Raw genomic sequence first — 56,129 nt, 5'->3', positions numbered from 1 at the left:
CACCGTGCCGCCCAGCGGCCCGGTCACCAGGTTGTACAGGATGTGCGCGCCCAGGCCGCTGCCGCCGGAGCCGCGCTTGGTGGTGAAGAAGGGGTCGAACAGCTGGCTCAGGGTGCCCGGGTCCATGCCGATGCCGTTGTCGCTGTAGTCGAAGTGCACGTGCTCGCCCTCCACCCGGCCCGTGATCTTGATCGATCCCGGCTGGCCCTCGCCAAAGCCGTGCACCAGCGAGTTGACCACCATATTGGTGACGATCTGCGACACCGCGCCCGGGAAGCTTTCCATCTGGATATCCGGCGGGCAGTCCACCTGCACCTCGACCGGCTTGCCCTTGAGCTTGGGCTGCAGCGACAGCAGCACCTCGTCCAGGTATTTGCGCAGGTTGAAGCTGCGCACACTGTCGGACGACTGGTCCACCGCCACCTGCTTGAAGCTGCGCACCAGCGCCGCCGCGCGCTGGGTGTTGGTGGTCATGATGCGCAGCGACTGGTCGACGATGTCGAAGAACTGGTTCAGCCCCTCCTCGTCCAGCGCGCCGTTGGCCAGGTCTTCCTTGGTCAGCTTCAGTTCCTGCACCAGGTGGCTGGTGGCCGTCACGCAGATGCCCAGCGGGGTGTTGATCTCGTGCGCCACGCCGGCCACCAGGCGGCCCAGCGAGGCCAGCTTTTCCTGCCGCACCAGCTCGCCCTGCGCCGCCTGCAGCTGCGTCAGCGCCGTGTTCAGCGCCGCGTTCTGCTCCTCCAGCGCGGTCTTGGCGCGGCGGATGGCGCGGTCGGCCTGCAGGCGCGAGATCACCACCGCCACGTGGCTGGCCATGAAGGCCAGCACGTCCAGGTCGGACTGCGAGTAGATCATGTCGTCGTCGTAGCTCTGCACCACCAGCACGCCGTAGGCATAGTCGTTCAGCAGGATGGGCGCGCCCATCCAGCTGACGATCTCTTCGTTGCCCAGCGGCCGCTCCACTTCGCCGGAGGCCACCAGCGCCAGGTAGCCGTCGCGGTCCAGCAACACCGGCTGGCGCTGCTTGAGGATGTACGAGGTCATGCCAACGCCGTAGGAGAAGCTGGTGCACGGCGCCGTCGGGTCCTTCTCGTCGACGAAGTACGGCACCGTGATCTCGTTGTTGCTGGGATGGTAGAGCGCGATCAGGAAATTGCGCACCGTCAGCACCTCGCTGATGGCCTGGTGCAGCCGCTGGTACATGGTGGCGCGGTCCCAGGCGCCGCCCGACAGGCTGGCGATCTCGTACAGCGCGCGCTGCAGGTTTTCAGCGCGGCGCCGCTCGGCCACCTCGTACTCCAGCGCGGCGGTGCGCTCGTGCACGGCGCGCTCCAGCCGGTCCATGCTCTGCAGGCCCTGCAGCGCACCCGACACGTGGTTGGCGATCAGCTGGAACAGCGCCTGGTCTTCCTCGTTGAAGGTGTGCTGCTTGTCGTAGCTCTGGATCACCATGGCGCCCAGCACCTGGTGGTTGTGGTCCACCAGCGGGCAGCCCATCCAGTGCTCGGCGGTGGTGCCCAGCCCCCAGCCGCTGCCGTCCACGCCGCGCGCGTTGTGCTCCTCGGCGGTCATGATCAGGCGCTGGCGGTTCAGGATCACCCAGGCGGTCGGCGACTGCTCGGGCGAGGCCAGCTCCACCGCTTCGCTGCGGTCCGGCGCGTCGTCCACCTCGTCGACGAAATAGACGAAGCGCACCGAATTGGGGCGGCCCTCGTCGCTCAGCGCCACATAGAAATTGGCCGCATACATGATGCGGCCCAGCGCCTCGTGCACGGCCTGCACGAATTCGGCGATGTCGGTGCAAGTGCTGGACTTCTGCCCGATTTCGAGCAAGATGCTTTGTACGGCTTCCAGGCGGCTGAGACGGCTTTCCATCGATTTTCCTATGTGCAAGTTAGCACAGGAATGGTAACAGTTCAGCCGGGCCGGCGGTAGCCGCTTTCTATCCACGCTGTGGCGCTTGCCACACTGAGCTTGAAGGTCGGCAGCGCGCGCACCTGGGCCAGTTCGTCGCCGTAGGGATCGAAGGCGGTCAGGGTGGCGAACGGCTCGTCCTCGTCCGGCGTGATGTCGAAGTTGACGGTGATGTAGGCCGCGCCCTCGGTGTTCACGCGCACGCTCTTGTGCAGCTGGGCGTGCAGCTGCTGCTCGTGGCGGCGCAGCACCTCGTTGGCGGTCTTGACCAGGGTGTTGAAGGCGTTGATGTCGAGCGGCTTGGGGTTCTTCTTGTCGCGCCCCATGGTCCACGGCCCCACCAGGGCCGGCTCCGGCTCGCCGTCCTTGATCATGGCCACGGCCCAGCCTTCGTCTTCGTCGTTCTTGATCACGCGCGCGGTCCAGCCGTTGGCTTGCCACAGGCGGTCTTCCTGCACCAGGGCGTCCTGCTCGTCGTCGGAAAGGAGAATATCGTCAGCCAGAAGATCGTCAGTCATATGCGCTCGCTTTACTGGATATATATACAGTTAAAAACCGTATCATATCGCAATTTATGCGTTGCGCGGAACTGTTGTCGAGTTGCGCACCACCAGTTCCGGTTTCAGGCGGATTTCCACCTGCCCCTCCGCGCCCTCTCGCAGGCGGCGCAGCACCAGCTGGGCCGCCTGCACGCCCATGGCGTGGTGGCCGATGCGTATCGTCGTCAGCGGCGGATTGACCATGTCGACGAAGGGCATGTCGTTGTGGCCCACCACCGATACGTCCTCCGGGCAGCGCAGGCCGCGCTCGCGCAGCGCGTCGTAGCAGCCCAGCGCCAGCAGGTCGTTGCCGGCCAGGATGGCGGTCGCTTGCGGATAGCGCTCCAGCGCCGCCAGGCAGCCGGCGCGGCCGGCCTCGCGCGTGTAGGCGCTGCAGTCGAGCAGCCACATGTCGCCGCGCGCCACGCCGTGCGCCGCCAGCGCCAGCTCGTAGCCCTCCCGGCGCAGGTGGCCGGTGGACAGCGTCTGCGGCCCCACCAGGTGCACGATGCGGCTGTGGCCCAGCGCCAGCAGGTGCTCCACCGCCAGCCGCATGCCGGCGTATTCGTCGTTCACCACGCTCGACACGCGGCCCCGGTCCTCGCTGCGGTTGACGGTCACCAGCGCCACGCCGGCTTCCAGGCAGTGCCCGATGACGGGATCGTCGCGGGTGGCGGTGGCCAGTATCAGCGCGTCCACCTGGCGCGCCAGCAGCTGGTCCACCACGAAGCGCTGCTGCTCCGGGTCTTCGCCGGCATTGGTCACCAGCGCCACGTAGCCGTGCTTGCGCAGCTCGTCCTCGATGCCCAGCACGATGGGCGGGAACACCGGGTTGGTGATATCGGGCAGCATCACGCCGACGATGTTGGAGCGCCGCGTGCGCAGCGCCGCCGCCATCTTGTTGGGCCGGTAGCCGTGTTTGGCCGCTTCCTTCAGCACCCGCTGCGCCACCTCCTCGCCCACCATGTGCCGCGTTTCCGGGTCCATGACGCGGCCCACCGTGGAGGTGTGCACGCCCAGAATCTCTGCCAGGCCCTTCAGCGTCATCTTTTTCTGCTGCATAGCGTCTTCCGTTAAGCGATGTCGTATTTTCGCACGCCGGTGCGGCCCAGCGTAAACAGAGAAATCTATGCGAACGTTCGCAAATATTTTCACTACACGCTTGAATTAGATTTTTGTTCTGCTACTATCAATTTTATGCGAACGTTCGCATTACCAAGATCAAGCACGGAGGAGACCGCAAGTGGACATGAACACCGCCAACATCATCGACGGCGAGGCATCCGTCACCGCCGTGGCGCACGCCGCCATGGCCCGCACGCCCGATCCGCGCCTGCGCCAGCTGGTGGCCGCCTTTGTCGACCACATGCACGCGCTGATACGCGAAGTGAACCTGACCGAGGCCGAATTCGACACCGTGCTCAAATTCGTCACCGACATCGGCCAGCAGACCAACGCCGCGCACAACGAGGTGGTGCTGGCGGCCGACGTGCTGGGCATCTCCACCCTGGTTGCGCTGCGCAACAACCCGCAGAACCAGGGCCAGAGCGCGGCCGCCCTGCTCGGGCCGTTCTGGCGCGCCGCCGCGCCGCTGTGCGCCAATGGCGATTCCATCGCGCGCGGCGACACGCCCGGCACGACTATGCAGGTGTTCGGCCAGGTGCGCGGCCTGGACGGCCAGCCCATCGCCGGAGCCAAGGTGGACGTGTGGCAGGCCTCGCCCGCAGGCCTGTATGAAAACCAGGATGCGCACCAGCCCGAGATGAACCTGCGCGGCTACTTCATCACCGATGTGCACGGCCGCTACAGCTTCCGCACCGTGCGCCCGGCCGGCTACCCGGTGCCCACGCACGGCGCGGTGGGCGTGCTGCTGCGCCTGCAGGAACGGCACTGCATGCGGCCGGCGCACGTGCACTTCATGGTGTCGCACCCGCGCTGCAAAACGCTGATCACCCAGGTCTTCGCCGACGACTGCGACCACCTCGGCAGCGACGTCTCCTTCGGCGTGACCAAGCCGCTGGTGGGCCAGTTCGTGCGCCACGCGCCGCCCGGAGAGGACCCGTACTACACACTCAATTACGACTTCGTGCTGGAACCGGGCGAGAGCTGCTTCCCAGACGCACCCATCAAGTAAGCACCTATCAAGTAAGCGCCCATCAAATAAGGAACCATTCATGCCATCCCCACTTCCACTCGCCGGCCAGGTGGCCGTCATCGCCGGCGGCGCGGGCGCCATCGGCTATGCCAGCGCGCAGCGGCTGGCCAGCCAGGGCGCGCGCATCGTGCTGCTCGGCCGTGCCGGCGGCGACGCGCACGCCAAGGCCGCCGCGCTGCCGCCACCGTCCGCCGGCGGCGATGCCGCGCACTGCGCCATCGAAGCCGACCTGGCCGACAGCGCGGCGCTGGCCCGCGCCGCAGCCGAAGTGCGCGAGCGCTACGGCCGCGCCGACATCCTGGTGAACTCGGCCGGCTTCACCCAGCCGGTGCCGCACGCCGACCTGGACGCGTTGAACGACGGGCTGATCGACGCCATCTTCACCGCCAACTGGCGCGCGCCGTTCGCCGCCATCCGCGCCTTCGCCCCGCTGCTGCGCGCGTCCGGCCATGGCCTGGTGGTCAACATCTCGTCCATCGCCGCCAGCACCGGCATCGGCAGCAACGTGGCCTACTGCGCCGCCAAGGCCGGCCTGGACACCATGGCCAACTCGCTCGGCCGCGCGCTGGCGCCGCACATCCGCGTCATCAACGTCTCGCCCGGCGTGGTGGACAGCCACTTCGTGCCCGGCCGCGACGCCGCCTTCAACGACAAGCAAGCCGCCACCACCCCGCTCAAGCGCATTGGCCAGCCGGACGACATCGCCGCCGCCGTGGAAGCCTGCGCCACCACGCTGCTGTTCGCCACCGGCAGCGTGATCCGCATCGACGGCGGCCGCCACCTCGGCGCGGCGTAAGGGGAGCACATGCACAAGACCATCATCACCTGCGCCGTCACCGGCAACATCGTCAAGCCGGAGCAGCACCCGGACCTGCCGGTCACGCCGCGCCAGATCGCGCAAGCCTGCCTGGACGCCGCCGATGCCGGCGCCGCCGTGGTCCACATCCACGTGCGCGACCCGCACACCGGCCAGCCGTCGATGGAGCTGGACCACTACGCCGAAGTGATGCAGCGCATCCGCGAGCAGAACCGCGAACTGGTGATCAACCTGACCACCGGCCCCGGCGGCCGCTTCATCCCCAGCGCGGACGACCCGCGAGTGGCCGCCCCCGGCAGCACGCTGATGGCGCCCGAAAAGCGCGTGGCCCACATCGCCGCGCTGCGCCCGGACATCGCCACGCTGGACCTGAACACCATGAACTCCGGCGCGGACGTGGTGATCAACACGCCCGCCAACGTGCGCCGCATGGCCAAGGTGATACGCGAAGCGGGCGTGCTGCCGGAGATCGAGATCTTCGATTCCGGCGACCTGCACCTGGCGCGCGACCTGATCGCCGACGGCACCTTGGCCGGGCCGGGCCTGTTCAGCTTTGTGCTGGGCGTGCACTACGGCTTCAACGCCAGCCCGGAAACCATGGCCTACGCGCGCGGCCTGCTGCCGCCGGGCGCCGCCTGGACCGGCTTCGGCATCGGCCGCCACGAGTTCCCCATGGTGGCGCAGGCCTGGCTGCTGGGCGGCCACGTGCGGGTCGGCTTCGAGGACAACCTGTACATCGCCAAGGGCAAGCTGGCGCGCGACAACGCCGAACTGGTGGCGCGCGCCCGGCTGATCGTCGAATCGCTGGGCGGCGCCGTCGCCAGCGCCGCCGAAGCGCGCGCCATGCTTGGACTGCATAACTGATCACAACGAGGAGAAACCATGAACACCGTACGCGTCACCGAAAAAGCCGCCAGCATCGACCTGCTGGCCCCCACCCTGTCCACCACCGAGCGCCCGGCGGCGCTGCCCGGCCAGTGCGTCATCGAAGTGCACAGCGCCGGCATCAACCCGAGCGACGTGAAAGCCGCGCTGGGCGCCATGCCGCACGCGGTGTGGCCGCGCACCCCGGGCCGCGACTACGCCGGCGTGGTGATCGACGGTCCGGCGGAATGGATCGGCAAGGAAGTGTGGGGCAGCGGCGGCGAACTGGGCATCCGCCGCGACGGCACCCACGCGCGCTACCTGGTGCTGGACACGGCCGCCGTGCGCGCCAAGCCGGCCGCCGTATCGATGCTGGAAGCGGGCGCGGTCGGCGTGCCCTTCATCACCGCCTACGAAGGCTTGCGCCGCGCCGGCCTGCCGCAGGCCGGCGAGGTGGTCCTGGTCATGGGCGGCAACGGCAAGGTCGGCCAGGCCACGATACAGCTGGCCACCCGCGCCGGCGCGCGCGTGTTCGCCGTCGAACGCAGCAAGGAGGCCTACATCGGCCACGCCAGCGGCGCGGTGGACATGATCGCCGCCGACACCCAGGACATCGCCGCCTACGTGCGCGACAAGACCGGCGGCCACGGCGCGGACATCGTCTACAACACCGTCGGCAGCCCCTACTTCGGGCAGGCGAACGCCGCGCTGGCCACCGGCGGGCGGCAGATCTTCATCTCCACCATCGAGCGCGCGGTGCCGTTCGATATTTTCGCCTTCTACCGCGGCCAGCACACCTATGTCGGCATCGACACCCTGGCGCTCGATTCGCTGGCCTGCGCCCGCATCCTGGACGCGCTGGCGCCCGGCTTCGCCGACGGCACGCTGCAGCCCTTCCCGGTGCTGGCCGACACCATCTACGCGCTGAAGGACGCCGCGCAGGGCTACCGCGCGGTGCTGGGCGGCGCGCGCGAGCGCGTGGTTCTTCAACCATGAACGTCACCCGCTACGGCGACGCCCCCGCCTACTTCCCGCCCAACCACGAAGGCATGCACTGCCTGCGGCTGCAGGGGCACGAGGCGGGGCCGTCGGATACCGTGTGGCTGGGCCTGTCGCACCTGCTGCCCGGCGGCGGCACCACGCTGGACGCGTCCGGCGTGGAGAAGCTGTACGTGGTGCTGGAGGGCGAAGTCACCATCGTCACCGAAGACGGCGCGCAACCAGGCGCACAAGTATGCGAACAAGTGCTGCGCCAATACGATTCCGCGCGCCTGGCGCCCGGAGAAAAGAGGGCCTTGAAGAACCAAACAAACCATCCGGCCAGCATCCTGCTCGCCATGCCATACCAGTCAAAATAAGCTGCAAAAAAAAACGCTAGACCTTGATCGAAGCACACGACGAAGTATTGGAGGAGACACATGATTACCACCAGCCCCACCGGTTCGGGCGCGGGCGCGCTGCCGCCCGCCGTCCGCACCCGCAAGCCCTTCTACGCCATCCTGTACGTGCAGGTGCTGTTCGCCATCGCGCTCGGCATCCTGCTCGGCCATTTCGACGCCCGGCTGGCCATCGACATGAAGCCGCTGGGCGACGGCTTCATCAAGCTGATCAAGATGCTGATCGGCCCCATCGTGTTCTGCACCGTGGTCAGCGGCATCGCCGGCATGCAGGACATCAAAAAGGTCGGCCGCATCGGCTGCAAGGCGCTGCTCTACTTCGAACTGGTGTCCACCTTCGCGCTGTTCATCGGCATGGCGGTCGGCAACTGGGTGCGGCCCGGCGACGGCTTCAACGTCAACCCCGCCACGCTGGACGCCAAGGCCGTCACCGACTTTGTCGGCAAGGCCAAGAGCATGACCCCCACCGATTTCTTCCTCAACATCATCCCCAACACCGTCGCGGACGCCTTCGGCAAGGGCGACGTGCTGCAGGTGCTGCTGATTTCCCTGCTGTTCGGCTTCGCGCTGTCGGCCATGGGCAGCCGCGCCAGGGCGGCGACGGAGCTGATCGACATGGGTTCGCAGGCGGTGTTCGGCGTGATCAACTTCATCATGCGCTTCGCCCCCATCGGCGCGTTCGGCGCCATGGCCTTCACGGTCGGCAAATACGGCGTGGTGTCGCTCGGTCCGCTGCTCAAGCTGATCGGCACCTTCTACCTGACCTCCGCGCTGTTCGTGCTGATCGTGCTGGGGTTGATCGCGCGGGTGGCCGGCTTCAGCATCATCAAGTTCATGGTCTACATCAAGGAAGAGATTTTCCTGGTGCTCGGCACCAGCTCGTCCGACACGGCGCTGCCCACGCTGATGGCCAAAATGGAGAGGCTGGGCTGCTCCAAACCGCTGGTAGGCCTGATCGTCCCCACCGGATACACTTTCAACACCGACGGCACCAGCATCTACATGACGATGGCGGCGCTGTTCGTGGCCCAGGCCACCAACACGGAGCTGAGCCTGCTGCAGCAGCTGGCCATCTTCGGCGTGGCCATGCTGACGTCGAAAGGCGCCAGCGGCGTGCAGGGCGCCTCCTTCATCGCGCTGGTCGGCACGCTGGCGGTGGTGCCCACCATCCCGGTGGCGGGCATGGCGCTGATCCTGGGCATAGACCGCTTCATGAGCGAAGCGCGGGCGCTGGTCAACATGATAGGCAACGGCGTCGCCACGGTGGTCATGGCGCGCTGGGAAGGTGAACTGGACCGCGACAAACTTTCCGCCATCCGCTAAGGACAACAATATGAGCAAGAAACTGAGCAAGAAGCGCACCGCAGCACTCTGCGCCTGCGCCGTGGCGCTGGCGCCGGGCCACGCCGCCGCGCAGAGCAGCGTCACCGTTTACGGCCGCCTGAACGTGGCCATGGAACATATGGAAACCTCGGCCACCGCCGCCGGCAAGGCGCTCAGCGTCACGCGCCTGGTCAACAACCGCTCCGTGTTCGGCTTCAAGGGCACCGAAGACCTGGGCGGCGGCAGCAAGGCCATCTTCCAGATCGAAGGCACGCTGTCGCCCGACACCGGCGAAGGCAGTCCCGCCCAGCGCGACACCCGCGTCGGCCTGGAAGGCGGCTACGGCCAGCTGTTCCTGGGGCACTGGACCACGCCCTACAACAACAGCACCTCAGGGCTGGACCCGTTCTACCCCACCACGGCCGGCTACATGAGCATCATCGGCAACGGCGCCGGCTCCACGGTGGACAACGTGGGCAACCTGTCCTCCTTCGACCGCCGCCAGCAGAACAGCATCAGCTGGTATTCGCCCAGCTGGAACGGCCTCACGCTGCGTACCGCGCACGGCATCGGCGAGGAACGCCCGGCCGGCGGCGCCAAGCCATCGCTGACCTCGCTGGCCGCCGTCTACGAGCAGGGGCCGTGGTATGCCGCGCTGGCGCACGAGCGCCACCACGATTACCAGGGCAAGGGCCGCGACGACGACGGCACCAAGCTGGCCGCCGCCTACCGCTTCGCCCACCGCCTGGGCGAGACGCGCCTGGCCGTCATTGCCGAAAAGCTCAAGTACCAGACCGCCACCGGCAAGCTGGAGCAGACCGCCTATTATGTTTCCGCTACGCATCAGGTCGGGCCGCACGGCCTGCGCCTGGGGCTGGCGCGCAGCGGCGATGGCAAGGGCGCTTCCACGCAGAAAATCGGCTACATCAAGCGCGGTCCGGACACCGGCGCCAGCCACGTCACGCTGGGCTACGACTACACGCTGTCCAAACGCAGCAGCGTGTACGCCTATTACACCCGGCTGGACAACGACGCCAACGCGCTGCATGACTTCGCCATCAACGCGCTGACGGTGAGCGCCGGGGCCACGCTGAAGGGGGCCGCCTTCGGCATGCGGCACGCGTTCTGACGGCCCTTGCAAGCTGCCCTTGTAAACGGCAAAGCCCGCATGATGCGGGCTCTTAATTTGGTGGGTTGTTTCCCTTAGGTAGTCAGCAGCGACATAGCAGGCCGGGGCGGCGGCGCGATCGGCGGTCCCAGCGGGGTGCGGCGCGGATCGATCGCCGGCTCCGGCATATGGTAGGTGTAGGGATTGATGATGATCGGCGGAATGGTAGGCGGCGCCGACGGCGGCCCCTTGGGTCCGCCCGAACACTCAGTCGCGCTACGCTGGCGCATTGCACTGCCGAATCCCGAGGATATCGATTGACCCTCGCTCAGTTCTAGCCAAGCCATATTGCCCTCCATGTGCAAGATAGGTATTCAGTATAGGCAACGATATCTTTATTTCAAGGACGGATCTGCCGTTTTTTTCGGCAAGCAAGGGAAAATCGCAGCTTATCGCCGCCGTCCGCCACTGATCCCGTGAATTCTGCGCTCCATCGCAATCCGGTGGCCCGGCGCCCCCGTGCGCCGTAAAGTTACACCATACCAACGACGTATCACACACGCAGCACTAACCAAGCCACGGGGAACCTGAAATGAAAAAACTGCTCGCCATCACCCTTATCGCCCTGCTCTTCATTGCAGCCTGGAACACACTGGACACCGGCGACATGGTGGTCCACCTGGGCGACGAGGAATTCGAAGGCCCGCTGGGGGTGTTGCTGGGAATCACTTTCGGCGGCCTGGGGCTGCTGATCGGCGCCGTGGTCATGGTGTGCGTGGCGGTGTTCCTCGGCTTCCTGTTCGCCGGCCTGGGCGTGCTGATGGTGGCCGGCCTGCTGATGCTGGCGGTGGTGCTGGTGGCCGTGATGTCGCCGCTGATGCTGCCGGTGCTGATACCCGCCGCCATCATCTGGTTCATCGTGTCGCGCAACCGCAAAGCGCGTGTCCGCGAGAGCAGCCTGAAGGACATGGACCCGCACGCGGCCATCTGAAGCCGGGCGCAGCGCCCGGGTCATCGCGGTCAAGCGGCCGGGGGCAAGTCCTCCGGCCGCTTTTTTTCTTCCTCCGGCCCGCACTGGCCGACCCGCTCCACCCGGTTGCGCCCGCCCCGCTTGGCGCAGTACAGGGCCTTGTCGGCCCGCACCAGGGCCGCGTCGCCGCTGGCGTCGGCCGGATCCAGCGCGGCAATGCCGATGCTCACCGTGACCGACAGCATGCGCCCCTCCGCCTCCAGCGGCGTGCCGGCGATGCGCTGGCGCAGCCGCTCGGCGAAGGCGGTGGCCGCCGCCATGTCGGCGCCCGGCAGCAGCACCGCGAACTCCTCGCCGCCCACCCGCCCCAGCGTGTCGATCTTGCGCTGGCTGTCGCGCATCAGCGCCGCCAGGTGGCGCAGCACGGCGTCGCCGGCAGCGTGGCCATATTCGTCGTTGACGCGCTTGAAATGGTCCAGGTCCAGCATCAGCACCGCGCCCTGCCCGCCGATGTCGCGCTGCAGGCGCGCCTGCTCGTCGTCCAGGCGCGCCATGAACTCGCGCCGGTTCGGCAGACCGGTCAGGAAATCGGTGGTGGCCAGCACCAGCAACTCGTCGTTCATGCGCTTGCGCTCGGTAATATCCAGCGTGGAGACGATGACGAAGTCCAGGCTGTGCGTGTGGCCCGGCATCACCAGCAGGGTCAGCTCGTTCTGGCGCTGCACCCCGTCCAGCCGCTTGAAACTGCTCTCGCAGGCGAACAGGTGCGCGCCCTGGGCCAGCGCGCCCAGCGCCTGGGCGAAGGCCGGCATGGCGGCGGCGTCGAAGTTCTGCGCCAAGGTCAGCGCGACGGCGTCCTTGCTGCCGGGCGGCGCGCCCACCTGGGCCAGCGCGGCCGCGTTGACGTCGATGATGCGCACCAGGCCGGCCAGCCGCGCCACCTGGCTGGGGTTGGCGCGCAGCCAGGCCGGCACGTCGTCCACGCCGGACTGCTCCAGCTCGGCCAGCGCGGCGCGCACCGCCGACCAGTCCTGCTCCCACAGCGCCACCGGCGCGTGGTCGTACAGGCTGCGGAAGCGGGCCTCGCCGGCGCGCAGCGCCACCGCCGCCTTGGCCTGCTCGATGGCGATGCCGGCCAGGCGCGAAGCCTGTTCCATCAGCGCCAGCTGGGCCACGCCGGGCGCCTGCGCGGCACGGTGGAAAATGACGAAGGTGCCCAGCACGGCGCCGTTGGCGGCGCGGATCGGCTCGGTCCAGCAGGCTTGCACGCCGGCCTGCCGCGCCAGGTCGCGGTATTGCGACCACGGCGCGTCCTGGGCAATGTCGGCCACGATCACGCGCCGTCCCAGCTGCACCGCCTGGCCGCAATAACCGCTCGGCTGGTCGACCGGCTGGCCGTCGATGGCCGCGCTCAGGAAGGGCGGCAGGCTGGGCGCGGCGCGCACGTGCAGGCGGCGCCCCTCCTCGTCCAGCAGCAGGATGGCGCAGCGCAGTTCCGGGTGGCCGTCCTCGACGCCGTGCACCACGCTGTCGAGGATGGTTTGCAGCGGCGCGCCGGTGGCCAGCAGCTCCAGTACCTGGCGCCGAGTCTGCTCGCGGCGCTCGCTCTGGGTGCGCTCGGTGATGTCGCGGAAGGACCACAGCCGCGCCGGCGTGCTGCCCAGCTTGAGCCCGCGCGTAAACTGCTCGATCACGCGGCCGTCGCGCAGGTGCAGCAGCTCGTGCTGCACCTCGTTCTCGCCCTGGCGGCGCGCCACCGCCGCCAGGAACACGGCCGGCTGCGCCAGCTGTTCGGCCACCTGCTGCAGCAGGATGGCGCCGTCCTGCTGCCAGTCCAGGTGCTCCGGCACGTTCCACAGTTCGCGGAAGCGGCGGTTGGAATTGAGCACGCCGCCGTCGAAATTGTCGACCAGGATGCCGTCCACGGTGGAGTCGAGGATGCTGCGCAGCACCGCCTGGCTGCGCTGGGCGCTGTCGGCCATGGCCAGCAGGCTGGCCTGCCCCTCCTTCAGCTCGTCGGCCAGCTGGCGCGTGCGGCTCAGCGCGCGGCGCGCTTTCAGGCTGCTGCGCGCCAGCATCCAGGCCAGCGCCGCCAGCACCCCGCTGAGCACCACGCCGGCGCCGCCGATCAGCTGCACCTTGCCGTCGCGCTCGGCGCCCACGCCGCTGCCCGGCACGCCACTGATGCGCACTGTCCAGCGGTGCCCGGCCAGGCTGATCTTCTGCATGGTGTGGCGCATGCCCGGCTGCGGCGGCCCGGGGCGGCTGTCGTACATGCGGCTGGCCGCGCCCAGCTGCTCGCCGTCGTAGATCTCCACGTCCAGCTTGGCGGCGCGCTCGCCGCCCAGGCCGGCCATCACGTCGCCCATGCGGAACGGCGCGTACACCCAGCCCGTCAGCGCGGCGCGGCGCTGCTCGATGGTGTGCTGCGGCTGCGCGTTGTGGTACACCGGCAGCACCAACAGGAAGCCGGCCTGCTCCTCGCCCTCGCGCTGGTCCTCCTGCACCAGGCGGACCTTGCCGCTCATGGCGGGCAGCCCGGAATCGCGCGCGCGCTCGAGCGCGGCGCGCCGCACCGGTTCGGACAGCGGGTCGAAACCGAAGGCCTTCAGATTGCTGCCGCTGAACGGCTCGATATAGATGACGGGCGCGTACTGCGGCCGGTCGCCGGCCGGACGCACCGTGTAGCCGGGGAAGCCGTCGCGCCGGATGGACTGCGTGTGCACCTCGCGCTGCCCGCCGCCCACCAGGCGCATATAGCCGACGCCCTGGATGCCGGGGAAATGCTGGTTCAGGTGCTGGCTGTTCAGGTAGCGGTGGAACTCGTCGCGGTCGACGTAGTCGGAACTGAGGTACAGGCCCTGCACGCCGTACAGCACCTGCTCGTAGGTTTGCATGCGCTGCGCGATGCTGTTGACCAGTTCGCGCACGCGGAAGTCGAAATCGGCCTGGATTTCCTGCGCCGCGTCGGCGCTGGCGTTGCGCCACAGCCACCAGGTCGAGCCCAGGCACACGCCCAGCACCAGTCCTGCCGCAACGGCCGGGCTCAGCAGGTCCTGCAGCGTCCGGCGGGGCTGGGGCCGGGAATCGGTCGAGTCCATGGTTTTCGCGCGGGAAAACAGCGGTGGGACAAAATACCAGTGGTTTGATAGTACGTTAACGGGACCGCCCCGCGCAACGCCCTTGTTGTGGATTAACGGCAATTAAACATGCCGCTTGAGGAAGCCCCCAGGCATGGCGTGCATGTCGAAAAACTTTACACTGCCGGCGGAAAACGGCAGGCGGCGCGCCCCAAGTCATTGATTAAAATCAATAAAAGTTTCCTGGCACAACACTTGCTCTATGAAAAGCATTATTTCCCATAATCACTAAAAGCCCCTATGTCCATGCTCAAGTCCGTCGTCGCCGCCGCCATCCTCGCCGCCACCGCCCACGCCGGCGCCACCGTCATCGATTTCAACGGCAAGAGCAACGGCTACTACAGCTACGCGAACGGCGCCATACTGGCCAGCACGCTCCAGTTCAGCTCATCGCAAACCTCCTATTTCATGGGCACCGGCTACACCGGCGGCGACGGCTCCAGCCTCGCGTACAACGGCACCGATTACCTGATGAGCTATAGCGGCATGACCTTTACCCGCACCGGCGCCGCCGCGTTTTCCGTGCAAAGCGTGGACATGAAAGACTGGGCTGGCGGCCTCACGTCCGCTACGCTGACAGGCAACTTCGCCAGCGGCGGCAGCATAGTCCGCACCTTCACCCTGGGTGCGACCGCCAACTCGGCCAAGCAAACCGGCAACGACTTCATCAAGTACGCGCTGACCGGTTTCACCGGCCTGAGCTCGTTCAGCATTTCCAGCACCTACGGTCCGTGGCTGGCGATCGACAATCTCACCATCAACGCCGCCACGGTGCCGGAACCGGGCACGCTGGCCGTGTTCGGCCTGGGCCTGGCCGGCCTGGCGGCCCTGCGCCGCCGCAAGCGCAAGTAAATGCCGGCGGGCGCTGCGGCCATGCCGCAGTGCTACAGCGTGGCGGCGCCGGCCGCGTACTGGCGGTAGCCGCGCGCGCGCAGCGCGCAGGCCGGGCAGGTGCCGCAGCCGTAGCCCCAGTCGTGCAGCGCGCCGCGCTGGCCCAGGTAGCAGGTGTGCGTGGCTTCGCGGATCAGGTCCACCAGCTGCGCCCCGCCCAGCTGCTCGGCCAGGGTCCAGGTCTGCGCCTTGTCCAGCCACATCAGCGGCGTTTCCAGTTTGACGCGGGTGTCCATGCCCAGGTTCAGCGCCACCTGCAGCGCCTTCATGGTGTCGTCGCGGCAGTCCGGGTAGCCGGAGAAATCGGTCTCGCACATGCCGCCCACCAGCACATTCAGGCCGCGCCGGTACGCCAGCGTGGCGGCCACCGTCATGAACATCAGGTTACGGCCCGGCACGAAGGTGTTCGGCAAGCCGTTTTCCTGCATCACGATCTCGATATCCTCCGTCATCGCAGTCTGCGACAGCGCCGAGATCAGCGACAGGTCCACCATGTGGTCCTCGCCCAGGCGCGCCGCCCACTCCGGCTTGTGCGCGCGCAGCGCCTGCAGCACCTGCGGCCGCACCGTGAGTTCGATGGCGTGGCGCTGGCCGTAGTCGAAGCCGATGGTTTCCACCCGGCTGTAGCGCTCCAGCGCCCACGCCAGGCAGGTTGTGGAGTCCTGGCCGCCGCTGAACAGCACCAGCGCCGCATCTGTCTTGATCATTTCGTTGCCTTCAATAAATCTTAGTAGTACGCCATCTTTCGGGACTATCCGGTAACATGCTGAATAGTTTTCCCTATCAAAAGAACCGGCGGGACCTCGAATTTTGGCACAACTCATCACAAAAGCAATGGGCAAGCGTGCCTGGGCCGCCCTACTACTGGTTTGTGCCCTGCCTTGCGCCGCGCTGGCGCAGGGCATGCAGTACAACGTGCGCGTGAATGTGGCGGACGGCGCGTCCGGCCAGCTGGAAGCGCTGCTGACCGATAACCTGGACCTGCTGCGCTTCCGCGGCAATCCGCGCATCGACCGCGAACAGCTGCAGCGCATGGCGCGCAGCGCGCCCGAACAGGCGAAAACCCTGCTGGCCACGGCCGGCTACTACTCGCCGGTGGTCAGCACCCGCATCGACGGCCTGCGCGAAGGCGAAGGCGGCACGCCGACCGTGGTGATGGACGTGCAGCCGGGCGAGCCGGTGCGCGTGGGCAGCGTGGAGATCGTGCTGCAGGGCTTTGCCACCAGCAGCGACGAGCCGTTCGACAAGGCCGCGCTGCAAGCGGCGTGGCCGCTGCCCAAGGGCGACATCTTCCGCCAGGACGCCTGGGAGCAGGCCAAACGCGCGCTGCTGCGCCAGGTGGTGCAGACGCGCTACCCGCGCGCCCAGCTCAGCGACAGCCTGGCCACGGTCGATCCGGACCTGCGCACCGCCGCGCTGCGGGTGGTGCTCGACAGCGGCCCGGAGCTGCGCTTCGGCGAACTGCGCATCGAAGGCCTGAAGCGCTATCCGGCCTCCATCGTGGCCAACCTGAACCAGATCAAGCCGGGCGACTATTACAGCGAGGCCGCGCTGCAAGCCTACCAGTCGCGCCTGCAGGACACCGGCTACTTCGCCAGCGTGGAAGTGAGCGCGGACCTGAGCGCCATCCTGGGCGAGCAGCTGGAAGTGGCCGAGCAGAAGCAGGAGGAACAGAAGCAGGCGGAGCAGGCCGGGCAGCCGGCCGCCGCTGCGCCGCAGGCGGCGCCGGCCACGATGGCGCCAATGGCCCCCCTCCCGCTGCTGGTGCGCGTGGTCGAGAACAAGCGCCGCAACGTCAGCGCCGGCCTGGGTTTCAGCACCAACACCGGCAACCGCATCCAGCTCAACTACGACGACCTGGCCATCTTCGGCCTGAAAATGAAAAGCGCGCTCACGCTGGAAACCAAGAAGCAGACCGCGCGCGGCGACTTCTACTTCCCCGTCACGCCGGACGGCTACAGCGACAGCTTCGGCGGCGCCTACGAACGCAGCGACATCGAGGGCGAGGAAACCACCGTGTTCACCGTGTCGGCCAAGCGCGCCTGGGGCACGCCGCTGCTCGAGCGCAGCCTGGGCGTGGAACTGCTGACCGAACAAAAGACCGTGACCGGCCAGCCCAACGTGCGCAGCACCAGCCTGCCGCTGACCTACTCCGTCACGCGCAGGAAACTGGACAATCTGCTGTTCCCCACCAAGGGCCATGTGCTGAACTGGCAGGTCGGCGGCGCCCTGCTGCCGCTGCTGACCGACGAGCCCTTCATCCGCGCCAGCACCAAGGCCATGTGGTACATCCCCTTCGGGACGAAGAGCACCGTGATACTGCGCGGCGAACTGGGCGCGCTGGCGTCCAAGCAGAAGGGCGGCGTGCCCGCCATCTACCAGTTCCGCGCCGGCGGCGACCAGTCCGTGCGCGGCTACGCCTACCAGGAACTGGGCGTGCGCCAGGGCGACGCCACCGTGGGCGGGCGCTACCTCGCCACCGGCAGCGCCGAGTACCAGTACTGGTTCAAGCCGTCCTGGGGCGCCGCCGTGTTCTACGACGCCGGCAACGCTTCCGATTCCTTCTCCGGCCTGCATCCGAAATCCGGCTACGGCGTGGGCGCGCGCTGGAAAAGCCCGGTCGGCCCGATCAACGTCGATGCCGCCTACGGCCACGCCATCAAAAAGGCGCGGCTGCACTTCTCACTGGGATTCACGTTCTGATGGCTGAAACTACCGCTCCCAACCAGGACGGCGCAAGCACGCCGCCCGGCGGCGCCAAGCCGCCCCGCCGCTGGCTGCGCCGCGCGCTGATCGCGCTGGCTGCGCTGTTCGTGCTGCTGGCAGGCCTGGTCTGGCTGCTGGGCCGCGAGTCCACGCTGCAGCAGATCGTGCAGCGCGTGGCCAGCGCCAGCGGCGGCCAGATCGTGGCCACCGGCGTCAGCGGCTCGCTGTACGGCCGCATGCACATCGACCGCATCGTCCACCGCACGCCGGAAAGCGTGCTGACGGCGAACGACATCACCATCGACTGGTCGCCGCTGCAGTACTTCAGCGAAGGCATCGCCATCAGCGAACTGCACATCGCCAGCGCCGTGTCGCAGACGCTGAAGCCCGAGCCGGCCAAGCTGCCGGACACGCTGGCGCCGCCGTTCCGCCTCAGCGTGGCCGACGCCCGCCTCGACCAGCTGACCTTGCTGGCCGCCACCGACACCGCCGCCGGCGCGGGCACCGTCATCAGCGCCATCCGCCTCAAGCTCGACGGCGACAGCCGGACCTGGCGCGTGCGCCAAGCCGGCGCCATGACGCCCATCGGCCGCGTGGCCCTGGACGGCGCCATCGGCGCCCAGCGCCCCTTCAAGCTCGACGCCAAGGCCAGCCTGACGCAAACCACCGGCATCCCCGCCGGCGCCAAGCCGGCCCAGCTCGCGATAACCGCCGGCGGCAACCTGGCGCTGATCGAACTGGCAGCGCAAGGCGCTTCCAGCAATGCCGTGGGCGACGCGAAACTGACTTTGGCGCCGTTCGATCCCATCATCCTGCGCGCGGCCGACATCAACGGGCGCGGCATCAATCCGGCGCTGTTCAACCCCGCCTGGCCGCAGGCCGACCTGAGCGTGAACCTGCAAGCCAGGATCGCGCCCAACCAGGCCGTCAGCGGCAAGCTGTCGGTGCAGAACCAGGGGCCATCCGGCCCGCTCGACCAGCACCGCATTCCGCTGCGCGCCGTCAGCGGCCAATTGGGCGGCACGCTCACCGCCACCACCATCGAGCAGGTGCTGATCGACCTTGGCGCGGCCGGCAAGTTCGCCGGCGGCGGCCGCGTGCAGCGCGTGGCGGTGGACGGCGGCGTGGACGCGGCCACCTTCCAGCTGCACACCGACCGCCTCGACCTGCGCGCCATCCACGGCGCCGTCAACGCCACCAAGATCGCGGGCGACATCGCATTGGGCAGCACCGGCAAGACCCAGACGCTGACGGTCAACCTGGCCCAGACCGGGCTGCGCCTGGAAGCGCAAGCCACGCTGGCCGACGCCCTGCTGCGCCTCAAGCAGGCCCGCCTGACCGCCGGCAAAGGCAGCATCAACGTCAGCGGCGAAGCCAGCCTGAAAGACCAGCAACCCTTCAAGGCCAACGCCAGCCTGGCGCGCTTCGACCCGTCCGCGCTGGGCGCGCTGCCGGCGGCGGACCTGAACGGCGAAATCAACGCCAGCGGCAAGCTGCTGCCCGCGTGGCAAGTGGCGGCCGACTTCAAGCTGGCCGCCAGCCGCCTGCTGGGCCAGCCGCTGTCCGGCGCCGGCAAGCTGCAGGCGGACGCCGCGCGCCTGAGCGGCGTGGACGCCAAGCTGGCGCTGGGCCAGAACACGCTGGACCTGCGCGGCGGCTTCGGCGCGCCGGGCGAGCGCCTGCTGTGGCGCGTGGATGCGCGCCAGCTGTCCGCCGTCGGCAGCGGCCTGCAGGGCGCATTGGCCGCCAACGGCGTGGCCAGCGGCACTTACGCCGCGCCGCGCAGCACCTTCGAAGCGGACGCCAAAGGCCTGGGCATGGTCCAGGGCCTGGGCGCCGCCAAGCGCCCGGCGCCCGACAGCGTATTGCGCGCGGCGGGTGAAGTGTGGCTGGCCGGCACGCCAGGAAAGCCGGGCAAGCACGGCGAACTGAAAGTGTCCGGCAGCGCGCAGCGCTTCAACCCGGCCTCATTCGGCCCTTATACGGCGGGCAGCATCAACGCGGACTTCAGCGGCAGCGGCAGGCTGGCCGCCGACTGGCGCGCCGCGCTCGACCTGAAGCTGCAGCCGTCCACCCTCTCCGGTGCAGCGCTGTCCGGCTACGCCAAGGTGAGCGCCGACCACACCCGCGTCGACAGCGCCGACGTCGACCTGCGCCTGGGCGCCAACAGCCTGCAAGCCAAGGGCGGCTTCGGCAGCGCGCGCGACCGGCTGGACTGGAAGGTCGACGCGCCGCAACTGAACACCCTGGGCGCAGGCTTTGGCGGCGTGCTGCGCGGCACGGGCTCGCTCACCGGCACCATGGCGCAGCCCGCGCTCGCGTTCAGCATGGACGGCGCCAACCTGCGCCTGTTCACCACGCACCAGCTCAAGAGCATCAAGGCCAGCGCCAGCATCGGCACCGGCTTCGGCGGCGCCGACCCGCTCACCAGCGAAGTGGAACTGGCCGGCTACGTTTCGCCCGGCCTGAGCATCGACAAGGCGCGCTTCCAGTCCACCGGCACCCGCGCCGCGCACGTGCTGCAGCTCAGCGCCAGCAATCCGCAGTTCGACGCCCTGGTCAAAGTGCGCGGCGGCAGCAGCGGAGGCGGCGCCATGGGGGGCCGCAACAGCGCGGGCGGCAGCATCGCCGGCGACAGCGTCTGGACCGGCACCATCGACACGCTGCAGAACAAGGGCCGCTACGCCTTCACCCTGCAAGCCCCCGCCGCGCTGCGCATCGCCGGCGCGGCCGGCGGCGGCGCGGCCGGCCTGGCCAGACCGGAGCAGCTGTCGCTGTCCAGCGCCGTCATCAAGCTCCCGGACGGCAGCATCCGCATCGACACGCTGGACAAGAACGGCCCGCGCTGGCGCAGCAAAGGCTCGGCCGCCGGCGTGCCGGTCAGCTACCTGGCGCAACTGTCCGAACTGTGGCGCGACAACGTGGTGAGCGACCTCACGCTGGGCGCCGCCTGGGCGCTGGACCTGCAGGCCGCTCCCAGCGCACCCGCAGCCGCCCCGGCACGCGGCGCGGCGCCCGCCATCGCCAACATCGAAGGCATGCTGCGCATCTACCGCGAAGCCGGCGACATCACCGTCACCAGCGGCGACAAGCCGATCGCCCTCGGCCTGCGCCAGCTCGAGCTGCGCGCCGACGTCACCGGCGGCGCCCTGCGCACGCAGCTCAACCTGGACGGCGCCCGCGCCGGCCAGGCCCGCATCGACGCCACTGCGCAACTGCAGAACGGCCACATCGCCAACAGCAGCCCGCTGGCCATGACGGGCAGCGTCAACATGCCGTCCATTGCCTGGCTCGCGCCCCTGTCCGGCGTGTTCGGCCTGGAACTGGACGGCGCCCTGAAAGTATCGGCCGCCGGCAGCGGCACCATCGCCGACCCGGTGCTGAACGGGGACATCACGGGCGACAAGCTGCTGGTCAACTGGGCCGAGCAAGGCATCAAGCTGCGCAACGGCCAGCTGCAGGCCAGGCTGGCCGGCGACCAGCTCAACCTGCAAAAGCTCTCCTTCGACGGCGAACAGGGCCGCGCCCAGGCCGACGGCTGGGTCAAGCTGGCCAACGCCGAAGCCACCATGCAGCTCAAGCTGGTGGCCGACAAGCTGCTGGTCCTGGCCCGTCCCGACCGCACCCTGGCCGTCACCGGCCAGGCCACGCTGGTGCGCGACCAGAAGCGCTTCCAGCTCGACGGCAAAGTGCGGGCCGACCGCGCCCGCATCGAACTCGGTTCCGAGAACAGTCCCACCATCAGCGACGACGTGGTGGTGCTGGGACGCGGCAAGCCGCCCGGCAAGGCGGCCGCCGTGCAGTCCATGCCGCTCAACGTGGACCTGGAGGCGGACCTCGGCAAGGACTTCCACCTGAAAGGCAAAGGCCTGGACGCCGACCTTACCGGCGTTGTGCACCTGCGCATTGCCGACCGCCGGCCGCCGCGCGTCACCGGCAGCATCCGCGTCGACAACGGCACCTACAAGGCCTACGGCCAGAATCTCAGCATCGAGCGCGGCGTGCTCAATTTCACCGGCGCCTACGACAACCCCGGCCTCAACATCCTGGCCGTGCGCAAGCGCCCCGAGGGCGAGCAGCTGAGCGAGACCAACGTGGAGGCGGGCGTGGAGGTGCGCGGCACCGCGCTGGCGCCGCAAGCCAAGCTGGTGTCCACGCCGTCCGTGCCGGACAGCGACAAGCTATCCTGGCTGGTGCTCGGACACGGCATCGCGGACGCCGGCGGCAACGAAATGGCGCTGCTCGGCACTGCGGCCGGCGCGCTGTTCGGCGGCACCGGCGGCGGCATCGCCGGCAAGCTGGGACTGGACGAACTGGGCGTAACGCAAGCGGCGGGCAGCTCGCAGGCCAAGGGCCTGGAGAACACCGTGGTCACGGTGGGCAAGCGGCTCTCGTCGCGCGCCTACCTCAGCTTCGAGCAGGGCGCGGGAACCGCCACCAGCCTGGTGAAGCTGCGCTACAAGCTCAATTCGCGCATCACGCTGCAGTTCCAGACCGGCACCAACAACGCGCTCGACGTGCTGTACACCTGGGCCTTCGATTGAAGGCCGGCGGCTAACTGGGATTATGGTCCGGCACCGGATCGTCCTGCGGCACGGGGGGATTCGGGTGATGGGGATGGGCCGGAATGGGTTCCGGCATCGGCTCATCCACCGGCGCAGGGTCCGGCGCGCGGTGGGCTTGGATGAAATCTGGGGCCATGGTTCACTCCGAAGTGAGAACAATGGCCCCATTCTACGCCGCCTGGCGGCGGCGCCTCATACCTTACGGCTTGGCAGCTTTCACGTACTTATCCAGCCAGCTGTTGGTTTCATACAGCATGTGCATGATGGACTCGCGCGCGCGGTAGCCGTGCGACTCGTTCGGCAGCATCACCAGGCGCGCGGTGCCGCCCAGGCCCTTCACCGCCTGGAACATGCGCTCGCTCTGGATCGGGAAGGTGCCCGAATTATTGTCGTCGGCGCCATGGATCAGCAACAGCGCGTCCTTGATCTTGTCGGCGTTGTTAAACGGCGACATGGCCTGGTACACGTCCTGCGCCTTCCAGAACGGACGGTCTTCGGACTGGAAGCCGAACGGCGTCAGCGTGCGGTTGTAGGCGCCGCTGCGCGCAATGCCGGCCTTGAACAGGCGCGTATGCGCCAGCAGGTTGCCGGTCATGAAGGCGCCGTAGGAATGGCCGCCGATGGCGATGCGGTGGCGCTCGGCCACGCCGCGCCGCACCACTTCATCCACCGCCGCTTCCGCGTCCGCCACCAGTTGCGGCAGATAGGTGTCGTTCGGCTCCTGCTCGCCCTGGCCGACGATGGGGAAGGATGGATTGTCCAGCACCGCGTAGCCCATGGCCAGGAAGGCCGCCGGGCCCCAGTAGCTCACCGCGTTGAACTTGTACGGCGAACCGGTGGTCTGGCTGGCCGCTTCGGCCGACTTGAACTCCTGCGGGTAAGCCCACATCAGCATCGGCAGCGGGCCGTCGCGCTTGGCGTCGTACTTCGGCGGCAGCAGCAGGGTCGCGGTCAGGTCCACGCCGTCCTTGCGCTTGTATCGGATCTGCTCCTTCTGCACCTCCTTCAGCTGCGGCAGCGGGTGCGGGAAATGGGTCAGCGCGGTCAGCTGCGCGTCGCCCTTCTGCGCCAGGTTGCGCACGTAGTAGTTGGGGCGCTCGGTGGGCGATTCGCGCGTCGACAGCAGCTTGCTGCCGTCTTCGTTCAGCACCGCCACCACGTTCTCGTAGTACGGCGCGGCGCTCTGGAACAGGCGCTCCTTCTTCTTGGTCGACAGGTTCAGGCGGTCGATGAACGGACGCTCGCCTTCCGGCGTGGCGCCCGGGCCGTCCAGCAGGATGGAATTGTCGGCGCTGATCAGCAGGCGCGGCAAGCCCGCCGCGTCGCTGCGCATCACCGGCGAACCGGGCGCGTTGTAGCGGTCTTCGGCGGAACCGGCGTAGATCAGCTCGGGTGCGGCGTCCGGCTGGTCCGGCGCGATCTTCCACTGCTTCACCGCGCGCGTCTTGTACCAGCGCTCGTTCAGCAGCGCCACGTCGCCACGGCCCCAGGCGATGCCCGCATAGCGCGACGCCAGCTTGGCCAGCACCGTGGGCTGGGCCGTGAACGGGGCGGCCTGCGTGTAGACGATGTCGCGGATCCCGGCCGCCGTGGCCGGGTCGCCGCCGTCCTGCGCTTCGGCCCACACCAGCGTGGCCGGCGCGTCCACGCGCCAGCTGATATTGCGCTGGCCGGTCGGCACCGCGTCGTTCCCCGGCGGCAGGCCTTCGCGCAGCGGCAGCCTGGCCACGGTGTGCTGCAGCTTGCCGTCCAGTTCACGCACCTCATAGTGCTCGCCGAAGCTCGACACCGGCACAATGTAGGAGTACGGACGGGCGATGCTGGCGGTGAACAGGTGCTTGCCGCCCGGCGCCAGCAAGGCGCGCGAGTACTGGCCCGGCTTGCCGATCAGGCGCGTCTTGCCCGCCAGGTCCACCAGCGCCAGCTGCGAGGTGATGTAGTGCTCGAACAGCTTGGCGTCTTCCTCGTTCTTCAGCAGGTCCGGGTAGGTGCGGATCAGGCGCGTGCCGGCGCCCGGCTGGCTGTCCTGCGCAGCGGGGCCGGACGGAATGCCGGTCAGCTGCGGCGCGGCGCCCTGGCCGGCGGGGCGCAGTTGCACCAGCAGGCCCTTGCCGTCCGGCTGCCACTGGAAGCCACGGCTGAACACCGCCGACAGCGGCTGCGAAACCAGCTTCTTCGCGCTGCGCGCCGCCACGTCCACCAGCCACAGCTCCACGCCGGCGCCCTTGCCTGCGTGTTTGCCCGACGCTTCCCCATAGTTGGTGTGGGTGAACGCCAGGTAGCGCTGGTCCGGCGACCACGCCAGTTCCGTCACGCGCACGTCTTTCGGCAGGCCGGTGACCGGGGTTTCCTTCCGGGTCTCGATGTCGAGCAGCGTCAGGCCGGTGCCGAACGAGAAACGGCTGGCCGCGTAGGTGAGCGGATTGACGCGCAAGCCGGCCAGCTTCAGTTCCGGCTGCGCCACTTCGGCGATGCCCGGCAGCGCAGGCTGCGCCACCATCACGGCCAGGTCGCGTTTCGGGCCCAGGTTCAGCAGCGGCGCGCGCGGCGCGTCGACGATGGCTTGCAGCGGCGCAGGCGGCAGCTGGTAGCCGCCGTTCTGGGCGCCGGCCAACGGCGCAGCCGCCATCAGGCCCAGGGCCAGCGGCAGCAGGGAATTCCGTACAGTCATTATTATCTCGTGGACAAGTCAGAGGACCGAACATATTGCTTATTGATAACTTGAAAGTCAATCAGCGGCGTGTATCGATTTGTCGCACGGTAGGTAGCAACTCCCCCTTGCTTTACAATCGAGGTTTTGCGCGCCGAGAAGACCCGATATGGAAATGACCACGATAGCCCTGCTTGTCCTCATACCGCTGCTGGTATGGCGCATCTATTCGCGCATCAAGAGCATGCTGAAACGGCAGGAATCGCTGATCTGGCGCCACTGGCTGTCGGCCGTGGCCTTCCCGGTGCTGCTGGCGTGGCTGGCGCTGTCCATGCTGGACAATGTGCTGGGCCTGTCCTGCCTGGCGGCCGGCGCGCTGGCCGGCGCGTGGCTGGGCGTGTTCGGCCTGAAAGGCACGCGCTTCGAGACCATCGGCAAGCGCTACTTCTTCACGCCCAATCTGCGCATCGGCATCACCGTGTTCATGCTGCTGGCGGCGCGCATGCTGTATCGCGGCCTGGAGCTTTACATGATCAGCCGCGTCGAGACGCCCAACCTGATGTCGCAGACCGAATTCGTGCAAAGCCCGGCCACCGCCGCGGTACTGGGCCTGGTGGCCGGCTACTGCGCCGCCTTCTCGATCGGCATGATACGCTGGCGCCGCACGCAGCAGCCGCTGCCCGAGCCGAAAGAAGCGGACTGATTCACTTGTCCAGCAGCGCGGCCAGGGCGCCGCGCAGCGTCGGATAGCGGAACTGGAAGCCCTGCTCCAGCAAACGCACCGGCGCCGCCGTTTGCCCCTCCAGCAGCAAGTCCGCCTGCTCTCCCAGCAGCAGCCGCACCGGCCAGCCCGGCGTCGGCATGAAGCACGGCCGCCCCAGCAGCGACGCCGCCGTGCAGCTGAACTCCGATTGCGACACCTGCTCGGGCGCGGTGAAGTTGTACGCCTCGCTCAGCGTCCGTCCCGGGCCGCCTTCAACGCTGAGGCGCCACAGATGCGCCATCGCGCGCAGCAAATCGTCCACGTGTATCCACGACATGCGCTGTTTGCCGCCGCCCATCGGCCCGCCCATGCCCAGCTTGATGGGCAGCAGCATCGGCGGCAGCGCGCCCTGTTCGCCCAGCACCATCCCGAAGCGCATGCACGCCACCTGCACGCCATGCGCCTGCGCTGCGCGCGCGGCCGCCTCCCACTCCTGGCACAGCTGCGACATGAACACCGGCTGCGGCGGCGCGTCTTCCGCCAGCGGCGTCCGGTCGCCCATGGCCTGCACGCCGTAGTAGCCGATGGCCGACGCCGACAGCATCAGGCGCGGCTTGTGCTCCGCCCTGGCGATCCACGCCACCACGCGCTCCGTCAGCGCCACCCGGCTGCGCCGCAGCGCCTCCTTGCGCGCCGCCGTCCAGCGCCAGCCCAGGATGCGCGCGCCGGCCAGGTTGACCACCACATCGATCCGCTCCGACGGCGCCAGCGCCTCCAGGCTATCCACGCAGCGCACCGGCCGGCCAAGCAGCCGCAGAGCTTTTTGCGGCGAGCGCGTCAACACGGTAACTGCATGGCCGTCCTTCAGCAAGGCGGCCACCAGCAAGCGGCCGATAAAACCGGTGGCGCCGGTCAGCAGCACGCGCTGCTGGAGACCCACGAATCCAAGCGGGCCGGCCTCCGTGCAACCCAGATCTGTAGCCATGAGCGTCTCCTTAGTCTTTATCGTCCGAGCCGAGGAAGCGCGCCACGGTGCCGCCCATTTTCAGAAAGCGCAGCATGGTGGCGGGCGGCAGGTTCTTGTAGTCGTTGTAGGTCGCGCCCAGCATCTCCATGAACTCCAGCACGTTGTTCATGCGGTCCTTGGTGGCGGCTTCCAGGGCCGCGTCCTGCTCGGCCTCGATGGCGCACTCGCGCAGCACCGACAGCGTGGGATCGATCTCGCGCCGCTTGCGCTCCTCGATGATGACGCGGAAGATCTCCCACACGTCCTGCAGCGCGAGGAAATGGTCGCGCCGGTCGCCCATCACGTGGCTCACACGGATCAGGCCCCAGCTTTGCAGCTCCTTCAGGCTGTTGCTCACGTTCGAACGCGCCACGTTCAGCGTTTCGGCGATGTCCTCGGCGGTCTGCGGCGTATTCACCAGGAACAGCAGCGCATGGATCTGCGCCACGGTCCGGTTCACGCCCCAGCGCGTGCCCATCTCGCCCCAGTGGAGGATGTACTTCTGCATGGTCGGCGTCAGTTGCATGGCTTTTCCTTATTTCTGTTATTACAGAAATTAAAGACCATGCGAATGCGGATGTCAATTGAAATTACGCCTTAGTGATCGAATGGAAGCCGCTGCTCATCTGCAATGCGCAGCATGAGGAGGCTAATCGCGTCGGAAATGGATAAACCCATGGCACCGAGTGCGTCGGCAGCACGCTTTTTTGTCTCTGCATCAATACGCACGCAAGTGTCAGCATTAGCCACTTGCAGCATTCCTACGCTGCGCCCGCACCGCTCGACGGCCCGGCGACGCTGGGCTGTGTCTCGTGTTTTCGGCTTTTTACTAAAACATGCTACCCCTTACTACCTCGCTATATACCGCGATATTCCGCACGATTCTTCGCCAAGCCGGAACTAAACGTCACTAGACGTATCTAACCAGCATGGGCAAGACAATCTGGCATTGCCTGTCGTTCGGCATCGCAACTTTAGTAACGGGGAGCGCCTTGTAGCACTGCTTAGCGTTGGTTAGCAGCGCATAGTAAAAACCACTTTTCGAGAGGCACACCATGTCCATCCATACACTCCCGGTCCATCTCCCTTTCGAGACACTGCAAGCGCTGGGCGAATTCACCGGAAAATGGTGGTCGGATACCTATAACCTGGAACCGTTCGTTTGCCAGGCCATCGACAACTTCGTAAAGCAGGCGTCGGCAGCCGAACAGGCGCCGCAGGCGCCATCCGAGGCGGGATACCAGTGGAAGCAGGTATTTCTTCCGGAGGGCACCAGGCTGCGCGCCAGTTTCGGCAAGCAACCCTACTACGCCACGGTGGAAGGGGCGGAAATCAAGTATGGCGAGCGCGCAGTGTCGCCGTCGCGCTTTGCGAATCTGCAAGGCAGCGGCAACCGAAACGCCTGGAAGGCCATCTGGTTACGCCTGCCAGGCAGTGATGAATGGCTGCTCGCCGATGTCTGCCGGTCCGCGCGCATAGCGGTAATAACACGCTTGCTTGGCAGCGCGGTTCAGGCAGGCCACCCGCCGCAAGAGAACGAGCGGCAGCCACACGGGCGCCCAACAGTTGGCCGTTCGGTTGACAACGTGCGTGTTGAAAGCCCGCGACGACCCGCTGCCATGCAGGCCAACAGTGCACCGGCCAGCCCCGTGTCCGACACTCCGGCAGCGGCGAGCGATAATGCCCAACGCCGCGCAGGGCGACGCAGCCGCCGTAAGCGCCGTGCAGCGAAACACCTTCCCGGAAATCCGTGAGGCACCAAAAAAAAAGCGGACCGAAATGGGTCCGCTGGGAGGGAGTTACGCTGCCGCCTTGTCGGGCGTGCGGCGCTGGAGCACGAAGATGGGTTGGGCCCACTGCGTGTCCTTTTTCTTCTTGCTGGTGATCAGCGTCAGCTCGGATGGGTCGTAGACGTCGGTGTTGTGGGTCAGCGGCGTCGTCATCAGGTACTGGGCTTCGGTGTTCTTCAGGAACTCGCCGACCAGCTGGATGTTGCGAATGTCCAGGTGGGCGAACGGTTCGTCGATGAACACGAAGCCGCCGGAGCCGTCTTCGGACTTCAACAGGCCGATCAGCAGCACCAGCGACTTCATCACCTGCTGGCCGCCCGAGGCTTCGCCGTCGTTCATGCCGATCGGGCCTTTACCGTCGAATTTGAAGCGCACGTGCAGGCCGGCCTGCGCCAGCGCCAGGTCGTCGTTCTCCAGCTTGACCGGGTCGGTGTGCACCTCGATGTTGGCCAGCTCGCCCAGCTCCTTGATGTTCTTGCTGTACGTCTTGATCGTGTAGCGCAGCCGCTCCATGTAGGCACCGCGTGCATTGGTGGTCGCTTCAATGGCGCGGTTGTTCTGGTAGCGGCGCTCTTCGGTCTCGACGGCGCGGTTTTTCAGCTGGTCGTTCAGGCGCGCGTACTGGTCGATCACCGTCGCGTCCAGTTCCCAGTCGCTGCGCGCCAGGCTGGCTTCCAGGCTGTGGATGCGCAAAATGGTCTGGTGCGCGTTGACGTATTCGGACACCAGGCGCTGGCGGCGCGCCGGGCGGCGCCAGTTGTACGGCATGTGGCGCCACTGGCGGCGCAGCGCCAGCAAGGTCTTGGCATGCTCCGCGCGCTGCTCGATCACGCGCTTGTGGTTCAGGCGCAGGCCGGCTTCGGACTCCGACAAATTGAAGCGCGCGTTCTGCCACGTGGTGTCGGCGCGGGTGCGTGCAATCGTCGCGTTCTTGATCAGGCCCTGCAGCTCGCCCAGGCGCGAACCGACTTCGGTACGCTCGGCTTTGAGCGGCACGGCGGCGCGCGCCGCCTCGTCGAACTCTTCCTGGCGCGCGCTCAGTTCCTTGGCCGCGTCCACGCCGGCCAGGCGGGCTTTCAGCGCGCTCACTTCGGAGGCCAGCTTGCTGATGGTGAGCGTGAAGGAGTCTTCCTGCGCTTCCAGCGACGGCAGGTTCTTCAGGATCGCTTCCATGCGCTGCGACTTGCCGGCCGCGCCGAAGCGGTAGCGCGAGGCTTCCACGAACAGCGAACGGCCGCCGCGGCGTTCCTTATGGTAGGCCTCGGGCGTGATCCATTCTTCGATATGGCTCTGGCGCGCGCCTTCTTCCACCGAGTCCACGCGGGTGATGCGCATCAGCTGTTCGATCAGCCAGCCCGGCGCCTTGTCGGAGAACTTCACCACCGACATCAGGCTGTCGCCCTTGGTGCTCGGCGCGGTGATCAGGTCCGGCACGATGAAGTGGCGGTAGCGTTCTTTCTCGGCCAGGCGGTAGGCGGCGGCAGCGTCGCTGGCTTTGTCCAGCAGCACCACGGAGGCGTAGCCGCCCAGCACGCCCTCGACCGCGCCCTGCCATTTCGGGTCCGTCACTTCGACGATGTCCGACAGCATGGCGTGGCCGATCTTGGCGTCGTTCAGCGCGCGGCGCATGGCGCGCACGTTGTCCGGCTCCGGCATGGCGGTCTTGCCCTGCAGCGCTGAGATGGTCGCCTTGTCCTGCGCTATGCGCGACATGACGATATCGCGGCCCTGCTTCTGGCGCGCCAGTTCGGCTTCCTTCTGCTCCAGCTGCGCGCTCACCTCGGCGATGTCGGCGCCCGAGTCGGCGGCCAGCTTCTGCAGGCGGGCCTTCTGTTCCAGCAGGCTGTCCAGCGGTTTCAGCTTGGCGTTGATGGAATTGAGGCGGCTTTGCAGCGCGGTCGATTCCTGTTCCAGCACGGTCTCGTGCTGCTGCGCTTCGGTGAACGCCTGCGCCTGCGCGGCCACGTGGGCGCGCTTGTCGGACAGCTGCTGGTCGGCCAGCATCAGCGGCTTGCGCGCTTCGCGCAGCTGGCGCGTGATGTTAGACTGCTTCTCGCGCGCTTCATGGTATTCCAGCGTCGGCAGCACTTCTTCCTGCAACTCGCGGCGTTCCTTGGTCAGGCCTTCCCACTGGTGGTAATTGGCCACGCGCAGGCGCAGGCCTTCCAGGTTGGTCTTGGAACCTTCCAGTTCGGCCTCGAAGCGTTTCAGCTCGATCTCCGTGTCGCGCTGGTGGCGCTTGGCTTCGTCGTAGGCGTCCAGCACTTCCTTGTCGCCGAACACCTGGAACACCAGGTCCAGCAACTGGCGCGGCGCGTATTCGCACAGCTTGTCGGTCTCGCCCTGCTCCAGCGCCAGCACTTTCGCCATGGCCGGCGACAGGCCGGCGTTGGCCAGGCGCTTGCGGTAGTTTTCCACGCCGAGGAAGTCGTTGGCCTCGGTCACTTCTTCGATCTGCACATTCCCCGGACGCATCAGGTACTGGCGCTTCCAGTCGCCGCCGTTCTTCTGGATCTGGCAGAACAGCGTCACTTCGTCTTCGGCGAAGAAGCCCGAGCTGCGGAACGGACGGTTCGACAGCTGCTTGCCCATGGCCTTGTTGTCCACCACGGCGCGCAGCCAGGAGGTTTGCTGGCCGGCGTGACGCGCGTAGTGCTTGTAGGTGCGGCCCATCGAGCAATCGAGGCCGAACAGGGTGCGCAGCGCGTCCAGCAAGGTGGTCTTGCCGGAGCCGTTCTGGCCGGCAATGGTGATGATCTTCGCGTCCAGCGGAATGTTCTTGATGCGCTGCCAGTAATCCCAGTGGACCAGCTCCAGCGATTTGATATGAAACATGGCTTACTCTCGGTTCGGGGTGTCGAAAGGTGCGTCGTCCGCAGTGGCCGCGGCGTCTGCGGCTGCGGCGGCGATGGCGGCGTTTTCAGCGGCGGCCGAGGCGGCCGCTTCGGCCAGCGCGGCGCGCGGAATATGCACCACTTGCGCCGGCGCGCGCTTGAACACTTCCGACAGCGCGCCGTTGATGATGCGCTCCTTCAGCAGGTCGGTATCCATCAGCAGGTCCAGCAGCGGGCCTTCGACGATGATGTCGCCGCGGCGCTCGATGAAGCCCAGCTTGCCCAGGATGCCCAGGTTCATGTCCATGCGGGTTTTCTTGCCCAGCTTGTCGCCGAAGTCGGCCAGCAGGGCCTTGTACGGGATGCCGATGGAGGAGTCTTCCGCGCGCGGCAGCGGCTTGTCGATGCCGAACATGTCGTCCTGGTCGTCTTCCGCGTGGGTGTGGGTTTCCTGGCGCTCGCGCTTGGGCAGGATGATCTGCGCCCACAGCACCACCAGCAAGGCCACGCCGTCGCGCGCCAGGCCGAAATTATTGTTTTGCCATACGTCGCGCGCGCCGAAAATCTTCGGCTCGATGGTGCGCGACAGGGCCAGCGTCACGTGGTCCGCGTAGACGTTGTCGAGCAGCTTCATGCCGCAGTTGGCCAGGCGCAGGTCCACTTCGGCGCGGAACAGTTCGTCCGACAGCACGCGTTTGACCAGGCGGTCGTCGCGGCGCAGCGTCTGGTGCGTCAGCAGGCGCGCGATCAGGATCTGGGAATCGTCATTCATCTTGGGTTCCCTTGTCCACAGGTTCTAAATTCAAATCTAAGTTAAGCGACAGCGAGGCGATGCTCATGGCGGCCACTTCCGGGTCGGCCAGCTGCACCATGTCGTCGGTCGGGTCGAAGGAGATCGGCAGGCGCGCCAGGTTGCCGGTGGCGCCTTGCAGGCTCGCTTCGGACTGGTCGCCCAGCAGCGGCAGCAGCGAGGCGCGGTAGGACGCCACCGCGAAGCTGGCCGGCAGCAGCGATTCGTGCGCCTGCTTCGCCTTCGGCGCGCCGTCGGCGCCGTTCGGGAAATTGGCCGGGGCGGCGAAGTCGGACAGGCGCGCCAGCCAGTCATCCAGCTCGCGCTGCATGGCGGGGGCGTCGTTGACGGTGGTGGGCGCGTCCTGCCCGCTCGGCAGGCCGCCCGGCGCCGTGTTGCCGGCGCGGTCGGACAGTAATTCGGTTTCAGCCACGTCGATCATCTCGGCAGGGGTAATAAACAGCGGCACCACGGGCTGGTCGATCGCATCTTCGGCCAGCTGGGCCAGGTCTTCATGGGCCAGCAGCCAGCGCTTGATGTCGGTGGTGGACAGGCCGGACTGGCCCAGGTGCACCCGCTGGCGTTCAATCTGGTTCAGCGCGCGCGAGAACATGCCCTGCATGTTCAGCAGCGCGCTCTGGGCGCGGCCGATGGCTTGCGCCGCGCGGTGCGTGGCGGCGTCGGCCCGCTCGTCGGAGGTGATGGCGCGCAGGATCTCGGAGCCCTTCTCCACCCAGTCGCAGGCCATGTGCCATTTTTCCTGCGAGGCGCGCAGGCGGAATTCGGAACCGGAGGCGATGGCGTCGCGGAATTCCTCGGTCAGGTCCACCAGGCGGCCCAGCAGGTGCTGCAGCTGCTCCACGGTGACGCCGCCCACGGCTTGCGCGCCGGCCACCTGCGACAGCAGGAAGCCCATTTCGGCTTCGTCTTCGTTCTGGTTCAGGTTCAGCAGGCTGTCGATGGCCGACAGCACGTTGCGCGCCATCGGCGTGACGCGGTACACCGCCTGCTGCGCGTCCCAGGCCAGCAGCTGGTTGGTGCGCAAGCGCATCAGCACCGTTTCCAGGCTTTCCGGCAGCAGGTAGGCCAGGCGCGTGTTGATGTCCGCCCGCGAGAAGGTCGAGGAGGCGGTGTCGGACGCCAGCTCGCGCAATACCAGCAGGCGCACGGCCACGCCCTCGAAGCCGCCGTGGAACAGGGCCGTGAAGACTTGCAGCAGGGGCTGGGCGCGCTTCAGGTGGTACACCTGCTCGATCTCGTCGACCGCCACGTGCGGCTGGAAGTGCGCCTGCAGGGCGTCCTGCGTCGCTTGGTCGTTTGGGTTTGCGTCTGCGGCCAGCGCCGCATTTGCCATTATGTCTATCATTCTGCTCCGAGTTGCCATTTTGTACACGCCGCGCAGGCAATGCGCGCGGGGGGCGTCAGTATAGCAGTTCGCCGGATGCGTCCGGCACCCGGTGTGGCGTGGGGCTTACACCCCGGCTACTTGCGGGTGACCTTGTCCAGCAGCTGGTCCACGGTGTCGCCGTCGTCGTCGAACAGGATGCGCACCGGATACCAGTCGAGCGACGGCGCCAGCCACAGGTCCACCTGCTGGCCCTGGTCGCCCTTGGGCGGGGATTTGGTGAAGTGCACCGCTTCCAGCTCGCCCATGCCGGTCTGCACCGGCTCGCGGCGCACCACTTTGAACACCCACGGCTCGGCGTCGCGCCGGCCGGCCACGAAGAAGGCCCACTCGGAGCCGGGCGTGAACTTGTCCGGCGTGCTGCGGGCCACCGCGGCCAACTGCCACGGCGCGCTGGTGCGGTCCTGCTCGCCCCCCTTGATCGGGTAGCTCTCGTCGCCCTTGCTGAAGGTGATGGTTTTGACATCGCGCTTGAAGGTGGCCGTGGTGGCCTCCTTGCGGAAGCGCTTTTCATGGAAGGTGGCCGGCGCCAGGCCGTAGCTGTCCACCGTGCCTTCGCTGCGGCTTTCCAGGATCTTGCCGAAAATGCCGGCGTGGCTTTCGGTGGCGATGCTGTATTTGCCGTCGCCCTGGCGCCATTGCACCAGCGCGTCGCCGCTGATCGACATGCCCTTCTGGCGCGCCTTGATGGTGTAGCCCAGGTCCGCCGAGGGCGGCAGGCTGAAGGCGCGCTTGGCGCTCGGGTGCTCGGCGGCGGCGGCGCTAGGGGACGCGGCGGCGGCCTGCGGCGGCACCGCGGCGGCGGCCGTGGCCAGGAGGATACTGAATACTGTGTTGCGCATATTTACTTTCCAGCGTTGCCGCTCAGGGTGATCTTGGTGATGGTCTGCGTCGTCAGCGCGCCATTCGCCTCGGTATTACGGATCTGCACCGGGAACCAGTTCATGCCCGGCGCCAGCCAGATATCCAGCCGCGCCGAGTAGGAACCCGGCTTGGGTGGGCGCGCCAGGTGCCACGTGACGATGCGGCCCAGCTGCGTGTCCAGCTCCTCCTCCCCCACCAGCAGGAAGCGGTAGATGCTGGCATCCTTCTCGTCGCCCACCAGGATGTCGATGTCGCTGCCGAACTGGTTCACGTCGGCCCGGCCGATCGCGCCCAGCTGGAACGGCACCGTGGCCTTGTCCTGCGCGCCGGCCAGCAGCGGGTAGCTGCGCTCGCTGGCCGAGAAGGTGATGTGGCCGTCGTTGCGCACGAAATGCGTGGCCGTCTGCGAACGGCCGCGCCGCTTCTCGGTGAACTTCAGCGGGGCGATGCCGGCGTCGTCGATCTCGCCTTCGCTGCCCAGCACCAGCAGGTTCACGCGCGTCACCAGCATGCTGATGCCCGCTTCCATGCCAACCTTGTACTTGCTGCCGTCGGTCTGCCAGGACATGTGCGCTACACCGTTCCACTTGGTGCCGTTGGCGTCGGTGCGTTTCAGTTCCATCTCGAACTCGGCCGACGGCGGCAGGTCCACCTTGTAGCGGCGCGTGGCCAGCGGCACCGGCGGCGGCTCGGCGGCCTGCTTGTCGCTGGCCCCCGGCGCGGCCACGGGCACGGCGTCCGGCGGCGATTGTACGGCAGCTTGCGCGGGAGCGTCGCCCGGCTGCGCCAGCTCGGGCGGCGCGGCCAGCGCCTGTTCGATGCCGGCCAGCGGATCGCTCAAGGCGCCGGACTCCGCCGCCGCGGGCTCGGCCACGGCGGACTGCTGCGGCTGCGGCGCCGGGCGCAGCGTGCGGCGCGCGGACGGGCGGGCGGCAGGCTTGGGGGACGGCTTAACTGCAGCAGGGTCCACCGGCTTGAGTTCGGGCGGCGGTTCGCTGGACGCGGTGCGGCGCGGCAGCGCCAGCCGCAATTGCGCCTGCATGACGGACGGCGCCGGCTTGACGGCGGTGCTCTGCTGCGGGCCGAGACGGCCCCCCAGCCAGTCTATCGTCACGAAGTGCAGCGCCGCGGTGGCCGCGCACAGGGCGAGTACGCGGCGGCGCCGGGCAAGGAAGGAAACAATCGTCATGGCGCTAGTTTAACGCGTGTCAAGCCCGGTCCGCTGACAGGCATAGTCAAATCTGCTACGCTAACCTACCACCCACTAGGAGACTCGCCATGCCCATGCCTCAAATGCCCAACATTCCGGGCGCCGCTGTGATGACGGATACGCTCGATTTCGTGAAGAACCTGTGGGGCAGCATGGGCGTGGTGCCCGGCATCACTGCGCCGACGCTGTCGGTCGATGAACTGGACAAGAAGATCAACGACCTGCGCGCCGTGGAGGCGTGGCTGAACCTGAACTCGAGCATGGTGCGCGGCAGTATCCAGGCGCTGGAAGTGCAGCGCAACACGATCGCCACGCTGAAGTCCATGGGCAAGACGCTGGCCGACGCGGTGCAGCAGCCGGGCGCGGCCAAGGAGAAGTCGCTGTTCGAGTCGATTCCCTATGCGTCGGCATTCTTCCAGCATGCGGCGGACGCGCTGTCGCCAAGCGCGGCGGGACCGGCGCCGGCCAGCGATCCGTTCAAGCCTGCGGCGCAAGCCGCACCGGCCACCGCGGCGCCGACCGAGGCGCCCGCAGCCAAGCCCGCACCGGCCGCACCGGCCGCATCTGCTACATCTGCCGCCGCCGCGCCGATCTCGGACGCGGAGGCGGCAGCGGCCGCAGCGGCGCCCATGGTGAACGCGGCGGCGTGGTGGAATTTGCTGCAGGAACAGTTCAAGCAGGCGGTGACCACGGCCATGACCACGGACGTGGTCAGCGGCGCGGCGGCGCGCGCGACGGAAGCGGCCAGCAAGTTCGCGGCGGCGGCCAGCAAGCCGCTGGCCAAGGCGGACAAGGATAACTTGCCGGCCGGGCAGGACAAGCCGGCGGCGGCCAGGAAGGCCAATGGGAATGGCGGTGGCGATGGCGGCAAGAACGGCGCCGCCACCGCAGCCCGCAAGGCGCCTGCCAAGCGCGCCAGCAGCGCCAAGCCGCCCAAGGCGTAAGCCCGGGCGGCGCGCGGCGGGTCACGGCCAGGGCTGCGCCCCGGCCTGACCCGCCAGCGCCGCCAACAACTACGGCTTGGCCTGCGCCGCGCCCACCTTGCCGGCAGTTGCGGCCACGCCCGGCTTCAGGTGCTTGTCGAGGAACTCCAGCATCTTGGCATTGGCCACGATCTGGTTTTTCTTCTTGCTGAAGCCGTGCCCTTCATCGTCGAACACCACGTATTCCACCGGCACATTGTTCTTCTTCACCGCCTCCACGATCTCGTCGCTTTCCGGCTTGATCACGCGCGGATCGTTCTTGCCCTGGATAACCATCAGCGGGCTGCGGATTTCCTTGGCGTGGAACAGCGGCGAGGTCGCCACCAGGAATTCCTTGTCCTTCACCGGATCGCCCACCTCCTGGTACAGCGCCTTGCGCTGCGATTCCCAATACGGCGGAATCGATTCCAGCGTGCGCACCCAGTTGCTCACGCCGAAGATATCGATGCCCACCTTGAACGCTTCCGGACGGAAGGCCAGCGCCGCCAGCGTCATGTAGCCGCCGTAGCTGCCGCCCATGATGCCGATGCGGTCCGGGTCGATATGGCCCAGGCTGGCCAGGTAGGTCTTGGCCTCGATGCAATCCCACAGCGGCTCGCGGCCATGCTTGCCGTCGTCGGCCGTGTTGAAGGTTTTGCCGTAGCCCGAGCTGCCCCGGTTGTTAATGCCCAGCACCGCGTAGCCGTGGTTGGCCAGGTACTGCATCAGCGCACTGTAGCCGCGCCGCGTCTGGCCGCCGGGGCCGCCGTGCACGAAGATCACCGCCGGGGCTTTCGCGCCGGGCGCCAGGCCCTTCGGCTTGTAGTAGATGGAAGGAATCACCATGCCGTCGAAGGACTTGAAGCGCACCACTTCCGCTTCCACCAGGTCGTCCGGATCGATTTCCTTGTTCAGGCTTTGCGTCAGCTGCGCGGTCTTCTTCGTCTTCAAGTCGTAGACGAACAGATTGTTCGGCGCACGGTCGCCGTTCAGGTAGAAGGCCATCAGCTTGCCGCTCGGCGAGAACGTCACGCCGCGCATCTCGCCGCCCGGCAGCTTGGGCAGCGCCACCGGCTTTTCTTCCGGGCCTTCCACCACGCGCACCACCTGGCTGCCGTCGTGGTCCACCACGGTGGTGCGGAAACGGCCGTCCAGCGAATAGCCGGAGCCGAACACGTCCCAGTCCGCTTTCTCGTGCACGGCAATGGCGCCGGTGGCCAGGTCGTAGGTGCGCAGCGTGTTGAACTCGCCGCCTTCATTGGAGGTGAAGAACAGGCGCTTGGAGGCCGGGTCGAAGGTGGAGGCGTTGTAGCTGGCCGTGCCCTGGTGCGGCGTGATGTGCTTCAGCTCCTTCTTCTGCAGATCGTACAGGTAGATGTCGCTGTCGGACGTGGTGTTCGGCTTGGACAGCGCAATCCAGCGCTCGTCGCGGCTCAGTTCGCTCGGCGTCATGCCGTTCTCGTTCTGGTACAGCATGGTGCGCGCGTAGCTCTTCGCGTCGTAGCGGTACAGGTCGAAAAACTTGGGATCGCGCTCGTTGGTGAGGGCGTAGAAGGCCTTGCCGTCCACCGACCAGCCGCCGAAGATGGCTTTCAGCTTCTCGCCCGGGGTCAGGTCCTTCTCGCTGCCGTCCAGTTCGCGCACATACAGGTGGTTCTGCTCGTTGCCGCCCTTGTCGCGCGTGAACAGGATGCGGTCGTCGCTGCGGAAATAGCCCACCGCGTAGGTGCTGTCGGTGGTCGACTTGGTCAGCGCCACCGGCTTGCCGCCGCCCACCGGCTGGGTGTAGGCGTTGGGTATGCCGCTCTCGTTGCTGGTGAACAGGATGTTCTTCTCGTCGCCGCTGAACGACGCGCCCGAAATGGACGTGGTCGCCATGAACTGCTCGATGGTGTACTGCTTGGGAGGCTTGGCGGGCTTGGCGCTAGCGGCCATGGCGCCGGGAAGGGTTTGCAGCAGCAAGGCCAGCACGGTGAGTCGCGCGGCAGTTTTGATACGACGCATGTTCGCTCCTGTTCAGGTGGGCCGCCGTCCCGATGACGGCAGCGCAGCCAGTGTTGCAAGAACGAACTACGTTGTCAAATCATAAAATTATTCTGCCAACTATGCCAGCCGCTGGATGCGGATCGCGTCGATCAGGCCGCCATCGTCGCGTTGTATTTTTACAATCTTGATCAAGCCTTCCTCGGCCAGCGCCTTGGCGCCGTCATGCGCGGACTGGAAGGTTTCCAGCGTGTCGCCCTTGACCGCCACCGGACGTATCCAGGCGGCGGCGCCGATTTTCATTTTTTCGTAGACCTCTTTGGCGATGTCGCGCATAGGTTCTCTCCTCGTTGTGTTTTTAGTGTAATCATTGAACTGCCAGGAAACAAGTTGCCGCTGCTTGTAATCGGTTGCTTACAAGCCACAGCTACCTGTCCTGCCCATCTAAGTCCTGCTCTTCCTTGTCGCTGTCTTCTTCCTCGCTTTCCGCTTCCGGTTCGGGCCCCTGCGCCGCCTGGCGGCTCGGCATCAGCAAGGCCAGCTGCTCGATCAGCTGGGCGAAGCGCTGCTGCCCCGGCGCCACGCGGTCCACGTGCATCAGCACGCCATTGGCCTCGTCCATCAGCTGCTGGCTGAAGCCGTTCTGCTGCATGTGCGAGATCAGTATCTGCGCCGAGTTGAACAGGATACGCATATTGTTCGGCAGCGCCTGGCGCGCCGAGCGCATCCACGCCACCGCATCGCCCAGCTTGCCGGTTTTCCACAGCAGCACGCCCTTGTTCATGGTGTCGGCCGCTTCCTTGCGGGCAGCCTGGATCAGCGCCGCGCCCTCCTCGCTCATGCGCGCCTTGTCGAATATCTTCTGCACTTCCTCCAGCAGCAGCGTGTTGTCATGGTTGTTGCGGATCACGTAGCACAGCAGCTCGGCCGGCGCGTCCTTGACGCCGACGGCGAACAGCAGCGTCGCCATCTCGATGCAGGTGTCGGTGTCCGGCCGCTCCGGGTCCTCGTCCAGCATGGCCTCCAGCTCGTCGCCGGACTTGCGCGCGCGGCGGTAGTCGCCGCTCTCGTGGTACACCAGGCCCTCGGTGATCTTGGCGCGCAGCTGCACCTGGTCGCCGGTGAACTCGCGCTGCGCGGTGGCCAGCACCTGCAGCGCCTCCTTGGGGTCGTTCTTCTGGCCGCACACGCGCGCCAGGCCGAAGTAGGCGTCCACCGTCTTCAGCACCGAATACTCGCCGATCGCGATGCACTTGCGGAAGGCGCGTTCGGCCAGCGCGATATTGCCCAGCTTGAGCGCCGCGTTGCCCAGGTTGCGCTGGCGCGGCACCGAGTTGGGCGACAGCTTGGCCGCCTTCTCCAGCACGTCGCACGATTCCTCCAGCTTGCCCATCAGCTGGAACGCCGTGGCCAGCTGGTCGTAGGCGTCGATATAGAAACGGTTGTCGGCGATCACGCCCTGGAACATCTGGCGCGCCGCTTCGTGGTCGCCGTTGCCCATGCGGATCTTGGCCAGGCCGGTGCGGGCCCAGTTGTAGTCGCGGTCTTCCAGCACCAGCTCGTAGACCGCGCGCGCCTTCTCCGGCTCGCCCGCTTTCAGCAGCAGCGTGGCCTTCATGCGCAGCAGGTCGATCTCGTGCAGCTTGTTGTGCGCAATCTGCTCGTCGCACAGGCGCGCGGCGCGCAGGTAATCCTTTTCCACGAAGGCCTGGTCGATCTCGCGGAAGATCTGCTTCTTCTGCCACACGCGGTTCAGGCGCGTCAGCAGCACGCCCTCGGTAATGGGCTTGATGATGTAGGCGTCCGGCTGGTGCTCGGCGGCGCCCATGACCGACTCCACGCTCTTCTCGGCCGACACCATCAGCCACACGCTGGACGGCGTCATCAGGTTGCGGATGCGCACCTCCTCCAGCACCTGCTGGCCGTTCTTGCCCTCGCCCAGGTTGAAGTCGCACAGCACCACGTCGTAATGGGTCTTGGCCAGCATGATCATGGCCTCGCCGCCGCTGGCGGCCTGGTCGATATGCTTGGCGCCCAGGTTGCGCAGCGATTCGCGCAGCAGCTGGCGGATGCCGACGAAATCGTCGACGATCAGGTATTGCTTGGCGGTCCAGTCGATGGCGGCGATGGCGGCCGTGACGTTGTCCGGCATGATGGGGGCGACGGTGGGGAATGACATCTGGCCTCCGCTCACGGCAAACGCAGCACGAAGCAGCCGCCGCCCAGAGCGCCGCCATTTTCCAGCAGCACGCTGCCGCCGCGCTGGCGGTGCTTGTGCATCTTGGCCACTTCGCAGGCGAAGTACAGGCCCAGGCCGCTGCTGTTGGTGAGGAAGTTCACGCCGATGGTGTTGCCGCTCATGGCGGACGCGCCGGCGTCGATCAGCGCCTGCGGGAAGCCGGCGCCATTGTCCTCCACGCGCAGTTCCAGGTAGCCGTCGCGCTCGGCGACGGCGATGCGGATGGTGTCGCCGGTGTAGCGCACCGCGTTGTTGACGGCGTGCACCAGCATGCCGATCACCAGGTCCTCGTCGAGGGTCCAGATCAGGTCGGCAGGAAATTCCGTCTGCAGCGTGATGTGGCGGGACGCCAGCAGCACCTTGGCCTGCGAGCTCACCTGCTGCACCAGCTCGGCCACCTGCTGCGGGCGCGGATCGAACGGGTAGGACGGCTTGCCCACTTCCTTGTACAGCGCCAGCAGCTGCATCAGGTTGTCGTTCAGGCGCTTGGTCTGGTACAGCATCTGGGCCAGGCTGGGATAAGCGGGATGGTTCACCTCGTTCTCGTCGGCGTTGCCCAGCAGATTCTCCAGCGTGCCGCTGAGGACGCTGATCGAATTTTTCATGTCATGGGCGGTTGAAGCCAGGAACAGGAACAGCTCGGGCGAGCCCGCTTGATCTTCCATAGATGAGGCCTCCACGGGCAATTATTTCTGAATTGCGATTATACCTGCCCGCCACGGCGGGATTTCAGCAGAAAACGGGCAGGATCAAGGGCGGCGGCCAGGGCGGCCTCCAGGGGCAGCGGTTCGTGCTCGAGTTGCGCGGCCAGCAACTCGGCCGCCAGCGGCGCCCAGATCAGGCCGCGCGAGGCATAACCGAGCAAGCCATACAGCCCGGCGTGGCGGGGCACGTCGCGCAGGCGTTCCATGCGCAGGCCGGCGCCATAGTCCGGCAGCGGGCCCACCAGCGGCAGGCGGTCCGGCGCCATGCAGCGGAAGCCGACCCGGCCCGCCAGCGGCAGATCGTGCAGCAGGTCCTGCGGCAGCACGCCGGGCAGGATGTCGCGTGCGCGAGACAGATTCTCCTGCTGGCTAGCGTCGCGCAAGGCGCGCTCCGTATCGCTGTCGTAGGTGGCGCCGATGCTGACGATGCCGTGCACCGGCGGCGTCAGGTAGGCTTCGCGGCACACCACCAGGGGCAGATGGGGGAAATGCTGTTCCTGCAAATGGGTGACCTGGCCGCGCATGGTGTACAGCGGCAGCTCCGCCGTCTGCGCGATGGCCAGGGCGCCGGCGCCATTGGCCAGGATGACGTGCGGCGCTTCGGCCAGCAGGGCGCCGTCCCGGTCGCGCACCTGCCATTGTTCGCCGCTGCGTTCCAGTTGCAGGGCTTCGGCATGGAACACGCGGGTCAGGCGGGCGCCGCAAGCGTCCAGCATGGCGCGGCAGATGGACGCGGGATTGGCCCAGCCGCCCTGGCTGAACAGCCAGCCGCCGTCCGGCGTGGGCGCGCCCAGCAAGGCGCCGGCCTGCGCCGCGTCCACCCAGCGCAGGTATTCGGGCGGGTAGTTCCACTGCGCCGCCACTTCCTTCTGCAGCAGCGCATGCTCCGCGTCGCGCGCCAGTTGCAGCACGCCGCATTGCGCGCCGGTGATGGGCCGGGGCACGCCGTCGGCGACGCCAGCGTCGGCAGGCAGCGCCTCGGCGGCGTCCAGCCCGCCGAGGCGCTGCCAGTGGCGCATGGCGTACAGGTAGGCGGCGCGGCTCAGGCGCGTGGGGATATTGTCGTCCTTGGACAGCAGCGGCACGAAGATGCCGGAGCGGTTGCCGGACGCCTCCTGCGCCGGCTGCCCGTGCCGTTCGACCAGCGTCACGTCCCAGCCGCGCGCAGCCAGGCGCTCGCACGCCGCCGCGCCCGCCATGCCGGCGCCGATCACCACCGCCCGCCGCAGCGGTTCCGGCGCGCGCGGCGGCTGCGGCTTCCGGCTGGTGAAGACTGCCTGCACGGGAACCTGGCCACCGGCAGGCTGCCACTCGAAGCCGGCCGAGCGCAGCGCCTTCAAGGCCGCTTCATCGGCGCCGTGCAGCTCGAGGGTGGCGCCGGGCAGCGCGAGCTTGGCGAGGGCGCGCATGGGCTCGATGGGGGCCGGCAAATGGAAGGCGTCGACGCGGGCCTCGATCTGCGGCAGCGTGGCTTCGACGGGGCCGGCCAGCAGATCCAGCGTCACGCGGCCGTCATCCAGCTCCAGGCGGTGGAAGCCGGGAACGTTGACCGGCCACCCGTTCCGCAGCCCGGGCGCGACGTCCTGCGCGCCGGGCAGCGCCGGCAGCAGCGCGATGTAGTGCAGCGCGGGGATGCGGCCGGCGGCGGCAGCGGCGGCAGCGGCGCTGCGCCATGCCTGCAGCGTGGCGAGGAAATGTTCGCCCTTGCCGAAGCCGGTGGCGAGCACGACGCGGCGCTGGCGGGACGGCGCTGTCACGGCTTGCTGCACGCTGCGTGGCGGAAGCAGGCGTGGTCGTGGTCATTGACCATGCCGATTCCCTGCATGTAGGCGTAGACAATCGTCGAGCCGACGAACTTGAAGCCGCGCTTGGCGAGATCCTTCGAAATGCGGTCGGACAGCTCGGTCCTGGCCGGCCGGTCGCCCTGCTGCTTCACGTTGTTGACGATAGGCTTGCCGCCGACATAAGCCCACAGGAAGCGGTCCAGGCTGCCGCCTTCGTCCACCAGCCGCAGGTAAGCCTGCGCGTTGGTGATGGCCGCCGCCACCTTGAGCTTGTTGCGCACGATGCCGGGATTGGCCAGCAGCTCGGCCACTTTTTCCGGGCCGTACGCGGCGATCTTGCGCGCGTCCCAGTTGTCGAAGGCGGCGCGGTAGCTTTCGCGCTTGTTCAGGATGGTTTCCCAGCTCAGCCCGGCCTGCGCGCCTTCGAGATTGAGCATCTCGAACAGGCGCAGCTCGTCGTGGCAAGGCAGGCCCCACTCTTCGTCGTGGTAGGCGATGTATGTGGGATTGGCGGGATTGGCCCAGCTGCAGCGGTGTAGGTTCATGGGCGCAGTTTACATTAAGATAGGGGCTTGGCGAACCACAGGGAGCAGGCATGCAATTCGAAGCGAAACTGGAGTGGCAGCGCAATGGGCAGAATTTCCTCGACCAGCGCTACAGCCGCGCCCATGAATGGATCTTCGACGGCGGCTTGCGGGTGCCCGCGTCGTCGTCGCCGCTGTCGGTGCCGCTGCCGATGTCGAACGCGGACAATGTGGACCCCGAGGAAGCGCTGATCGCCGCCGCGTCCAGCTGCCATATGCTGTTCTTCCTGTCCGTCGCCGCCCGGCGCGGGCACGTGGTGGAGAGTTACACCGACCATGCGGTGGGTTTGCTGGAGAAGGACGAGCGCGGCCGCATGGCCATGACCAGCATCACGCTGCGCCCCGCCATCGTGTTCGCCGGCACCGACTGGCCGGACCAGGACCAGCTGGACGCCATCCACCACGAGGCGCACGACAAGTGCTACATCGCCAATTCGCTGCGCGCCGAGATCACCATCGAAGACCCGGTGTAAGGGCGGCTTACGCCAGGTCGCTGGACAGCCCGACGCGGCGCCGTTCGCCGCCCAGGTTGGGCGGGTTCACCAGGTTGGTGACCACCTTCACCTGGCCGCTGGCCACGGTCTGCTCCAGCTGCTTCATCATGCGCGCGAACAGATCCTCCGGCTGCGTGGCCGGGGTGCTGTACAGCGCGGCCCAGGCGTCGCGCCCGGAGTGCTTGGCGATGTACAGCCCCATGTCCGCCAGCTCCACCACTTGCGACCAGGTGAGCAAACGCGGCTGCGACGGCAGGAAAGGGAAGCAGGCGTAGCCTATCGAGCAGGTCTTGTGCAGCGGGCTGCCGTCCGGCAGGCGGAACTCGCGCAGCGCCACCGCGCTGCGGATACGCTCGGCCACCACCTTGGCTTCCTCCCTGTCCGTGGCGCGCGCCAGCACCAGGAATTCTTCGCCGCCCCAGCGTATCAGATAGTCCGATTCGCGGAACACTTCGCGCAGGCGCTCCTGCATCTGCACCAGCACCGCGTCGCCGGCCGCGTGGCCGTAGCGGTCGTTCACTTCCTTGAAATGGTCCAGGTCCACCATGAAGAACACCAGGTCCTTGTCCATGCAGACCGGGCGTTCACTCTCCTGGCCATCCGGGCAGTCGTACTGGCGCAGCGTCATGGCCACGTCGGCATCCACGTGCTGCAGGAAGAAGCGGCGGTTGCGCAGGCCGGTCAGTTGGTCGGTCAGGCTCACTTCCTCCAGCGCCTTGTAGGCCCGCTCCAGTTCCACGTTCTTTTCCAGCAGCTGCGCCTGGGTGGCGGCCACCTGCCGATAGGCGCTGGCGTTGTCGAGCGCGATGGCGCCGTAAGCGCACAAGGTGCGGAAGATCAGCCGTTCGCGTTCGCCGTAGGCCTGCGCGCGCAGCGACTGCACCGTCATCACGCCCAGCACGCGCTCGCCCACCGCCAGCGGCGCGAACAGCAGGCTCAGTGTCGGCAAGGTGCCGGGGATCAGGTTCGGCGTGGCGCCGTCTTCGTCGATCTCGATCAGGATCTCGCGCCGCTCGCGCACGCTGCGCACCGAATTGGCGTTCGGGTCGGACAGCGCGAAGCGCGAGGCCGGCAGCTCCCGCCCCGCCTCGATGCCGAAGGCGCAGCTCAGGTGTTCGCCGTCCGGCTCCAGCATGAAGATGGAGAAGTGGGTGGCGTCCAGCAGGCCGTGCACGTGGCGGTCCAGCGCGCGGAACACGGCGGCCGCGTCCAGGTGCGCAGTGATCTCCTGGCCGATGGCGCTCAGGTGGGCCAGCGTGGCGTTGGTCCGCTGCAGCACCTCGGCGCGCTGCGCCTCGGCCGCCGCCAGCTGGCGGTGGTGCTCGCCCTCGGTCTGCGCACGCTCGGTCTGGTGCTGCACCTGCATGGCGATGGCGCGGTTGGTGGCTTCCTGGCTGTGCGTGCGGTCGCGCGCGGCGTTGGCCTGCACCGCGATCTCGTAGGCGCGCGCGTGGTCGCCGGTGGCGGCGTATTCGCGCGCGGCGGCGTCCAGCAGCGCAGCCGGCACCGCGTAGCCGGCGATGGTGGCGGCCAGATTCATGGCCAGCTGCAGGTAGTGCAGCACGGCGTTCGGCGCCGCCATGCCCAGCGGCTGCGGCAGCGGGTGGCGGGCGTGGATCTGCGCCAGCACGCGCAGCGCGGCGATCTGGTTGTACACGTCGCGGTGCTCGCTGGCCAGCGACAGCGCCGACAGGGCCACCGACAGCGCGTCCTGCGGCTGGTCCAGCTGCGACAGCGCGTGCGCCTGGCCGCGCCGGGCGCCGCTCTTGAAGTCGCTCTGGCCCAGCGAATCGCCGCGCTGTTCCAGCAAGGTGAAGCTGCGCAGCGCGCCCGGCGCGTCGCCCAGGTCCAGCGCCAGGTCGCCCTGGTATTCGAGCGACACGGCGTAAGCGCGCGAGCCGGACAGGGGTTCGAGCAGCTGGATGGCTTCCCGCAGCAGTTCCTGCGCCGCTTCGCGCTGGCCCAGCTGGCGCAGGGTTTCCGCGGTCTGCATCAGGCACGAGCCGATGCTCATCGGCCAGCCGGTGGGGCGCGCCAGCGCCAGGCCGCGCTGCATCCATTCCAGCGCGGCGTCGTGCGCATTCAGGCTGGTGAAGCCGTTGCCGATATTGGTGGCGATGATGGTGGCGCGGCGCACCTGGCCGGTGGCGATGGCCGCTTCGAAGGCCACCATCAGGCGGCTGACGGCGCGCCCGAAGTCGGCCGCCTGGAAGGCGGAAATGCCGTCGTAGTCGCTGATCCAGCCGGACGCCGCCGGGTGCACGCCGGGGTCGAGCGCGGCGTCGGCCGGGAAGCGCTGGCCCCAGCGCTGGTTGGCTTCCTGCAGGCTGTGGAATACGCTGAAGATGGCGGCGGCGGCGTCGATGATGTCGGCCCGCACCAGGTCGCCGCCGGCGCGCGCCTCGGCCGACGCGATGGCCAGTTCGGCGTCGCTGGCGGCGGAGTCGCCGCGGTCGGTGGCGATCCAGGCCAGCAGCCAGTGCGCGTCGGCGCAGCCCAGCATGTCGCCCAGCCGCTCGAAGGCGTGCAGCGCTTGCCCGGCCAGGGCCTGGCCTGCGTCCAGCTCGCCGTGCAGCCAGCGGGCTTCGGCTTCGATCAGCTGGAACCGTGGCAAAAGCGGCGCCAAAAGCGGCGCCGCCGGCGCGGCGTCCCGGCCGGCGTCCAGCGGCGGCAGCAGCGCAGTGGCCTCGGCCACCAGTTGCCGGGCCCGCGCGACGTCGCGCTGGCGCAAGTGCCAAGCCAGTTCGGCCAGGCACAGCAGGCGCAGATCCCCTTGCAAGGAAGGCAATTCCGCGTCCCAGCGCGCCAGCTCTTCATCGAGCGCAAACATGTCCACTACATCGTGTCCTTCTCTACCATATTGCCGCAACGCACTATGCGCGATGCCGCATTATTCCACAGTTCAGTGCAGCACAGCGACGGCCGCCGAAAATGTGAAAAAAGACAAGCTGGTCGAAACCAGGATAATGCGCGCGATGCGCCCCGTGTTGGCGCCGAAGCGCTCGGACAGCAGCGCCACGTTGCTGGCACTGGGCAGGCAGGCCACCAGCACGATGACGGTCAGCGCGGCCGGGTCGAGCGGCACGCCGAGCGCGATGGCGGCATGGCCGGCGCCGGCCACCAGCAGCGGATGGAGCAGCAGCTTCATCAGCGCCAGCGCGATGTAGTCGCGCGAACCGGCCGCTTCCGGGCCCGCGCCGGCATTCATCTGCGAGCGCGCCAGCACCGCGCCGATGGTAAACAGCGCCACCGGCGAGGCCGCGTCCGCCAGCAGGCCCACGGTCTGCATGGCCGGCCTGGGCAAGTCCAGCCCGGCCGCCGAACTGAGCCCGCCCAGCGCGATGGCCCAGGGCATGGGATTGCCCAGCATGCCGCGCAGCGCCCGCCCCAGCGCCTCCCGCCCGGCGCCGCTGCCCATGCGCGACAGCGCAATGCACAGCGAGCTGGTGACGATCATGTCCACCACGATGGCGACGATGGCCGGCCCCGACGAACGCGGCCCCACCAGCGCGAGCAGCAGCGGCACCCCCATGAAGCCGGTGTTCGGAAACGCCGTCACCAGCGCGCCGAAGGCGGCGTCGTTCCAGCCGCTGCGGCGCAGCGTGGCCGCCATGGCGAGGCCCACCATGGCCAGCGCGCACAGCAGGTAGACGCTGAACACGCCCGCATCCAGCAGCTGGGAAATCGGCGTGGCCGAGCCGAAGCGGTACAGCATGCACGGCAGCGCGAAATACAGCACGAAGCTGTTCAGGCCGGGAATGGCCAGCTGCGGCAGCATGCCGCGCCGCACGGCCACGTAGCCGCACAGCACCAGTGCAAAGAAAGGAAAAGTGACGGAAAGAATGGCGAGCATGGGCACCCATTGTACCCATGCCTGCCGCGTGGCAGCCCGCCTTGTTCAACCCGCCTTGTGCAACCCGCCTTGTTTAGCCTGCGCTATTTGATCGGCGCGGGCGGCTGGGTGGTCGGATTCTGCTTGTTCTCCGGATTGTCGGTGTTGCCGCTGGCCTTGTCCGGCACGGCGCGCGGCCGCTTGGCGCCACTGTCCGGCTTGGCTTCGGTGCCGCTGCCGGTGGCGCCCTCGCTGCCGCTGGCGCCGCTGGCGGTGCCGCCCTTGAGGCTGGCGTTCAGCTGCGTCACGTGGGTCAGGTGCTGCGCCACGGTCGGTTCCAGCTTGGCGGCCAGCGCCTTGACGTCGGGATCCTTGGCGTTGGACTGCACTTTCTGCACCAGGGCATGGGTTTTCTTATGGTCGGCCACGCCGGCCTGGGCCAGGTAGCTGCGGTCGAACGCGTCGCCGGACAGGTTGTTGAGCTTGTTGGCCATGGCCTTGTGCTTGGCGTCCGGTTCGGCCGGCAGGGTCACGCCCTTGCTCTGGGCCACGCTCTGCACTTCCTGCAGCCCCTTGGTGTGGTCGTCGATCATCTTCTGCGCGAAGGCCTTCACCTCGCTGTTCTGCGACTTCTGCAAGGCGATCTTGCCCGCTTCGATTTCCGCCATATTGCCTTGCGCCAGCTGCTCCAGCATTTGCTGGTCCGACTTGGCCAGATTCTGCGCCTGCGCCGACAGCGCGCCCAGCAGTGCAGCCGTTATCAATGCCAGTTTTGCCTTGTTCATGGGGATCTCCTATCCTTGAGGGTGTGGAGAAAAATTCTACGCGTGATGGAATAAAGGGGCCGCAGCTTACGTATACGCAATTGTTGCACCCATTCACCCCAACAGGAGACATCCATGAAGACCATGATCGCCATCGCCGCCCTGCTGCTCGCAGGCGCGGCCGCCCACGCGCAGGACCTGAAAAAAGACGGCGGCGTGCTTGTCACCGCCACCGGCATGACCGTCTACACCTTCGACAAGGACGTGGCCGGCAGCGGCAAGAGCGCCTGCAGCGGGCCGTGCATCCAGAACTGGCCGGCGGTGCCCGCGCCGGAGAAAGTGGCGGCGCCGTACTCGGTGGTGACGCGCGACGACGGCAGCAAGCAGCTGGCCTACAAGGGCAAACCGCTGTACACCTTCGTCAAGGACGCCAAGGCCGGCGACCGCAGCGGCGACAACTTCAAGGACGTGTGGCACGTGGTGAAAGACTAAGCCGCCACGCCGCCCCGCACGCAGCCATCATGCAAGACGACAGCGCCAGCCTCACGGCCTGCATCCCGCGCCTGCGCCGCTACGCGCGGGCGCTGCTGGGCGACCGCGCCGGCGCCGACGACCTGGTGCAGGACACCATGGAGCGCGGCTGGCGCAAGCTGCCGTCGTGGCGGCGCGGCGGCGACATGCGGGCCTGGCTGTTCGGCATCATGCACAACCTGCACGTGGACCGGCAGCGCCAGCCCAGCCTGCCCACGGTGGCGCTGAGCGAGGAACTGCAAGGCTCGCTCAGCGCGCCGGCCGCCGGCGACCGCCTGGAAATCCGCGACATGCAGGCCGCGCTGCAGCTGCTGCCGGCCGAACAGCGCGAAGTGCTGCTGCTGGTGGCGCTGGAAGACCTAAGCTACGAGGAAGTGGCCGCTGTCCTGAACATTCCGCCCGGCACCGTAATGTCGCGCCTGTCGCGCGCGCGCGAACGGCTGCGCCTGCTGATGCTGGGCCAGGCGCCGGTCTCCACGCTGAAGGTCGTGAAATGAAGGACGCGCCATGAATCCCGTCACCGAAGCCGAGCTGCAGGCCTGGGTCGACGGCCGCCTGGCCCAGGAGCGCCGCGCCGACATCGACCGCTACCTGGAACACCACCCGCAGGAAGCGGCGCGGCTGCGCGCCTACCGCCAGCAGAACGTGGCGCTGCGTTCGCTGTATAGCCCGGTGATGGACGAAGCCATTCCGCGCGGCATGCTGCGTCCGCGCGGCTGGCAGCGCTACGGCTGGCCGCTGCGGCGCTACGCCGCCGGCGTGGCGCTGATGCTGTCGAGCGCGGCACTCGGCTGGGTGGCGCACGGCAACTTCGGCAGCCAGGCCGGCGACGGCGCTGCCGGCAACCTGGCGGCGGACGGCGCGCGGCAGCGCGGCCCCGGGACCGGCGCGCCCTCGGGCGGCACGCCGGCCAGCCTGGCGCACCGCGCCGCGCTGGCGCACCGCGTGTACGCGCCCGAAGTGCGGCATCCGGTGGAAGTGGGCGCGGACCAGCAGGAACACCTGGTGGCCTGGCTGTCGAAACGCCTGGGCACGCCGCTGCACCCGCCGCGGCTGGCGCCGCTGGGCTACGAACTGGTGGGCGGCAGATTACTGCCGGGCGACAATGGCCCGGTGGCGCAATTCATGTACACCGACGCCAGCGGCCAGCGGCTGACGCTGTACGTCTCCTCCGGCCAGGCGGGCAACCGCGATACCGGCTTCCGCTACGCCAGGGATGGCGGGCTCAGCGTGTTTTACTGGATAGATGGCAGCTACGGATACGCGCTCTCGGGCGCGCTGGGGAAAGCCGAGCTGTCGCAGATCGCCAACGCGGTCTACGAACAGCTGCAGCCTTGAACTACGGTGATACAGGAGGGTTACTGCACGCCGCGCCGGCCCATGTCGTCGAGGCGCATGCGCATCAACTCGTTGGCGGCAGGGCCCGGCGCGAACATGTAGTCCTCGTCGTTGATGGCCAGGCCGGTGCGCGCATCGACCAGCACCTGGTCGGCGGGCTTGCCGGTTTCGCGGCTCACCACCAGCAGGCTGGCGCCTTCCGGTGCCAGGTGGTCATTGCCCCAGGCCACGAAGGCCAGCAGCACAGGTTTGAAATCGCGGCCGGCCTTGGTCAGCACGTATTCGTAGCGCGGCGGACGCGCGCTGTACTGGCGGCGCTCCATCAGGCCGCCTTCAACCAGGCCTGCCAGGCGGCGGGTCAGCATGTTGGGGGCGATTTTCAGGCTTTTTTCAAACTCGTCGAAACGGGTCAGGCCATAGAATGCATCGCGCAGGATGAGGATGCTCCACCATTCGCCCACTTTGCCCAGGCTGCGCGCGATAGGGCATGGCATACGTCCAAAGTCAGTGTGTTTCATTTGCAACTCCTTCGATCAAGATTAAAAAGTCGTATCCCACAGCCAACTGGCCAGCAGGAACCTTCGCTAACTTGCATCTTGGGTGCTGCATGCACCTTCTTTTTCCATATACAACAGTGAACTTATAACAACTAAGTTTATGAACCGAAATTTGATTGCATCGGCTCAACACCCGATTCAATTATTGTCGATCCTGAGAAACTACGCTTTTGCTAGACGCGACAGATGTTTTGCGAGCGGAGAAATCTATTAAAAAAATTTAAAAGATAGGCATAATACGCAACAGCGGTAGCACCAACTTCATCAAGCCGACCATGTATTTAACCAGCGACGCCAACGTACGAAGCATCCTGATCGTGGACGATTCCGCGTTCGAGCAGCGCATGCTGGTCGACCTGCTGAGCGAACTACCCTACCGCGTCTCGGTGGCGTTCAACGGCCTGCAGGGCTATCAACTGGCGCTGGCCAACCAGCCGGACCTGATCCTGCTGGACGTGCGCATGCCCAATATGGACGGCTACACCTGCTGCCGCCTGCTCAAGGCCAATCCGGCCACCTACGACATCCCCGTGATTTTCCTCAGCGGCGCCGACGCGGCCGAAGACCGCATCATGGGCCTGTCGATCGGCGGCGTCGATTACGTGTCCAAGCCCTTCACGCCGGGCGAACTGGCGGCGCGCATCCACGTGCACCTGAACCTGATGCGGCGCACGCGCGGCGACGGCGCGCCCGAACCGGAAGCCGCCGCCCAGCTGCCGCCGCCGCCGCCCAACCCGGACGCGGTGATCGTCAACGCCGCCAAGCGTCTCATTTCGGACAACCTGGCGGCCTTGCCCAGCCTTACGGAGATCGCGCGCAGCGTGGGCACCTACCGGGAAAAGCTGTCCCAGCTGTTCCGCGAGCAGACCGGCATGACGGTGTTCGCCTTCATCCGCGAAGAACGCATCGCGCGCGGCGTGCAGCTGCTGCGCGAAACGGAAATCGATGTCCAGGACATCGCGCTGCTGATCGGATTCAACAACGCCGGCAACTTCGCCACCGCCTTCCGCGAGCGCATGGGCGTTACGCCCAGCGCTTTCCGGCAGGGCCAGGGCCAGGGCCAGGATCACAACCAGGATCAGAACTTGTAGTTCACCTTCACTGCTGCGGTGCGGCCGCGCGGGTCGGCCTGGGTGAAGTCGAAGAACGCGGTCGACGAATCCCACGACGGGCGCTTGTCGCCCAGGTTCTGCACGATGAAGCTCACCGTTGCCGCCGGCGTCGCCTTCCAGGCCACATTCGCGTCCAGCGTGCCGACCGGCTTCACGCGCTCGTTTTCACGCGTGGTCTGGTCGTAGCCGTCCACGTAGTTCCAGGTCAGCGTGCTGGCCCAGGTGCCGATGTCCCAGGTGGCGCTGGTGACGCCGCGCCATTTCGGAATGGAGCCGAAGTGGTTGTTGCCGGCGCCGTTGGTGAGCGGCTCGCCCAGCGCCAGCGGCGCTTCAAACTTGAACACATGGCTCAGCTGCGCGTTCAGCGCCAGCTTGCCCCACTGCCGCAGGCCGATGCGGTGGCGCAGGTCGATGTCGATGCCCGACACCAGGCGGTCGCCCTGGTTGGCGTACTGGCGGTACAGGGTCTGGATGCGGCCCTGCGCGTCGCGCACCACCTTTTCCGGCGCGGTCTTTTCGTTGGCGATGATGTTGTCCGCGCTCTCGGTGTCGATCACGCCCTTGGTGCGGATGCGGTAGTAATCCACGCCCACGCTGCTGTCCGCGTTCGGCGCGACCACGAAGCCCAGGTTCAGGTTGCCCGAGCGTTCCGGACGCAGGTCGGCATTGGCGATGGTGAGGTTGGTCACGCCGCGCGCCTGGGTCGGCGTGATGGGATCGCGCGGGTCGATCACGCTGCCGTAGCTGACCGAGGTGGAGTTGGTGATCTCCGGCAGCGACGGCGCGCGGAAGCCGCGCGACACGGTGCCGCGCAACAGCAGCCACTGGGCCGCCTGGTAACGCACGCTGGCCTTCGGCGAGAAGGCCGAGCCGAAGTCGCTGTAACGGTCGGCGCGGCCGGCCAGGTTCAGGTTCAGGTCTTTGATGACCGGCACGTTGAACTCGGCGAACAGCGCAGCCACGTCGCGCTTGCCTTGGATGATGTTGATGGCCGGGCGCAGCTCGGTGCCGCTCAACACGGCGGTGGAGGTCTGCGAATCCATCTCTTCGCGGCGCCACTGCGCGCCGAAGGCGAAGCCCAGCGGGCCGGCCGGCAGACCGGCCAGTTCCTTCGAGGCGTTGAAGTCCACCGTGGTCAGGGTCGATTCGGCCGGGCGCAAGGTGGACAGGCGCAGGCGGTCGCGCACCGCCTCGCTGTTCTTCGACTGGTCGGCGAAATTGTAGCTGCCCTCGGCCAGCACCTTTTCGAATTCGTAGCGGTTGACGAAGTTGTTCACGGTTTCTTCCAGCTCGCTGCCGGAGCGGCCCACGGAGGCGTCGTAGTCCCAGCCCGCCAGCGTGCCTTTCACGCCGGCCAGCGCGCGGAAGAAGTCCACGCTGTCGCGCTTGGTGCGCGCGCCCAGGTCGAACAGGGTGGCGGTGAACGGCAGCGGCGTGGCGCCCGGATTGTTCGGATGCCCCACCGGCAGCGCCACGTTGATGTTGTCCAGCTGCTGCCTGGCGTTGTTCCAGGCGCGCAGGCCGCTGCCCACCGTCAGCGGGGCGCCGAAGGTCTGGTCGGCGCGCGAGTGGCCGTACAGCAGGTCGGCGTAGGCTTCGGTGTCGTCGTTCAGCTTGAGCGTACCGCGCAGCGAAGAGTGGATGCGGCTGATGCCGGGGATGAGCGTCTTGAACTGCGCGTTGTTATACGCCTGCACCGATCCGCTCTTGCCCGGCGTGATGGCGCCGTACGGCTGCAGCTGCAGCGGGCCTTGCAGGCCGCCCAGCAGGCGGGTTGGATCGTTGTTCAGGTAGTTGGCCGGCACCCAGGCCAGCGAACCGTTGGCGTTGCCGCGAAAGTCGCTGCCGGCCATCCACGCCACCTGGTCCTGCTGCAGCTTGTCGCGCTGCTGCGCGTCCAGCGAGAACACCACGCTGTAGCCGTCCTTCGCCAGGCTGCCGAAGCCGGCCTGCAGCGCCGCGCTCTTTTCCGACTGGCCGGTGCCCTCGGTGGAGCTGCCGTACTGCGCGCTCAGCTCCGTGCCCTTGAATTCCTTGTACAGGATGATGTTGACCACGCCGGCCACCGCGTCCGAGCCGTACACGGACGAGGCACCGTCCTTCAGCACCTCGATGCGCTGCACCGCCGCCATCGGCAGGCTGTTCAGGTCCACGAACACTTCCTGCAGATCCTGCGCGGTGGCGTAAGGGCTGACGCGCTTGCCGTTCACCAGGATCAGCGTGTTCTTCTGGCCGATGCCGCGCAGCGACAGGCCCGCCGTGCCGGCCGAGAAGCTGCCGGTGTACTGCTCGTTGTAGCTGTTGCCGCTGTTGGCGGAGATGGAACGGATCACGTCGGCGATGCTGGCCTTGCCGCTGGCGGCGATCTCTTTGGCGCTGATGACCTGGACCGCGCTGGCGCCCTCCTTCTGCGTGGTGCGGATATTGGAACCGGTGACGATGACCCGTTCCAGTTCCTGCGCGGCGGCGAGGGATGGGAAAGCAGTGGCGACGGCGAGCGAGATGGCTAAAGGTTTAAACATGGGTTTCCTCTTGGGTGGGAATGGAACGGCGGCCCCGGTCCGCGTTGAACCGGGGTGAGCGCAGCCATCCCGGCCTGGTGGGGCCGGAGCGGGATGCAGCAAGGGCTTGGGGTTTTGTTTAGAGCGTTTAGTGCGAGGCAGCGCGGCACATGCACTGGGCCATGCAGAGCATGTACAGCACGTGGCGGCTAGGGACGACGGACAGCGGAGCGGAACGGAACATAAACAAATTCGATCGAGCGATGCGGGAGTAAGCACTATACCGGCGCAGTTTCCAAGATGGAACGAATTAAAACTGCATAGCTTATTCAGCCTGGCTATAAGCCGTTCGACGGCAAACTGAACCGAGCCTCAGCTTGCCACTTGCCGGAAGGCCTACCTGCAATGAACTCTGACGATATCGAACGGGACCCCATCAAAGCTGCCAGGGACGCGGTTTTGCCTCGGGGCGTGACGTTTGAACGGGACCCATACGTTGTTACGAGCGAGGACCGTAGCGCGTGCGGCGAGCAGCGCATCATCTCGGCATGGAGGCAAATTCAACACAGAGGAAACACTATGAACGCCAATTTAAATGACAGCGACGACGAAGAGTATGAGCGCTTCAAGAACTACGATTTCACGAATGCAAAACGAGTCAAGGATGTTCCCCATCTGCGCGCGCTGCAGGAAAAGTATGCCAAGGTGAAGGTGCCTGTTGCGCTGGAACTCAATCAGGATGCGCTTGGCATCTTTCGGGGACATGCATTCGTAGCCAAGATCAGTCTTGAGAATTTGATGGCAAACATCCTGGAGCAGCACGCTTACCGGCTGCACGAGGAGATGGAAGCCCGCTTGTCGCGCCGGGAAGCTGGCGAGGCTGCGGCGGCCACGCATGAAAAACGCTAGCGCACCTTGATCACGACCTTGCCTTTCACGCGCCCCGTGGCGACGTAGTCCAGCGCCTGCCGGGTTTCGCTGAACGGGAAAACGCGCTCGACCACGGGCCGGATGCGGCCCGCGTCGATCAGCCCGGCGATCTCTTCCAGCTGCCGGCCATTGGCCGTCATGAAGTGGAAGGCGTAGCCGGCCCCGCTGCGGCG

Annotated in this window: 48 protein-coding genes (2 of these 48 only partly in view); 21 read left to right on the top strand and 27 right to left on the bottom strand. The window is 67.3% G+C overall.

Annotation, left to right across the window (positions count from 1 at the left end; translation table 11 throughout):
• The 3 genes in view from AC56DV_RS17465 to AC56DV_RS17455 are tightly spaced (at most 54 nt apart) and all read right to left on the bottom strand, a layout consistent with a single transcriptional unit that may run on beyond the window.
• Nucleotides 1-1,875, bottom strand: partial view of a GAF domain-containing sensor histidine kinase gene (locus tag AC56DV_RS17465; protein ID WP_496315503.1) — the 5' portion only. The gene continues 81 nt to the left of window position 1, outside the view; 1,875 of the gene's 1,956 nt are visible here — the first part of the coding sequence; it begins with the start codon at nucleotides 1,873-1,875; the stop codon falls past the left edge of the window.
• A 41-nt stretch (nucleotides 1,876-1,916) separates the two neighbouring features.
• Entirely contained in the window at nucleotides 1,917-2,432 is a 516-nt protein-coding gene (locus tag AC56DV_RS17460; protein ID WP_496315502.1) for a hypothetical protein, read from the bottom strand.
• A gap of 54 nt (nucleotides 2,433-2,486) precedes the next feature.
• Nucleotides 2,487-3,515, bottom strand: coding sequence for a LacI family DNA-binding transcriptional regulator (locus AC56DV_RS17455; protein WP_496315501.1), 1,029 nt, complete (start codon nucleotides 3,513-3,515; stop codon nucleotides 2,487-2,489).
• 187 nt (nucleotides 3,516-3,702) lie between these two features.
• Here AC56DV_RS17455 and AC56DV_RS17450 point away from each other — a divergent pair, with 187 nt between their 5' ends.
• From AC56DV_RS17450 to AC56DV_RS17415, 8 genes are all read left to right on the top strand, one after another.
• Nucleotides 3,703-4,587: a dioxygenase family protein gene (locus AC56DV_RS17450; RefSeq protein WP_496315644.1), complete on the top strand. Its 885-nt coding sequence runs from the start codon at nucleotides 3,703-3,705 to the stop codon at nucleotides 4,585-4,587.
• 40 nt (nucleotides 4,588-4,627) lie between these two features.
• Nucleotides 4,628-5,404, top strand: a complete 777-nt coding sequence (locus AC56DV_RS17445; protein WP_496315500.1) for an SDR family NAD(P)-dependent oxidoreductase — start codon at nucleotides 4,628-4,630, stop codon at nucleotides 5,402-5,404.
• A 9-nt stretch (nucleotides 5,405-5,413) separates the two neighbouring features.
• Nucleotides 5,414-6,289 carry a beta-keto acid cleavage family enzyme gene (locus AC56DV_RS17440; RefSeq protein WP_496315499.1) on the top strand — a complete coding sequence of 292 codons (876 nt, stop codon included), beginning with the start codon at nucleotides 5,414-5,416 and terminating at the stop codon, nucleotides 6,287-6,289.
• An 18-nt stretch (nucleotides 6,290-6,307) separates the two neighbouring features.
• Complete coding sequence (locus AC56DV_RS17435; protein ID WP_496315498.1) at nucleotides 6,308-7,285, top strand: quinone oxidoreductase family protein; 978 nt, start codon at nucleotides 6,308-6,310, stop codon at nucleotides 7,283-7,285.
• On the top strand, nucleotides 7,282-7,647 hold the full coding sequence (locus AC56DV_RS17430; protein WP_496315497.1) for a cupin domain-containing protein: 366 nt from the start codon (nucleotides 7,282-7,284) through the stop codon (nucleotides 7,645-7,647). The genes AC56DV_RS17435 and AC56DV_RS17430 overlap by 4 nt, the downstream gene beginning before the upstream one ends.
• Before the next feature lie 60 nt (nucleotides 7,648-7,707).
• Nucleotides 7,708-9,009, top strand: coding sequence for a dicarboxylate/amino acid:cation symporter (locus AC56DV_RS17425; RefSeq protein WP_496315496.1), 1,302 nt, complete (start codon nucleotides 7,708-7,710; stop codon nucleotides 9,007-9,009).
• 10 nt (nucleotides 9,010-9,019) lie between these two features.
• On the top strand, nucleotides 9,020-10,138 hold the full coding sequence (locus tag AC56DV_RS17420) for a porin (protein WP_496315495.1): 1,119 nt from the start codon (nucleotides 9,020-9,022) through the stop codon (nucleotides 10,136-10,138).
• 571 nt (nucleotides 10,139-10,709) lie between these two features.
• Nucleotides 10,710-11,108 (top strand): hypothetical protein, encoded by a 399-nt coding sequence (locus tag AC56DV_RS17415; protein ID WP_496315494.1) that lies wholly within the window; start codon nucleotides 10,710-10,712, stop codon nucleotides 11,106-11,108.
• A 29-nt stretch (nucleotides 11,109-11,137) separates the two neighbouring features.
• Here AC56DV_RS17415 and AC56DV_RS17410 read toward each other — a convergent pair whose 3' ends face one another.
• Nucleotides 11,138-14,188 (bottom strand): CHASE domain-containing protein, encoded by a 3,051-nt coding sequence (locus AC56DV_RS17410; RefSeq protein WP_496315493.1) that lies wholly within the window; start codon nucleotides 14,186-14,188, stop codon nucleotides 11,138-11,140.
• 108 nt (nucleotides 14,189-14,296) lie between these two features.
• Between AC56DV_RS17410 and AC56DV_RS17405 the strand changes: the two genes are divergently transcribed.
• Both AC56DV_RS17405 and AC56DV_RS17400 read left to right on the top strand, forming a co-directional pair.
• Nucleotides 14,297-14,452: a hypothetical protein gene (locus tag AC56DV_RS17405; protein ID WP_496315492.1), complete on the top strand. Its 156-nt coding sequence runs from the start codon at nucleotides 14,297-14,299 to the stop codon at nucleotides 14,450-14,452.
• A gap of 15 nt (nucleotides 14,453-14,467) precedes the next feature.
• Entirely contained in the window at nucleotides 14,468-15,079 is a 612-nt protein-coding gene (locus AC56DV_RS17400; protein WP_496315491.1) for a PEP-CTERM sorting domain-containing protein, read from the top strand.
• A gap of 32 nt (nucleotides 15,080-15,111) precedes the next feature.
• Here AC56DV_RS17400 and queC read toward each other — a convergent pair whose 3' ends face one another.
• A complete protein-coding gene (gene queC / locus AC56DV_RS17395; protein WP_496315490.1) occupies nucleotides 15,112-15,825 on the bottom strand; it encodes a 7-cyano-7-deazaguanine synthase QueC in 714 nt (237 codons plus the stop codon).
• A 127-nt stretch (nucleotides 15,826-15,952) separates the two neighbouring features.
• On the opposite strand from queC, the gene AC56DV_RS17390 reads away from it, so the two are divergent.
• Together AC56DV_RS17390 and AC56DV_RS17385 are read left to right on the top strand one after the other, a co-directional pair.
• Nucleotides 15,953-17,821, top strand: coding sequence for an autotransporter assembly complex protein TamA (locus AC56DV_RS17390; protein ID WP_496315489.1), 1,869 nt, complete (start codon nucleotides 15,953-15,955; stop codon nucleotides 17,819-17,821).
• A complete protein-coding gene (locus tag AC56DV_RS17385) occupies nucleotides 17,821-22,368 on the top strand; it encodes a translocation/assembly module TamB domain-containing protein (RefSeq protein ID WP_496315488.1) in 4,548 nt (1,515 codons plus the stop codon). Before AC56DV_RS17390 ends, AC56DV_RS17385 begins: the two co-directional genes overlap by 1 nt.
• Nucleotides 22,369-22,378: 10 nt before the next feature.
• On the opposite strand, the gene AC56DV_RS17380 is transcribed toward AC56DV_RS17385, so the two are convergent.
• Both AC56DV_RS17380 and AC56DV_RS17375 read right to left on the bottom strand, forming a co-directional pair.
• Nucleotides 22,379-22,525, bottom strand: coding sequence for a hypothetical protein (locus AC56DV_RS17380; protein WP_496315487.1), 147 nt, complete (start codon nucleotides 22,523-22,525; stop codon nucleotides 22,379-22,381).
• A gap of 63 nt (nucleotides 22,526-22,588) precedes the next feature.
• Nucleotides 22,589-25,060 carry an alpha/beta hydrolase family protein gene (locus AC56DV_RS17375; RefSeq protein ID WP_496315486.1) on the bottom strand — a complete coding sequence of 824 codons (2,472 nt, stop codon included), beginning with the start codon at nucleotides 25,058-25,060 and terminating at the stop codon, nucleotides 22,589-22,591.
• Between the two features lie 154 nt (nucleotides 25,061-25,214).
• On the opposite strand from AC56DV_RS17375, the gene AC56DV_RS17370 reads away from it, so the two are divergent.
• The gene (locus AC56DV_RS17370; RefSeq protein WP_496315485.1) at nucleotides 25,215-25,742 is read left to right on the top strand and encodes a CcdC protein domain-containing protein; all 528 of its coding nucleotides are present in this window, start codon (nucleotides 25,215-25,217) and stop codon (nucleotides 25,740-25,742) included.
• Nucleotide 25,743: 1 nt separating this feature from the next.
• Here the strand turns inward: AC56DV_RS17370 and AC56DV_RS17365 are convergent, their stop codons facing one another.
• From AC56DV_RS17365 to AC56DV_RS17355, 3 genes are all read right to left on the bottom strand, one after another.
• Entirely contained in the window at nucleotides 25,744-26,727 is a 984-nt protein-coding gene (locus tag AC56DV_RS17365) for a TIGR01777 family oxidoreductase (RefSeq protein WP_496315484.1), read from the bottom strand.
• A gap of 10 nt (nucleotides 26,728-26,737) precedes the next feature.
• Entirely contained in the window at nucleotides 26,738-27,274 is a 537-nt protein-coding gene (locus AC56DV_RS17360; protein ID WP_496315483.1) for a GbsR/MarR family transcriptional regulator, read from the bottom strand.
• A gap of 71 nt (nucleotides 27,275-27,345) precedes the next feature.
• Nucleotides 27,346-27,507, bottom strand: a complete 162-nt coding sequence (locus AC56DV_RS17355; protein ID WP_496315482.1) for a type II toxin-antitoxin system RelB/DinJ family antitoxin — start codon at nucleotides 27,505-27,507, stop codon at nucleotides 27,346-27,348.
• A gap of 296 nt (nucleotides 27,508-27,803) precedes the next feature.
• Here AC56DV_RS17355 and AC56DV_RS17350 point away from each other — a divergent pair, with 296 nt between their 5' ends.
• Nucleotides 27,804-28,502, top strand: a complete 699-nt coding sequence (locus AC56DV_RS17350) for a hypothetical protein (RefSeq protein WP_496315481.1) — start codon at nucleotides 27,804-27,806, stop codon at nucleotides 28,500-28,502.
• A 45-nt stretch (nucleotides 28,503-28,547) separates the two neighbouring features.
• On the opposite strand, the gene AC56DV_RS17345 is transcribed toward AC56DV_RS17350, so the two are convergent.
• The 5 genes from AC56DV_RS17345 to AC56DV_RS17325 all read right to left on the bottom strand — a co-directional run bounded on the left by AC56DV_RS17345 (nucleotide 28,548) and on the right by AC56DV_RS17325 (nucleotide 35,620).
• Complete coding sequence (locus AC56DV_RS17345; RefSeq protein WP_496315480.1) at nucleotides 28,548-31,373, bottom strand: ATP-binding protein; 2,826 nt, start codon at nucleotides 31,371-31,373, stop codon at nucleotides 28,548-28,550.
• A gap of 3 nt (nucleotides 31,374-31,376) precedes the next feature.
• Nucleotides 31,377-32,144, bottom strand: coding sequence for a hypothetical protein (locus tag AC56DV_RS17340; protein ID WP_496315479.1), 768 nt, complete (start codon nucleotides 32,142-32,144; stop codon nucleotides 31,377-31,379).
• Nucleotides 32,137-33,528 carry a hypothetical protein gene (locus AC56DV_RS17335; protein ID WP_496315478.1) on the bottom strand — a complete coding sequence of 464 codons (1,392 nt, stop codon included), beginning with the start codon at nucleotides 33,526-33,528 and terminating at the stop codon, nucleotides 32,137-32,139. The genes AC56DV_RS17340 and AC56DV_RS17335 overlap by 8 nt, the downstream gene beginning before the upstream one ends.
• Before the next feature lie 116 nt (nucleotides 33,529-33,644).
• On the bottom strand, nucleotides 33,645-34,409 hold the full coding sequence (locus AC56DV_RS17330; RefSeq protein ID WP_496315477.1) for a DUF3108 domain-containing protein: 765 nt from the start codon (nucleotides 34,407-34,409) through the stop codon (nucleotides 33,645-33,647).
• Between the two features lie 2 nt (nucleotides 34,410-34,411).
• Nucleotides 34,412-35,620 (bottom strand): DUF3108 domain-containing protein, encoded by a 1,209-nt coding sequence (locus AC56DV_RS17325; protein ID WP_496315476.1) that lies wholly within the window; start codon nucleotides 35,618-35,620, stop codon nucleotides 34,412-34,414.
• A gap of 89 nt (nucleotides 35,621-35,709) precedes the next feature.
• Between AC56DV_RS17325 and AC56DV_RS17320 the strand changes: the two genes are divergently transcribed.
• The gene (locus AC56DV_RS17320) at nucleotides 35,710-36,585 is read left to right on the top strand and encodes a PhaM family polyhydroxyalkanoate granule multifunctional regulatory protein (RefSeq protein ID WP_496315475.1); all 876 of its coding nucleotides are present in this window, start codon (nucleotides 35,710-35,712) and stop codon (nucleotides 36,583-36,585) included.
• Nucleotides 36,586-36,654: 69 nt separating this feature from the next.
• Here AC56DV_RS17320 and AC56DV_RS17315 read toward each other — a convergent pair whose 3' ends face one another.
• From AC56DV_RS17315 to AC56DV_RS17290, 6 genes are all read right to left on the bottom strand, one after another.
• Nucleotides 36,655-38,607: an alpha/beta hydrolase family protein gene (locus AC56DV_RS17315; RefSeq protein WP_496315474.1), complete on the bottom strand. Its 1,953-nt coding sequence runs from the start codon at nucleotides 38,605-38,607 to the stop codon at nucleotides 36,655-36,657.
• A 99-nt stretch (nucleotides 38,608-38,706) separates the two neighbouring features.
• Nucleotides 38,707-38,922 (bottom strand): hypothetical protein, encoded by a 216-nt coding sequence (locus AC56DV_RS17310; RefSeq protein ID WP_496315473.1) that lies wholly within the window; start codon nucleotides 38,920-38,922, stop codon nucleotides 38,707-38,709.
• A gap of 91 nt (nucleotides 38,923-39,013) precedes the next feature.
• Nucleotides 39,014-40,765, bottom strand: a complete 1,752-nt coding sequence (locus AC56DV_RS17305; protein WP_496315472.1) for a tetratricopeptide repeat protein — start codon at nucleotides 40,763-40,765, stop codon at nucleotides 39,014-39,016.
• Between the two features lie 11 nt (nucleotides 40,766-40,776).
• Nucleotides 40,777-41,490, bottom strand: coding sequence for a sensor histidine kinase (locus tag AC56DV_RS17300; protein ID WP_496315471.1), 714 nt, complete (start codon nucleotides 41,488-41,490; stop codon nucleotides 40,777-40,779).
• A gap of 38 nt (nucleotides 41,491-41,528) precedes the next feature.
• Nucleotides 41,529-43,286, bottom strand: coding sequence for an FAD-dependent 5-carboxymethylaminomethyl-2-thiouridine(34) oxidoreductase MnmC1 (mnmC1, locus tag AC56DV_RS17295; protein WP_496315470.1), 1,758 nt, complete (start codon nucleotides 43,284-43,286; stop codon nucleotides 41,529-41,531).
• The gene (locus AC56DV_RS17290; RefSeq protein WP_496315469.1) at nucleotides 43,283-43,858 is read right to left on the bottom strand and encodes a DNA-3-methyladenine glycosylase I; all 576 of its coding nucleotides are present in this window, start codon (nucleotides 43,856-43,858) and stop codon (nucleotides 43,283-43,285) included. Before AC56DV_RS17290 ends, mnmC1 begins: the two co-directional genes overlap by 4 nt.
• A 50-nt stretch (nucleotides 43,859-43,908) precedes the next feature.
• Between AC56DV_RS17290 and AC56DV_RS17285 the strand changes: the two genes are divergently transcribed.
• On the top strand, nucleotides 43,909-44,370 hold the full coding sequence (locus AC56DV_RS17285; RefSeq protein WP_496315468.1) for an OsmC family protein: 462 nt from the start codon (nucleotides 43,909-43,911) through the stop codon (nucleotides 44,368-44,370).
• Between the two features lie 7 nt (nucleotides 44,371-44,377).
• On the opposite strand, the gene AC56DV_RS17280 is transcribed toward AC56DV_RS17285, so the two are convergent.
• The 3 genes from AC56DV_RS17280 to AC56DV_RS17270 form a co-directional block, all read right to left on the bottom strand.
• On the bottom strand, nucleotides 44,378-47,221 hold the full coding sequence (locus tag AC56DV_RS17280) for a diguanylate cyclase (RefSeq protein WP_496315467.1): 2,844 nt from the start codon (nucleotides 47,219-47,221) through the stop codon (nucleotides 44,378-44,380).
• 72 nt (nucleotides 47,222-47,293) lie between these two features.
• Entirely contained in the window at nucleotides 47,294-48,244 is a 951-nt protein-coding gene (locus AC56DV_RS17275) for an AEC family transporter (RefSeq protein WP_496315466.1), read from the bottom strand.
• 83 nt (nucleotides 48,245-48,327) lie between these two features.
• Nucleotides 48,328-49,008, bottom strand: coding sequence for a DUF4142 domain-containing protein (locus AC56DV_RS17270; RefSeq protein ID WP_496315465.1), 681 nt, complete (start codon nucleotides 49,006-49,008; stop codon nucleotides 48,328-48,330).
• A 114-nt stretch (nucleotides 49,009-49,122) separates the two neighbouring features.
• Here AC56DV_RS17270 and AC56DV_RS17265 point away from each other — a divergent pair, with 114 nt between their 5' ends.
• From AC56DV_RS17265 to AC56DV_RS17255, 3 genes are read left to right on the top strand one after another with little or no spacing between them, the layout of a single operon-like run.
• Nucleotides 49,123-49,479, top strand: coding sequence for a COG4315 family predicted lipoprotein (locus AC56DV_RS17265; RefSeq protein ID WP_496315464.1), 357 nt, complete (start codon nucleotides 49,123-49,125; stop codon nucleotides 49,477-49,479).
• Between the two features lie 29 nt (nucleotides 49,480-49,508).
• On the top strand, nucleotides 49,509-50,015 hold the full coding sequence (locus AC56DV_RS17260) for an RNA polymerase sigma factor (protein ID WP_496315463.1): 507 nt from the start codon (nucleotides 49,509-49,511) through the stop codon (nucleotides 50,013-50,015).
• A gap of 10 nt (nucleotides 50,016-50,025) precedes the next feature.
• A complete protein-coding gene (locus tag AC56DV_RS17255; RefSeq protein ID WP_496315462.1) occupies nucleotides 50,026-50,856 on the top strand; it encodes an anti-sigma factor family protein in 831 nt (276 codons plus the stop codon).
• Between the two features lie 20 nt (nucleotides 50,857-50,876).
• Here the strand turns inward: AC56DV_RS17255 and AC56DV_RS17250 are convergent, their stop codons facing one another.
• On the bottom strand, nucleotides 50,877-51,374 hold the full coding sequence (locus AC56DV_RS17250; protein ID WP_056404007.1) for a winged helix-turn-helix transcriptional regulator: 498 nt from the start codon (nucleotides 51,372-51,374) through the stop codon (nucleotides 50,877-50,879).
• A 314-nt stretch (nucleotides 51,375-51,688) separates the two neighbouring features.
• Here AC56DV_RS17250 and AC56DV_RS17245 point away from each other — a divergent pair, with 314 nt between their 5' ends.
• The gene (locus AC56DV_RS17245; RefSeq protein ID WP_496315461.1) at nucleotides 51,689-52,504 is read left to right on the top strand and encodes a response regulator transcription factor; all 816 of its coding nucleotides are present in this window, start codon (nucleotides 51,689-51,691) and stop codon (nucleotides 52,502-52,504) included.
• Here the strand turns inward: AC56DV_RS17245 and AC56DV_RS17240 are convergent.
• Nucleotides 52,492-55,047, bottom strand: coding sequence for a TonB-dependent receptor plug domain-containing protein (locus AC56DV_RS17240; protein WP_496315460.1), 2,556 nt, complete (start codon nucleotides 55,045-55,047; stop codon nucleotides 52,492-52,494). The two genes, AC56DV_RS17245 and AC56DV_RS17240, sit on opposite strands and share 13 nt — an antisense overlap.
• Nucleotides 55,048-55,605: 558 nt before the next feature.
• Between AC56DV_RS17240 and AC56DV_RS17235 the strand changes: the two genes are divergently transcribed.
• The gene (locus tag AC56DV_RS17235; protein ID WP_496315459.1) at nucleotides 55,606-55,935 is read left to right on the top strand and encodes a hypothetical protein; all 330 of its coding nucleotides are present in this window, start codon (nucleotides 55,606-55,608) and stop codon (nucleotides 55,933-55,935) included.
• Here the strand turns inward: AC56DV_RS17235 and AC56DV_RS17230 are convergent.
• Nucleotides 55,932-56,129: the final stretch of an NADP-dependent oxidoreductase gene (locus tag AC56DV_RS17230; RefSeq protein WP_496315458.1), read on the bottom strand. Its footprint extends 804 nt past the window's final position; 198 of the gene's 1,002 nt are visible here — the last part of the coding sequence; the start codon falls outside the window, past its right edge; the stop codon is at nucleotides 55,932-55,934. The genes AC56DV_RS17235 and AC56DV_RS17230 overlap by 4 nt on opposite strands.

The organism is Massilia sp. BGA-UO-ETr-WB1 (assembly GCF_059567845.1).
The sequence above is the reverse complement of the archived record's forward strand: the minus strand, read 5'-3'. Positions and strand labels throughout refer to the sequence as shown.

Coding starts and splice junctions, on each gene's coding strand:
- AC56DV_RS17460 (WP_496315502.1), bottom strand. CDS start 2,432: ATGACTGACGATCTTCTGGCTGACGATATTCTCCTTTCCGACGACGAG.
- AC56DV_RS17455 (WP_496315501.1), bottom strand. CDS start 3,515: ATGCAGCAGAAAAAGATGACGCTGAAGGGCCTGGCAGAGATTCTGGGC.
- AC56DV_RS17450 (WP_496315644.1), top strand. CDS start 3,703: ATGAACACCGCCAACATCATCGACGGCGAGGCATCCGTCACCGCCGTG.
- AC56DV_RS17445 (WP_496315500.1), top strand. CDS start 4,628: ATGCCATCCCCACTTCCACTCGCCGGCCAGGTGGCCGTCATCGCCGGC.
- AC56DV_RS17440 (WP_496315499.1), top strand. CDS start 5,414: ATGCACAAGACCATCATCACCTGCGCCGTCACCGGCAACATCGTCAAG.
- AC56DV_RS17435 (WP_496315498.1), top strand. CDS start 6,308: ATGAACACCGTACGCGTCACCGAAAAAGCCGCCAGCATCGACCTGCTG.
- AC56DV_RS17430 (WP_496315497.1), top strand. CDS start 7,282: ATGAACGTCACCCGCTACGGCGACGCCCCCGCCTACTTCCCGCCCAAC.
- AC56DV_RS17425 (WP_496315496.1), top strand. CDS start 7,708: ATGATTACCACCAGCCCCACCGGTTCGGGCGCGGGCGCGCTGCCGCCC.
- AC56DV_RS17420 (WP_496315495.1), top strand. CDS start 9,020: ATGAGCAAGAAACTGAGCAAGAAGCGCACCGCAGCACTCTGCGCCTGC.
- AC56DV_RS17415 (WP_496315494.1), top strand. CDS start 10,710: ATGAAAAAACTGCTCGCCATCACCCTTATCGCCCTGCTCTTCATTGCA.
- AC56DV_RS17410 (WP_496315493.1), bottom strand. CDS start 14,188: ATGGACTCGACCGATTCCCGGCCCCAGCCCCGCCGGACGCTGCAGGAC.
- AC56DV_RS17405 (WP_496315492.1), top strand. CDS start 14,297: ATGCCGCTTGAGGAAGCCCCCAGGCATGGCGTGCATGTCGAAAAACTT.
- AC56DV_RS17400 (WP_496315491.1), top strand. CDS start 14,468: ATGTCCATGCTCAAGTCCGTCGTCGCCGCCGCCATCCTCGCCGCCACC.
- queC (WP_496315490.1), bottom strand. CDS start 15,825: ATGATCAAGACAGATGCGGCGCTGGTGCTGTTCAGCGGCGGCCAGGAC.
- AC56DV_RS17390 (WP_496315489.1), top strand. CDS start 15,953: ATGGGCAAGCGTGCCTGGGCCGCCCTACTACTGGTTTGTGCCCTGCCT.
- AC56DV_RS17385 (WP_496315488.1), top strand. CDS start 17,821: ATGGCTGAAACTACCGCTCCCAACCAGGACGGCGCAAGCACGCCGCCC.
- AC56DV_RS17380 (WP_496315487.1), bottom strand. CDS start 22,525: ATGGCCCCAGATTTCATCCAAGCCCACCGCGCGCCGGACCCTGCGCCG.
- AC56DV_RS17375 (WP_496315486.1), bottom strand. CDS start 25,060: ATGACTGTACGGAATTCCCTGCTGCCGCTGGCCCTGGGCCTGATGGCG.
- AC56DV_RS17370 (WP_496315485.1), top strand. CDS start 25,215: ATGACCACGATAGCCCTGCTTGTCCTCATACCGCTGCTGGTATGGCGC.
- AC56DV_RS17365 (WP_496315484.1), bottom strand. CDS start 26,727: ATGGCTACAGATCTGGGTTGCACGGAGGCCGGCCCGCTTGGATTCGTG.
- AC56DV_RS17360 (WP_496315483.1), bottom strand. CDS start 27,274: ATGCAACTGACGCCGACCATGCAGAAGTACATCCTCCACTGGGGCGAG.
- AC56DV_RS17355 (WP_496315482.1), bottom strand. CDS start 27,507: ATGCTGCAAGTGGCTAATGCTGACACTTGCGTGCGTATTGATGCAGAG.
- AC56DV_RS17350 (WP_496315481.1), top strand. CDS start 27,804: ATGTCCATCCATACACTCCCGGTCCATCTCCCTTTCGAGACACTGCAA.
- AC56DV_RS17345 (WP_496315480.1), bottom strand. CDS start 31,373: ATGTTTCATATCAAATCGCTGGAGCTGGTCCACTGGGATTACTGGCAG.
- AC56DV_RS17340 (WP_496315479.1), bottom strand. CDS start 32,144: ATGAATGACGATTCCCAGATCCTGATCGCGCGCCTGCTGACGCACCAG.
- AC56DV_RS17335 (WP_496315478.1), bottom strand. CDS start 33,528: ATGATAGACATAATGGCAAATGCGGCGCTGGCCGCAGACGCAAACCCA.
- AC56DV_RS17330 (WP_496315477.1), bottom strand. CDS start 34,409: ATGCGCAACACAGTATTCAGTATCCTCCTGGCCACGGCCGCCGCCGCG.
- AC56DV_RS17325 (WP_496315476.1), bottom strand. CDS start 35,620: ATGACGATTGTTTCCTTCCTTGCCCGGCGCCGCCGCGTACTCGCCCTG.
- AC56DV_RS17320 (WP_496315475.1), top strand. CDS start 35,710: ATGCCCATGCCTCAAATGCCCAACATTCCGGGCGCCGCTGTGATGACG.
- AC56DV_RS17315 (WP_496315474.1), bottom strand. CDS start 38,607: ATGCGTCGTATCAAAACTGCCGCGCGACTCACCGTGCTGGCCTTGCTG.
- AC56DV_RS17310 (WP_496315473.1), bottom strand. CDS start 38,922: ATGCGCGACATCGCCAAAGAGGTCTACGAAAAAATGAAAATCGGCGCC.
- AC56DV_RS17305 (WP_496315472.1), bottom strand. CDS start 40,765: ATGTCATTCCCCACCGTCGCCCCCATCATGCCGGACAACGTCACGGCC.
- AC56DV_RS17300 (WP_496315471.1), bottom strand. CDS start 41,490: ATGGAAGATCAAGCGGGCTCGCCCGAGCTGTTCCTGTTCCTGGCTTCA.
- AC56DV_RS17290 (WP_496315469.1), bottom strand. CDS start 43,858: ATGAACCTACACCGCTGCAGCTGGGCCAATCCCGCCAATCCCACATAC.
- AC56DV_RS17285 (WP_496315468.1), top strand. CDS start 43,909: ATGCAATTCGAAGCGAAACTGGAGTGGCAGCGCAATGGGCAGAATTTC.
- AC56DV_RS17280 (WP_496315467.1), bottom strand. CDS start 47,221: ATGTTTGCGCTCGATGAAGAGCTGGCGCGCTGGGACGCGGAATTGCCT.
- AC56DV_RS17275 (WP_496315466.1), bottom strand. CDS start 48,244: ATGCTCGCCATTCTTTCCGTCACTTTTCCTTTCTTTGCACTGGTGCTG.
- AC56DV_RS17270 (WP_496315465.1), bottom strand. CDS start 49,008: ATGAACAAGGCAAAACTGGCATTGATAACGGCTGCACTGCTGGGCGCG.
- AC56DV_RS17265 (WP_496315464.1), top strand. CDS start 49,123: ATGAAGACCATGATCGCCATCGCCGCCCTGCTGCTCGCAGGCGCGGCC.
- AC56DV_RS17260 (WP_496315463.1), top strand. CDS start 49,509: ATGCAAGACGACAGCGCCAGCCTCACGGCCTGCATCCCGCGCCTGCGC.
- AC56DV_RS17255 (WP_496315462.1), top strand. CDS start 50,026: ATGAATCCCGTCACCGAAGCCGAGCTGCAGGCCTGGGTCGACGGCCGC.
- AC56DV_RS17250 (WP_056404007.1), bottom strand. CDS start 51,374: ATGAAACACACTGACTTTGGACGTATGCCATGCCCTATCGCGCGCAGC.
- AC56DV_RS17245 (WP_496315461.1), top strand. CDS start 51,689: ATGTATTTAACCAGCGACGCCAACGTACGAAGCATCCTGATCGTGGAC.
- AC56DV_RS17240 (WP_496315460.1), bottom strand. CDS start 55,047: ATGTTTAAACCTTTAGCCATCTCGCTCGCCGTCGCCACTGCTTTCCCA.
- AC56DV_RS17235 (WP_496315459.1), top strand. CDS start 55,606: ATGAACGCCAATTTAAATGACAGCGACGACGAAGAGTATGAGCGCTTC.